Source organism: Alteromonas sp. AWQ4_252, from assembly GCF_056158205.1.
The window spans coordinates 1,729,661-1,787,331 of sequence record NZ_JBSWSV010000001.1 but is presented as its reverse complement, the minus strand read 5'-3'; the positions used below and the strand labels follow the sequence as shown (position 1 = coordinate 1,787,331).

Here is a 57,671-nt window from a genome sequence, read left to right as displayed (position 1 = left end):
TGCCGACACTATTTTCCAACCCAAATACCTCGACGATGCTGACGTTGTCCTAGCCATGTATCACGATCAGGGATTGCCGGTACTAAAATACAAGGGCTTTGGTGCCTCAGTTAACATTACCCTGGGTCTGCCCTTTATCAGAACATCAGTTGACCACGGTACCGCATGTGACCTGGCCGGAACTGGTCAAGCCGACGCCGGCAGTTTTAGAAAGGCATTGGAAAAAGCCATCGAGTTAGCGAATAAACAGCAATGAGTAAAACACATTTAGGCCATACTGCACGAAAGCGGTTTGGGCAGAACTTCCTTCACGATGACTACGTTATTAGCAACATCGTAAGCGCAATAAACCCACAGGATGGTGAGAACCTGGTAGAAATTGGGCCTGGCCTGGGCGCGTTAACTGACCCAGTGTGCGAGCAGGTTAATAAACTCACCGTGGTTGAATTGGACAGAGATCTGGCAGAGCGCTTGCGTCACCACCCTTTTCACGGCAAGAAGCTCACGGTAATTGAGCAGGACGCCCTGAAATTCGACTTCAGCAGTTTACTACCCGAACAGTCTGGCGAAACTGCAAAACTCAGAGTTTTCGGTAACTTGCCGTATAACATTTCGACGCCGCTGATGTTTCACCTGTTCAGCTTCGCAAACCTTGTTCGTGACATGCACTTTATGTTGCAAAAAGAAGTGGTTAATAGGCTTGCTGCAGGTCCGGGCTCAAAAAGTTACGGCCGCTTATCTGTGATGGCACAATATTATTGTGCTGTGGTACCGGTACTACATGTTCCACCAGGAGCATTTAAGCCACCTCCGAAAGTCGATTCAGCGGTGGTTAAATTAATTCCACATGCGCAACCGCCTGTAGCGGTGTCATCAGTTAAACTATTGGAAAAAGTGTGTGCTGCGGCATTTAATCAGCGCCGTAAAACCATCCGTAACAGCTTATCTGAGTGGGTAAATGAAAATGAGTTAGTCGCCCTTGGATTAAGCCCGACAGCGCGAGCGGAAACCCTGTCTCTGGCAGATTTTGCCGCCGTGGCTAATTGTGTATTTGAAAGGGACGGAGCACATTAATATGACAAGTGCACCCGACATTCTTATTGCAGTTTCCACCCGCCACTTGCCTGATCACCCCGCGACCGACAAAGACAAGTTTGCATTTGCTTACCAGGTCACCATTCGCAACCACAGCAATCAGCCCGTACAACTACTTCAGCGCTACTGGTTAATTACCGACGGGAATGGAAAAAATACAGAAGTGAAAGGGGAAGGCGTGCTGGGTAAACAACCCATGATTGCTCCTGAAGACGAGTACCAATACACTAGCGGCGCGCTGCTGGACACGCCAGTAGGAAGTATGCAAGGCTATTATGAAATGGAAAACCAAAACGGTACTCGCTTCCGTGTACCCATCGATATTTTTAGTCTTCGCGTGCCGAACGCAATTAACTAACGTTAACGCAGCTTAAGCTTAAACCACTGGTTTCGAGGTATCTATGGCGAAATCCAATACGTTTATCGTGGGGGATATCCAAGGCTGCTACAGCGGGTTAATGGATCTCCTTGAAAAAGTACAATTTGACGAACGTAAAGATAGGCTTATTGCCGTTGGTGACTTAGTTGCCAGGGGTGAAGACTCCCTGGCAACCCTAAAGTATCTCCTGGGTTTGGGTTCCCGCTTTAGCACTGTCTTGGGGAATCACGATTTACACTTGCTTGCTGTCACTCAGGATATAAAGCCGGCAAAGAAAGGGGATCGTCTTACTAACCTTTTGTCAGACAAGCAGTTGCCCGATTATGTTGATTGGTTGCGCCAGTTCCCACTCGCACTGGCTATCGATACCCACACGGTGGTTGTTCACGCAGGTTTGTACCCGTCGTGGTCCATATCAGAATTGTTGGGTTACAGTGAAGAGGTTGCGGCGCATCTTAGCGGCCCGGACTGGCGCACTCTATTACTTCAAATGTACAAAAACACACCCACAACATGGTCTGATACCCTTCAAGGCATTCCCAGACTACGTTTCATTATTAACGCCTGTACCCGCATGCGTTTTTTAAAATCCGATGCATCTTTGGAGTTTGCCACAAAGCATCATCCCGACGATGCACCGGCTCATATCCAGCCCTGGTTTCAGTTCCCTAACGCAAAACTTAAGCCCAAAGACAAAGTTTTATTCGGACATTGGGCTGCACTCGACGGCGAAACTCACACCAACCGCTTTGTCGGTTTAGATACCGGTTATGTATGGGGAAACAAAATGACCGCGTTTCATAAAGAATCCAATTCTTTAATACAGGTATCACGATAAATACATATCCATGCGGTAAAATACGCCCTTAAGGCTATTTGCTATAGCGATTTGAGTCTCTTTATGGGTAGAATCATCACAACCAATATACTTAAGTCTAAAGAATCGTCCTTGCTGGTCGATAAAAATTGGTCAACAATTAACGTTTTGAGTAGCAATCGCGTTTGAAAAAGTGAATGGGAATGCTAAAAATTATAAAAACAGCATAGTGCTTCAGGAGTTCGGATGAAAATCACGGTAGCAATGCGGATTATCGGTGGGTTTATAACCATAAGTTTACTATTGATAATTATCAGCGTCTCATCATTGGTCAATCTTAACTCTGTGGGTGCAGGGGTAGATGAAGTTAACCGCGTTGCGGTACCAACGTTAAGTAGTAGTAACGCATTGAAAGCGAGCTTTCTTAACATGGGCAGAGTCACATTTGAAGCCTATATCGAAGACAGCCTCACTGATCTTGACGCAAAATACGACACTTTTACCACTAGTAAGACCCAATTCGAAACGGAATTGCGCAAACTTGAAAACGTACTGGCAGACGACAACGCCATGAGTGAAAGCTTGGAAAAAACCCAGCGTGCTTATGAAGAATACGTCACCAATGTCGAAGCCATGTACGCTAATCACAAGCAATCTATGGAAATGCGCAATGCCATCGACGATCGTGTAGGCGACCTCGAAGATAACGCCGACGACGCGTCTACTTATCTACTCGACTTTTCAGAATCTGACGAAGTTGCCGCTAGCAACGCTTTGCAGAATGCAGCCGAGATTGGCAACAAACTAGAAACTGCACTCATGTCTCTCATTACTGTCACCACCGAGTACAGAAAGACACAAACTCAGGTGAGAGCACAGGTTATCGGTAACGAAGTAGAGCTGATTGTTGGCAATGTCCGCGAGTTGATGAATTCAATGCAAGGTGCAGCTGCAGGCAACGACACAACAGGTACACTGGACGAAATAGTCTCTTTAGTTAACGATGCCTTAGATGCTGTGACGGGTAGTGATGGCGTATTACAGCTTCAAAAAGCTCGACTTGATTATCGCAGTGCTGCGGAACAGGCCTTGGCCCGTTCAGACGAAAACGGACAACAAGGGATCCAGGAACTGGAAAGTCTGCTCGTACTGGCTGATCGAAAAGCCCAGGAAATTGACGAGCAGGTTTCATCAAAAGTAACCTCCGGTAATACTATTGTTATTGTTGTCGCCATTGCGTCTTTAGTGGCTGCAATTGGCATAGGCTACTGGACTGTAATGGCTATTACACGCCCGCTGAACAGAGTTAACGAATTACTTACCGTTGCTTCATCTGGCGATCTAACCCAAACACTGAACATTTCTACGGAAGACGAGTTTGGTCAACTTGCAGACAACTGTAATAAATTAATCGCCAATCTTAAAAACCTGATTGCGGGTATCAATAATCGGGCAGAACAGTTGGCTGCAGCTTCTGAGCAAACCTCCACGGTAACCACGCAGACAACGCATTCAATTCAAAACCAGAAGTCACAAATTGCACAGGTAGCAACAGCAACTACAGAAATGCATAGTACCTCTCAATTGGTTTCTCAGAGTGCTGAGGATACGCTTAACGAAATTAAAAACGCCGACACAGAAGCAGAAAAAGTACGGGTTATTTCAATGGAAAATAAAAAGACCATTGAAGTCCTTGCGCAAGATGTTCAGCAAGCTGCAGACGTTATCAACAAGCTGCACCAGGACAGCGCGAGTATCGGCGGGATCCTGGACGTTATTCGCGGTGTTGCCGATCAAACCAATCTACTCGCCTTGAATGCTGCTATCGAGGCTGCTCGGGCGGGTGAACAAGGCCGTGGTTTCGCGGTAGTTGCAGATGAGGTGAGAACCCTTGCTTCCCGTACCCAGCAATCTACCCAAGAGATTAATGCTATGATTGAAGTGCTCCAGGCTGGCGCGGAAAAAGCTGTATCGGTAATGAATCAGGGTAAAGAGCAGACTGCGGTTTGTGTAGAACAAACGGACAACGCAACCAAGGCCCTTGACGTAATTTCAGAAGCCGTACGCAAGGCCTATGACGTAAGTACCCAAATTGAGCAATCTGCTCGAGAGCAAAACAACGTATCTCAGGAAATCAGTGAGAAACTTGAGACTATTGTGGGTATTGCAGAAGAGACTAGTGTAGGTGCACAACAAACGTCTGAGTCAAGTACTGAAGTAGCTCGCCTTGCTGAAGAGCTTCAACACTCTATCCGCCAGTTTAAAGTATAATTATTTAAATGCGCCATCATCTGTATGATGGCGCACAACCCCGCTAGAACCTGCCTACTCCTTCACTGCTAACCGTTTTTTATGGCTGGGCTTAACTAACTGTACAACGATGCAAAATGCGATTAGCAGAATTCCCAACCAGCCAGTAAAAGAAAAGCGCTCAGATAATAGCCAAACACCGAGTAAAGTGGCGACCACAGGTTCCAACAGAGTGATTAACGTAGCGACACTAGCATCAATTCTTTGTAACCCAAAGCCAAACAACACATAGCCCAGGAACATGGGGATAAACACCATGTATAGTGCCACGGTAACATTGATTTCACTGGCAAGCAGATTTTCACCCGTAAAATACAAAGAAGGCAACAATAATGCCGATGCCACACCAAATTGCACTGCCATGGCAGCACTGGCATTAATCCCACGAACGATCATCGCTTTGCCCGTCCATGAATAAGCTGCGTAGGTTAATCCGGCAACCAAACCGAGAATGATCCCCCACTCCCGCTCAAACCCGAGTGATGCTGTACTGATGTTATGAGGTTTTGCCAGTGTAAGACAAAGAATACCGATAAACCCCAACAAGAAACTCAGCATCCACTTCCCTGTTACAGGTTTATTATTAAATTGCTTTTCTAACAACACCGCAAATAAAGGCGCGCTGGCAATAGACACCACGGTTCCAATGGCCACACCAGCTAAACGCATGGATGAATAAAATGCCAGTGGATACACGGCCACGCACAAACCGCCGTATACCACCAGATGTTTGTGTTGTAGTAGCGAAGACCACTGTTTATACAAGTGCCGTAGTGCTTTAAGAGACAATAGAAAGCCACCGCCACCAGTAGCAATGGCACCAATAGCTAACGGACTCACGTCAGAAGCAAAACTCGCCGCAGCGCCTGTGGTTCCCCATAAAACACTGGCAACAGTAATAGCTAAAATGTATGCAAATACGCCTTGTTGATTAAACATAAAGCTCGTTAAAGTATGATAAATTTTGATAATTATAATAATGAGGCAGGAGTAAAACTTTGCAGAAGAGACGCTTATTTACGGTATTCAGACGGAGTAACTCTGAACGATTACTGTAATAACCGAGATGGAGATAAACCAAAAAACTGTGAGAAACGTCGGCTAAAAGCAGAGAAGTCTTGATAGCCTACAGCTTCTGCAACATGCTGTAGAGGCATATCAGTATGGATGATCAGTGCCCGTGCTTTTTCCATTCTAAGTTTGGTAATGTAGCGAGCAGGCGTTTGGCCCATTTGCTCGCGAAAGAGTTTTTTGAACTGAGTAGCGCTGATACAAGCTACCTTTGCCAACTGAGACACATCAAGAGGCTGATCCAATCGGCTATCTATATAATCAATAACATTGCGAATACGAAGATCTAAACTGTGCCCCTGTTGCTGCTCACTCAGCACAGCGATAAAGGTATCCATCATTGACAGTTCAACATGCTTGCTCACACGATATTCAAGTTGGGATTCAACAAACTCCAACAAGGCGGACATGGGCTTGCTTACCCTGAAAACACTGGCGCTTGCTGACGATATATTGTCCGGTAACGAATGTAGATCAGCAACAACGAACCTCGCCTGCTCTTCAGCGGTAAAGTGATGTTCTGTCCCGCCGCGGATCACCACACATTCCCCAGGTGCTACTTTCCCGCTAATCTCGCCAGCACTAATATTGATCACACCGCTTAAAGGCAACACCAGTTGATGAAAGTTATGGGTATGCCCCACGGTTTGTTTACTGTATGAACGAATTGAGAGTGAATCAGACATGTGAAAAAAGGGGAAAACACTCCCCTTTCCTCCTGGTCATTCAAACAATTCTTTATGCAGTTTCTGCACGATGTCGTTACTGTCCTGCTCATTGACCAGAAACGACATATTGTGCGGGTTGGCACCAAAGCAAATCATTCGCAGGTTGTAATCGTGAACCGCGGCAAATATCTTACTGGAGACACCTTTCGCCGTTTGCATGTGATTACCCACTACCGTGACCAAATCAAATCCTTTCTCCACCTTTACGTCACAGATGGTTTCCAGTTCTGCAATGGTTTCTTTATTGAGTCTGGAAGCAACGGAATTTGCCGGGTTGTCCAAGGTAAATGACACTGAAATTTCCGAAGTGGTGACCAAATCAACACTGAGTTTGTGCTTGGCAATTATGCCAAAAACCTGTTGCAAGAAGCCCTGTGCATACATCATTTTAGGCGTTTTCACCGTTACCATCACTTGTTCTTTACGGCGGGTAATCGCACGATAGGGGGGTTCATCCTTGCAATCGCGCATTATCCAGGTGCCGCCTTTTTCAGGGGCTTTGCTGGACCCAACGAATACTTTAATGTCTTTGCGCAGAGCCGGCTCCATAGTTGCCGGGTGAAGTACCTTAGCACCGAAAGTAGCCATTTCTGCGGCTTCTTCGAAGCTTAATTCTGGTAGTGGGTAAGCCGCGGAAACAATACGAGGGTCAGTGGTATACACCCCGGTAACATCGGTCCAGATTTCACAGGTATCAGCGTTTAACGCCTCAGCTAACAGCGCTGCAGTGAAATCAGAGCCACCGCGCCCTAATGTGGTTGTTTTACCTTCCTCATTTGCGCCAACAAACCCCTGAGTTACCACAATAGCATTTGCCATCTCAGGGCGCAGAAGTTGCTCAGACAGTTGAGCAATGTCGTCTAACTGTGGAACAGCCTCGCCAAACTCGTTATCAGTGCGCAGTACTTTTCTTACATCAAAGTTCAAAGTCGCTACGCCCTGCTCAGCCAGTACAGCAGAAAACAATAGTGAAGACATGCGCTCGCCCATGGAGAGAAGCTGATCCTTAAGATCGTCCCGATGCAGAATTTCTTCGTGATTAGCCAGGCCCCGCAACTCTTCAAACAAATCCTCCAATTTCGACCCTGTGCTGGCTTTGTCTTTTAGCTGATTTAGTACTGCCAGTTCGATATCAATTATTGCCTGGCAGGTCTCTTTGATTTGTTCGCTTGTCATGGCGGTGTGAGCAATACTCACCAGATGGTTTGTTACACCCGCCTGCGCACTGACCACCACGATACGGGTAGCTTCGTTACCTGCCACAATACGAGCACAGTTTTGCATAGCTTCATAGGTAGCAACGCTTGTACCGCCAAATTTGGCGATATTTAAAGAGATAGTCACGGTTAACTCCGGTTTTCCCAACACGTTTTCGTGTTACAGTTTGACATTAATGTGGTCACCCACGCGAATGTTATTCGCGGCAAACCACCCTTGGTTCATTTCCAGCGCGTACATCACCGCTTTAGAAGCCCCCACAGAAGTTAAATCGTGGGGCGTCATCGGTTTTATATCTGTTATCACGCCATTTCTGTCGATAAATGCCACATCCAAAGGTATGAAGGTATTTTTCATCCACATGCTGGCTTGCCGTTCGGGTAAAAATTGAAACAACATACCGCAATCTTCGCACATGGACTTTTGAAACATTAATCCACGGGCTCGCTGTTCAGGTGTTTTTGCAAACGCCACCGACAAAGGTTGACCGGCGATGACAATGGTTGCAGATTCAAACTCCACAGCCTCCTGGGCTGCAGTTTGACAGGCAGCCAACGTCACACAAAAAACCAATAGCAGATTTCTAAATACCATGACAAATTTCATTATCTCTTCCTTGTCAGCACAAAAAAAGCCGGCCCCTCACGGAGCCCGGCCTGCTAGTTTATACGCCAAGTCAGGCAACATTCAACGTCGGAATGCTATTCGCTCTTGCATCAGCGTCTGCTTTGTCAAAAACTTTTCATTTTATCGAAGTTCAAACAGCGATGGATGAACTCGAGGGGAAGTCGGTGCGTAACAGAAAGACTGCATGGTCAGTAGACAGATTTTTATTTAGGTTTTATCTGTAACAGTGCTGCATCGTCACCGTCTGATAACAGATATATATTTCCCTGCTTATCAGTAGCGATATCTCTTAAACGCGTTTGAATAGTGGGAAATGGTTCAGTTTGGGTGGGCTTTGAAGACTTTATATTTACACTAATCAAGGATTTCGCTTTTAGGGTTGTTATCAGTAAGGTGCCCGTTAACGCTTCAAAAGCATTATTTTCATACAGAATCATGGCAGACGGCGCAACTGATGGGCTCCAATTGAAAAGAGGAGCAGCCATACCTTCATATTCAGTAAAAGGTGAAATTCGCGCACCTGAATAATCCAACCCCAGTGTGACAACTGGCCACCCGTAATTTCTCCCTGCCTCAAGTAAATTAATTTCATCACCGCCGTCGGGACCATGCTCGTGCAAATAGATATTTTTGGTTTTCTCGTCTACGAGCAACCCTTGTGGGTTTCTATGTCCAAGTGTGAAAACGTACGGTGCGGTTGGAATAGGGTTGTCCTGAGGCGCAGCCCCATCTTCACGCAAGCGCAATACCTTCCCCAGTTGGCTATCCAGCCTCTGTGCGTGTTCACGATAATCAAAACCGTCTCCCACTGTGACTAACCAGGTACCGTCATCCAATACTGCCAACCGACCACCGTAGTGTACCGGTGTGTCTTTATCCGGTGCGACGCGAAAAATAACTCTTACATCCGACAATGTATCGTTGGTAAATCGGGCGCTGGCAACGGCAAGATGGTTGCGCTGAGACGTAGCTTCAGAAAACGTGAGTAAAACTCTGCCCGACAATGCAAAATCCTGAGTCAGAGCAATATCCAGCAGGCCGCCCTGCCCGGCTACATATAAATTATCCAGGGGGACTGGCAAACGCAAAAGCCCTTCTTTGCCACCCAGCACAACCACATTTCCTTCGCGCTCCGTTATAAGCCAACGCCCGTCAGGTAAAGATGTCAATGCCCACGGCTTTCTAAGGGGTTCTGGCGATATGCTTGTGACTTCGTAATTTATATCCTGCGCATGACTACTAAAAATACTCCACAAACAGACAAGCACAACGTAAAACGCTTTATTGACTTTACCCATTGTCACTCCCATGGAAACCTTGTGTTATCACGCACCTCATGAAATGATGCGATAATAGTAAATAAACAAACCATTGCTGTTTATGAAAATTGTCCGTGACGCAGTATTCTGGCAGGCATTTTTGCTTTGTTGGGCATGCACCTACCTATGTGCCAGTGTGTTTCATACCCAGATGGTGCTGCATGAACTATCGAAAATCAACGTGGTTATTGCTTTGGAAGATCGGCTCTTCACAACTGTGTACGATCTGTGGGGGTTGTTGCCAGCCTATGGGTCGGCCATCGCAGTGGCACTTTTTATCGCACTGTTGGTTACTGCCAACCTCACTCAACGATTTTCTCGCCGTCCATATCTCGTCCCCATTGCTGGTAGCGTCGCAATGCTCACCATGCTACTCGCCATGTACCCAATTATGAACATTACGCTTATCGCCGGTGCAAGAAACGCCACTGGACTGAGCCTTCAAATGCTTGCCGGCGTATTTGGTGGGCTGGCTTTTACTACTTGGTATTCAAGGAGACACAAGACAAAAGACGCTTAGCCTCTATAGTTTCGTCGTCTTAATAAATATGCAATTTTGAATAGTATAGGCTTCATCAAGGCGCAATCCTAAAGCAGGTAAGCTATCCAGGACTTCCTCACGGGTGTAGGGTCGATTGAGAATACCAGTGCGCTGACCGTAATCATTCACCTTCTTACTTATCTTGTTCATGAAGCCTTCACCTGGATACAAAAGCACATTCATATACAAGGTACCACCAGGTTTTAATACGCGACAAATCTCTACCATCGCCTTTTCAATATCGGCAATGGTGTGATAACCATTCGGTAGGTTAGCAGAATCGAAAGAGGCATCCGGGAAACTCATGTCCCGAAGATCTTCAATAGCAAGTTCAGCACCCTTGAGTTTCTTTTTCGCACCACCCATTAAGGCTTTTGAGTAATCGACTCCAACAAGGGAGAAATTCTGCTGAGGATGTTTTTTACGGGCGTGTTTCATACAGATTTCTGTGAAAGTTCCTGTACCAATAGCACACTCAAGGTGACGGCCTTTAAGATTTTCAGCGAAGAAACGCACTTGTGAATTCAGTGTATTACGATAGGCAAGAGTAAGAATAAAAAATCCGCGAACATCGTATAAAACCGGCGTCAGGTTATAGCTATTTTCGTTAATGTTACTTTGGTCAGACATATGTTTTGCCTTGTTAACTGGCCCGAGTGCAATATATTTTCACCAAGCCATTGTAAATAGTAAGCCTCATAGCATCGTGAATTAGAACTTTACCTCAACAATGACTTCTTCACAGAATGATTGACGATACCTACGCCATGAAAAGAATACGGATGCTACCAATGTACTTGCTGACAGCATAGTTGGCAGACTGCTTATAGTAAAGTAACCGTACTTTCTTAACGCAAAAAAGCCGGTTGCAAGGAACCGGCTTTTTTAAGTCGCAGTGTATTGAATTTTCAATCAATACAACCATGATCGCGTTTTAAATATCAGCTTGTAAGCGCTCTGATTGCGTCTTTTCAGTCTCAACGAAACGCTTCCACTGCTGTGCCATCGCCTTACTCTTCTGATGTTTTTCAGCTTCAGCTAACTCGTTGAGCGCCAGCGCATATTGCTTCTTATTATAAAGCGCCATGCCCTTGATAAGATAAACAATGCCCGGGTTTCTCAAATCGCCTTTCTGCACTGCGTTATCCGCAGCAGTGATGGCGTCATCCCAACGCTCTGCATTGAGCAGGATTTGCGCAAGTTGCGCATCCAGTTCACCGTCTTCAGACAGTTCAGCTGCTGACTGCATCACAGGAATGGCTTTGTCCTGTTCCTTCGCCAGCGTCCAGCTTTGGCCCAGGAAGCGAAGGTTTCGAAGATTTTTCTCCAGTGCACCTTGATCCATCGCTTGTTCCATTAGCAAAGCGCCTTTGTAAGGTACCTTGTGGTAATAGTAAAGCTGAGCGAGGTTAAAGATATCGGCCGCAGACTCAATGTAGCCTTGCTGATAAGCCGACTCCATGATAGCTAATTGCTTGCGTTCCTCACCTAACTCACCGTACATACCTGCAAGCTGGATCCAATACTTGGGTTCATCAAACAGCTTAACCAGCTTAACCAGGACGTTTTTGACCTTTTCCGGCTGCTTTAGCTCATAATAAATCGCCCGCTGTAAAATCAACCAGTTTTCATCAGGGATCATGCCTTGTGCTTCGTGATCGGCAATGGCTTGGGTAATAAACGGCTCGGCTTTTTCGTAATCTTTATTCTGATAATAAGCCTGCGCTTTCAAAATTAGATTTTTCGGAGGAACAGGGCCTGGATTCAGCGACTCCCAACGTTCGAGATACTGAATACTCTTGTCGTAATTACCTTGCATAAGGTTTAGTTGCGCCAGACTAAACAGAGTTGTCATTTCAAACTTCTCTGGTATAGGTTGCTGTTCAACTACCTGGGCAAAGGAATCCAACGCTTTGTCGTACTGCTCGGCATTGTAATAAATAAAGCCGTAGAAGTTATACATCATGGCCCGTTCGTAGCTGTTCATGGAGTCCTTTTTGTCTTCCACTTCGCTGAGAATTTCGATTGCTTCGTCAATCTTGTCCTCATCGGCAGCTGCCTGGGCACGAGCCAGTTGCTCGTACACCTTGGAACGCAGTGTAGGTACCTTACGGGTTTTCTTATCGCTGGCTTTTACTTCCTGGGCCTGCACGCTGGTCGAAACTAAGGTCACAGATAAACAGGGCACCAATAAAGCAGCGGAAAGCGAAACCGCACTAAGCAAACGTTTAGATAATATCATACTCATATTATTTATCCGTCAATTTGGAAGGTGATACGGTTCTGCACGCCAGATACTTCTGTGGCTTCACCATTGACAACCCGAGGCTTGTATTTGAACTTCATTGCGGCATCCATTGCTGCTTGCTCGAATATCCCTTGCGGGTTAGCTTCCACAACGATAGGGTCACGGACTGTACCTAATTTCGTTACTGTAAATTCAACAATAACAAAACCTTCTATGCCTCGTTGTAGTGCTCGACGGGGATAAACCGGCGCAACCTTAACGATAGGCAGATACTCTCCATCACCCGATTCAAGAGCTAAACCACCATCCAGTGCGACTTCAGCGCCCACGTCACCACCAAAATTCATGGAGGTACCAGACGCGTCCGGAGACGGTGAGTCCATTTGCGGTTGACTCATTTGAGGCGGCGGCTCCTTCGGCGGGGGTGGCTTACGAGGTTTGCGGTCTTTTTGCTCGACCGTTTCCTCTTTTTTAACCCTTACGAAGTCAAGCACACTGCCTTTTGGTGGCTCGGTTAACGCACTTCCGCCCATCTTGATAAGGGATTGCATCAAGAAGAACAGACCCAGCGTAATGGCCAGCGAAATGACAAATGCGATGATAAATCGTGGCATGGCTTATGGCTCTTGTGCTGCGATTGAAACTTCGTATACGCCTGCCGAACGGGAGGCATCCATCACTTTAATTAGTGTATCTGTTGTGGCTTTCTGGTCTGCCTGAATAACCACAGTGCCCTGTGGATTCTCAGCATGCAGTCGCTCGATGTTCGCCTGTACCGCGCGTACATCAACACGACGCTTGTTAATCCAGATTTCACCCGTATCAGATATGGCGATAAGGATGTTTGCTCTATCCTGCTTAACCGCTGTTGCCGCTTCAGGACGATTAACATCAATACCCGCTTCTTTTACGAAAGAGGCGGTAACAATGAAGAAGATAAGCATGATAAAAACAACGTCCAGCATGGGCGTCATATCAATTGTTGCTTCTTCTTCGTCTATCAGATTTTGAAAATGCTGCTTCATAATTGGATTCCTGACAGAAAGGCCTAGCCTTTGCGATCAATAATTAAGGCGTCTTCTAAGTGTGAGCGTTCTGTTTTAACCATGCGGTTTAACCAGGTAGAGGCAAAAACCCCTGACAATGCTCCAACCATACCCGCCATTGTCGGGATGGTGGCTTTCGACACACCAGATGCCATAGAGCGGGCGTTACCCGAGCCTGAAATGGCCATTACATCAAATACTTCAATCATTCCGGTTACAGTACCCATCAGACCAAGTAGCGGACACAGTGCCACCAACGCCTGAATGATGGGGATACTCCCCTGTAACCGTATAGTCAGGCCAGAAATCGTCTTCTGTCGAATTTGCGCTGCAAACCAGGAAGAGCGATCCTGACGAGCTTTCCAGCTCGCCACGGCCTGCTTTTTGAAGTTTTTGTGCCAGATCAGCAGGTACATCGCACGCTCGAGAATAAGTAACCACATGATAAATATCAGTAGACCGATGACCAGGAGTACCTGGCCTCCTGTCTCTGTAAAATCACGTATGGCTTCGAGAAATGCGATCATGGCTTAGCCCCGCTCAGCGCGCTCTGCGATAACACCAGACGCCTGCTCTTGCAGTACGTACACGATATTCTTACTACGGGTATTGAGCATGGCGTAAAGTAATGTCATAGGAATTGCTACAACCAGACCAAGTACCGTAGTTACCAATGCGGTTGAGATACCACCAGCCATCAGTTTAGGGTCACCCGTACCAAACAAGGTAATTGCCTGGAAGGTGTTAATCATACCGGTTACCGTACCCAACAGACCCATCAGAGGCGCAACAACTGAAATTATCTTGATGATAGTCAGGTTACGACCTAATTTTGGTACTTCGCCTAGAATCGCTTCAGTCAGGTGAAGTTCTAACGCCTCAACATCTGCATTTGGGTAATCTTCACGCACTTTCAACACGCGACCAAGCGGGTTGTCAGTTTTGATTTCCTTACTCTTGAGCTGCTTGTTCACTTTGCCGTTAATCAGGGTCAGGCTAATCAGACGCTCAAGGGCTAACAACAGGCCAATAGCACCAACAATTAGGATGATGTAACCCACTTCACCACCTTGCTCTACACGCTCTTTTAAGTCGGGCGCCTGAACGAGGAGGCCGAGGATAGAACCGCCCGTAGGGTCGATACCGAACTGTACGAGGTCGCCATTTGACGCTTGAAGCTCAGCAGCAGAGCTGCCGTAGCGGTCAGCAGGCTGGCGAATAAGTTCAGCTACCGTGCCTGTGATGCCGTTGAAATCCAGGTATTTGCCGTCAGAAACTAACGCGAATGGACCTACTCGAACTACGTCTTTATTGACTTTCTGGCCACCCGCTTCAACGACTGAAGTCTCAAAGGTAGTAACCTTGCCTGACTCAGTCATTTCACGCTGAATCTCAAACCATACGCGCTCGATTTCCTCAATAGAAGCCAGTTTAGAGCTCTTGCCCATTTCCTGTGCCATGTTGTCGAGAAATTCTGAACGTCCTGGAATTTGCGCTGAAATAACAGAGTTTTGGAACTTGCTCTTAGTATCCCCAGCTACCTGCTGAAGTACACCAAACAGTTCTTTCAAAGAACCCAATCGCGTATCCAGCGCCTGATTTAAATCAGCCAGCTTAAACTCGTTTTCTTCAAACTGCGTTTCAAGGGATTCAGAGTTCGCCAGCATTTGATCACGCTTTTTGCGTGTATCAGCAAGGATTTGATCCTGCTGCGCGCGCTGGGCCATGAAGTCCTGCTCGCGTTGTTTGTTTTGTTGAGACTGAGCGAACTGCCCTTCTTCAAGCTGCTTTAGCAGTGCGTCCAAATCCAGTGCACGCTCATTTTCTGCTACTGCACCGAAGCTCAATGTTGCTGCGGTCAGACCTGCCGCGAGCCATTTAATTTGTTTAAACATGATCTTTACCTCTTAGTCCGTGATCGCTACAGGCAGCATTAACAGGTCTGGGGCCAATTGTTTCTTGGCCATACGCAGACCTTTTGTGATCTGTGTACGATAACTGCTGTCCAGCTCTTCCCACTGACGTGTTTGTTTGTTCCAAACACCTTGACTGCTTGCATCACGTGTTTGGTAAATCAGCGCTGTACGACCCAAGCGCAAGAATTCAACATCACGCTCAGAACCGTCGATTTTGTGAATACCGCTGTAAGCTTCCATTGTGCGGCCGTAATCCATTTCAACCTGATAGGCTTCCATAACGCGGCGAAACTTCTCTGAAGGCGATACGTCAGCACGGTCCATCATAGATTTAAGATCTTCAATACGCTTGCTGCGCTCTTCTGGCAAGAAAGGCACATCCAAAGCAACGAACTGCTCCAGGCCGTCAATCATGCGAATCATCAAAGGCGTAATCTGGCGCTCGATAACGGAAACTTCATCAATTGAAGCGTTCAGATCAGCCATTTCCTGTTCCTGGTTGGCAATCTGCTTGCGAAGCTGGTTGTTGTAAACTTCCAGACCTTCGATTTCCTTATTCAAGGTTTTAAAAGCCTGAAGTTTGTTATCGATTTGGTCAGCGATGTTGTTAATTTTGTCTTGTGACTTAGCCGCACTTTCATTAATTTTTGCAGCCTCATCGACAACGGGTTTCAAGACATTATCGTCTTGTGCCATGGCGGAAGTGGCCGTCAGGGCACTCGCCAGCAGCAACGAGTTGAAAAGCTTCATACATTCAAACCTTACTGTTAAAAGAAATCGGCACGTGCCGACAATAAAAAATTCTGCGCGTAGGATAGAAAGTTTCCATGACAGTTTTATTACATAACTGTCATATTTCCATTGTCATAAATAGTGCTGGAAAGAATGGAAAAAGAGCCGCATCAGCGGCTCTTTCAGAGTTTTTAGAAATCGTATCGATACGATAAACTAAAGGCTGTGCCTCGTGTTTCGCTTCGAAGAAGTGTATCTTCAAACTCAATTTTCTTTTCCTGATCAAGCATATTCTGAACTTTTAATGTGACAGTGGTATTAAAATCAGGATAGTACTTATAGACCAAGTCCAGAGAGTGGAAAGGTTGCTCAAAACTGTCGTCGAAGAAGTCGATACCAGGAATGAGGATCCTTGGTCCAAACACGTTGTAGACCAAAGAGGCTGAATGCTCGCCGTTATCTGAATCATATCCTAACTGCATGTTAACCACATACTTGGAGTGACCCGTTAATCTGCGTTCAGTATTTGTGATTGCTGCAGATACGCCTGTTTGCTCAACGATTTTCTGGAAGTCGAGTTGAATTTCAGAGTCAGACAAGGTCACGTTTCCGGAAAGGAACAGGTTGTCCCAAACGCCGTCACCGAACACTTCCAGACCTTGTAAAAACTCTATTTCCACACCGTACAGTTCACCAGATTCAGCATTCGCAATGCGCACCAATGGCGGACCATCCTGTGCAGGGGACTGCACTGATTCAATAGGGTCGGTCATATCTTTGTAGAACAAGCCTACAGACAGGTTGTTGCCCGCTTCGCGATACCATTCCCAACGAACGTCGTAGTTCTTAATAGCAGTAGTTCGAATACCTGGCGTACCACCTATAGGAAACTCAGTTAGTGGATCGATATAAGTCGCAGAAGACACTTCACGCAAATCCGGGCGCACTACGGTTTCACCGTAGCTAAACCTGAGCTGCATATCGTTTTCCATAAAATAAGTCAGGGCCAACGCAGGGTATAAATCATCTTCCTGGAATGCTAGTTGCAATCTGTCTTCATCGTCCGCGATATCAATCTGATTGGTACGAGGGTCAAAAGGCACAACCGCCTGACGGAAGTCTTCGTAACGAACACCACCGCTTATGCGCCATTTGTTATCAAAGAACAAATCAGCTTCAAAATAATAAGCATCTACTTTTTGCGCAGCAGCGTAATCATCACCGGCAATTGTTGTATCCCGAAGAATGGGCACATTAGTAAAGGTTGCAGTATCCAGTACGCTGTCACTAACGATATCAGCAAATTGAGAACCCACGAGGTCGTCACTGGATTCAAAAGCACGGGTATTAACGTCGAAACGTCGGTTTTCAGCATTACGGAACTTGCTCATGAAGTTACCGCCTGCTTTGAACTCCATTTCCCACTTGTCTATGGTGTAAGGGAGATTGAAGTTATAACCATAGTTTTCTACGCGATCGTGCAGTTCCTGGAAAGTATAACGAGCCGCAGTGAAAGAGTTACTCAAACTGCTTTCTGTTTCCTTGTCATAAATACCGTCGAGATTGTCATCTTCCAGCAGGAACAACGCATTCATATTACCTGGTGCATCACGTAAAGAGCGCCCAAGTGAATATTTCCAGTCAAAGCCTAAAAACCCTAACTCAGGGAATGTGTGCGTTCCGCGAACCTGGTTGGTAAATAACTTACGCTCTTCGTATTGAATATTGTATTCACGAATTCGCTGGTTATCAGACAAGGTTATGTTTGCGGTATTACCAACACGCTCCTGAATCTGATCGCGGGTGTCGTTCAATACCACTACGCTATAGTCGATGCGGTGTTGACGATTATAATCAATACCCACATTCAATAAAGTTGACCATTTCACTGACGCTTCTGTGGTATCTACTTCATCGAAAAAACGCACCATGCGAATTTCGTCGCCGTTGCGCAGTGGTTGCTCACCGATATACTCTTCTGATACATCCGTGTCTTTGTTGTAGCCAACGGAAGCGAGAAAACCAAAACGCCAGTCGTCGTTGTAATCAAAACTATTACCCAGTGAAAGGTTGGCACCAAAATCCGGGCCGACACTCTCCAAACGTGGGTCGTAATCGCGATTCACATCTTTTAACAAGCTAACGGCTTCATCCTGGGATAAGTTATCGAGAAAGTTCTTTTGGTCCCAGCGCTCGGCGATGGAAGCGGGAACTGCACGAGTACCATCATCTTCGCCCATCCAATCGTCACTGCCACCACTGTAGGTGTACGCATCGTCGAAATTATTCGTATTCGAACCAATACTGCCCTGCATATTAAAGACAAAATCAGATGGAATGGTTTTAAGACGAATATCAACGTTACCACCACCAAAAGATGCAGGCATTGAAGGCGAATATGACTTCTGTACAGACAAGCTTTCGATAATGGAAGCGGGAAATAAATCCAGCGGAATAACGTTTCTGGTTGGGTCAGGACTCGGTACAGCCAACCCGTTTAACTGTGTAGATGAGTAACGCTCACCAAGACCACGTACATAAATAAACTTGCCGTCTACCAGAGTCAAACCGGTCACACGACGCAACGCTGATGCGGCGTCCGAGTCACCAGTACGGGAAATTTGTTCCGCACCCATGATATCAGCAACAAAGGCCTGGTTTTTACGTTCTTCCATAACGGCGGTAGCCGTTCCTTTTAATCGGGTTCCTGTTGCAACCACTTCCTCTATGACATCTTCTTCCTGGGCGATTGCAGGCGCAGCAGTGGCTGCAACAGAAGCCAAAATAGCAAGGCTAAGTGGTTTAAGCGGAAACCTGTTTGCAGGCTTTTTCATTGTAAACCTCGTGGAAAAGCGTTCTTTCATGGCAGCAGGAGATCCTGCTGCCCGTAATACTTAAAAAGCAAGCACGCTACTTCATACTGCAACGTGCTTGCTTGCTAGGTGAGATGTGGAGTGATTACTCCAGACCAACAGTCCAGCCAGCAGTCCAGTCGTTGTCGGCAGATACCGCACCAACGAAGGCTGCATTGTCGAAGAACGTGTCACCAGTCCAGTCTTTAGGTGTTACCGCATCAGTATTAGAGAAGACACCGTTAACAACGTCAGCTTGAGTAGCAACTACCGCGTTACCAGCCATGGTGTTTTGGAACCAATCAGACAGGTCAACCGCGCCGTCATCATTCTTGAAGTTCTCGCCGTTCTCACACGCAATTACAGAATTTGTGAAGGTGATAGTGCCGTCAGCAAGATTGGCTTGCGACTCAGCTACGTTTTCAACTTCAAAACACTCACCCATACCTGCAGGACCTGTAACAATAACGTTAGACAGTTGTGCGCCAGTACCTTCGCGAAGGTATACGCCTTCTGAATCATCGTCACCGTCAAAGGTGTTACCAATGATAGTCAGGTTGGAGATAGTTGGGTTCGATTGTGGCGCTAAATCAGGTGTAGAACCATCGTTGTCAGCCTCAATACCACGGTTTGCATCAGAGTTGTCTGTCGCTTGACGGACTAATACGTACTGCATACGCCCCATGAAACCATTGTCCCAGTCGATGCTGTCATCCTGAATGTCTGTTAGTACAAGGTGTTTAACATCAACATTACCACCGAAGAACTCAACACCGTCATCAGCATTTTTGTGCACCTGTACGTATTCAACAGTTGTACCAGAACCTACACCACCGAAGGTAATACCGTTAAGTTCGTTATCCGGTGCGATTTCGAAACCACCGTGCATTACGCGAACATAGCGCAATGTACCAGAGTTATCTTCTGTGTCAGTTCCGCCAAATACTGCACCTTCCTGAACACCTTCAACTTGCAGCGCACAATCGCCAGTAGTAGGACACTTGTTAGACGGTGCATTACCCAGAATTACCATACCGCCCCACTGACCAGCAGCACCGGCATCAGATACAATGTCGTCCGCAGAAGTGAACGTTATAGGATCATCTGCGGTACCTTGTGCGTCGATTTGCGAACCACGGCTTACTACCAGGTAGTCGTTACCAGAAGCGCCGTAAACAGTCACACCAGGCTCAATAGTCAGAGTTGCACTATCCGTGTTGTCACCGCCAACGAAAACCGCACCAGACAATGCGTACATATTGCCTTCGGTAAGGGTCAAGTCAGACGTGATACGACCGCTAATTTCACAGGTAGTCGTTTCACCATCAACAGATGAAATAGTAGTTGTGTTCGCAGGACAGCCTGATTCTGAAGTGACAACACCAACAGTACCGCCACCGAAACCAAACGCCCATCCCTGACGCCAGTCGTCAGTACCAATGGCACCGATAAAGTCAGTTGCATCGAAGAAACCGTCAACAGCAGATGCATCCGTACCCGCACCCAACAGAGGGCTGTCAGAAGTAGGAGAGCCGTCATTATTTAGAGAGATTGCTTCAGAAACACTGTTACCAGTCTGGGTATTTAAGAACCAGTCTTCCAGGTCTACTGCGCCATCATCACTCTTGAAGTTTTCGCCATTGTTACAAGCGAGTACAGAGTTTGAAATCGTAATTGTACCGTCAGCTAGGTTAGCTTGTGACTCAGTGGAGTTTTCCACTTCAAGACACTCACCCATGCCATCAGTACCGGTGATAACCATATTGTAAATCTGTGCACCAGTACCTTCGCGTAAGTAAACCCCTTCAGAATCGTCATCACCGTCAAAGTTGTTTCCGATGATAGTCATGTTAGAAATCATCGGGTTAGACTGAGGGGTGATATCAGGAGTAGAGCCGTCGTTATCAGCTTCAATACCGCGGTTCGCGTCACCGTCAGCACGGTCGTGCTGAATATATACGTACTGTAGCTTACCTAAGAAGCCGTTATCCCAGTCGACACTGTCGTCCTGGTTGCTGGTCAAAACCAAGTGCTTAACGTTTACACTACCACCAAAGAACTCAACACCGTCGTCCGCGTTGGCGTGTACTTGTAAGTAATCAACTTCAGTACCGGAACCTACACCACCGAAAGTTACACCGTTTAATTCATTGTCAGGGGCAATTTCATAACCCGCATACTTAACAACAACATATTTCAGAATACCTGAAGAATCGGAAGAATCTGTACCACCAAAGACAGCACCTTCTTCTACACCTTCAACCTGAAGTGCACAATCACCAGTTACCGGGCATTTGTTTGAAGGCGCGTTACCAAGAATAACAATACCACCCCATTGACCTGCACCAACTTCATCGCCGGTTACATCGGCATAAGAAGTGAAGATGATTGGCTCATCAGCAGTACCTTCTGCTTCGATGTCAGAACCACGGCTGATTACCAGATAGTCATCACCAGAACGACCAAATACGATTGCGCCTTCTTCGATAACCAGTGTTACGCTGTCGGCATTGTCACCGCCAATGAAAACAGGACCTTCCAGAGCCCAAACAGTGTCGTTAGTCAGGGTGATGTTGCCTTGATCGTCTGCGTCGTCAGTATCAAGAGTGCCGCTTAAAGTTCGTACTTCAACGTCAGTACCCAGGGCTGTAGAAACTTGTGTAGACAAAAAGGTACTAGCTTCACCAGGTGCTGTATCTGTATCGCCTGTGTCACCGCCTGTATCGCCGCCTGTATCGCCACCATTACCGCTGTTATCAATGTTGGTCGTTGTGCTGTTGTCGATATCACCTTCGCTGATATTGATATCGCCGCCACAGCCTGCTAATACGAGTGCAGTTGCGATCGCAGAAGCCTGAAATAAGTGCTTGAGTTCCATTTGTCTCTCCAAGTGCAGATATAATTATGGATTTAGAAAACGCTGGAACTTTACCTAAGCTAAATGACACATTTGTTACACTTGAGCGCTGTAACAAAACTTTCATATGAAAATGGGTTAACATTTAACTTTTTTTGTACTTTAGTATTAGTGGGTGACTTACTTATTGATTTTGCATAAATTTGTAATCAAGGAATCAATAGTAGTGCTATTAGTCAGGTTTACTAATTGTTTATCAAACAAGAAAAAATCCACGGGTCGGTGAAAAAACATGACACTATTATGACAAAGCAGGCCGCATTATTTTTGTTCCAGCATCCTTACCTGACGAAGTAACACGTCTTCTCTAACGGAAAAATACCCATCCCTTATTACCTGTTCCTGACCTTGCTTTGACAACACATAGCGGATGAACTCTCGTTCGAGTGTGGGTAGCGGTTTACCAGGCGCTTTGTTTACTACGAGATATAAGTAGCGGGCGTAAGGGTATGTTTCGTTGCGAACAGACTGGGTTGTCAGAGGAATAAGTGTGTCCGGGGTCTCACCAATTGATAGCGCTTTTACTCCCGCAGTTTTGTAGCCATAGGCCGCATAGCCCATACCGTTTTTATTGGTGGCAACACTTAACACTACCGAGGCTGAGCCCGGCTGCTCATTAACCGTTGCGCGAAAATCTCCGTCGCACAACGCCATGATTTTAAACAGACCGTAAGTACCCGACACTGAATTACGACCAAACAATCTGATAGGTGTTTGGTAATCTTCTCCGGGTATATCAAGCTGTGACCAATGTGTCACCGCTGTGTGTGAACCGCAATAACGTGTATTAGAGAATATTGCGTCTATTTGTTGCAGTGTCAGACCTTCTACGGGGTTTCGTCTTTCTACAAATATCGCGATGGCATCCATTGCTACCCGTAGCACCGTCGGTGGATATCCATGAGCACGTACGAAATCACGGACTTCGCTAGGCTTCATCTCTCTACTCATAGGGCCGATGGTGGCGGTGCCCTCGGTTAATGCGGGCGGCGCGGTAGAAGAACCCGAGGCTTGAATCTGAAACTTGACCTGAGGGTACATTTCGCGAAATTCCTGAGACCACAGCGTCATTAAATTCGCCAACGTATCCGAGCCCACAGACGTAATTTTTCCGGCGACCCCGGGGCTGCGCTGGTACTCTGGCACATCATTTGACGAGGCTGCATATGAAAAAGCAGAAACGTGCAACACACCTATTGCAATCAATATCCACGTAAACTTCATAGCTGCTCCGAGATTAACTCATGATCTAGTAAAAAAGAAAAACGACTACCCTGCCCCAAGCTGCTCTCTATCTCGAGATGAGAGTTGTGATGGCTGAGAACGTGTTTAACTATAGACAAGCCCAACCCTGAACCGCCGGTTTTCCTTGAGCGCGCTTTGTCTACCCGATAAAAACGCTCTGTTAGTCTGGCAAGGTGCGATTCTTCAATGCCATCGCCATTATCAACAACGGCAAACCTGACATCATCGTGTTCCCGTTGCCAGTAAACATTTATCTCGCCACCTTTAGGAGTGTAATGCACGGCATTAAAGACCAAATTTGAGCATGCACTTCTCAGTTCGGTTTCAACGCCAAATACTTTCAGGGTATCGTCTATGTGAAACTGAATGTTGTGCTGTTTGTCTTTATTGAGAGTAGCCGCTTCTTTTTCCAGTTGTCTTAACATGGCAGGCATGTTGACGACGTTCTCATAAATGCGTTCTGAACTGGCTTCAATACGTGACAAAACAAGAAGATCTTCGATAAGGCTTTGCATTCGCTTAGTTTGCGAACTCATCTCTTTAACTGCTTTCATCATCAGTGGATTATCTTCATCTTCCGGCAATATTTCCAAATATCCGGAAATCACCGTCAGAGGTGTTCGCAATTCATGTGACACATTGGCAACAAAGTCTTTTCGCATTTCTTCTAACTGTGACACCCGGGTGACATCCCTGGCGATGAGTAAAAGGTGCTCATCGCCATACGGCATAATACGGTATTCAAAGGTTTTACTGGGGTTAGCTGGCGCGGGCACTTCAATAGGATGATGAAAATCACCAGCGTGAAAATAAGCAATGAATTCTGGATGGCGGATGAGATTATCCAGTCTTCTGCCGGCGTCACTAGGCCATTTTAAGCCAAGTTCAAGGCGTGCTAGCCGGTTACACCAGATAATACAGGCTTTGGCATCAACCACTACTGCGGCATCGGGTAACGCTTCTGAACCTTCCCGAAAGCGTTTTACCAATTCGCCTAACTCTTTGCGCTTGTTTCGGTTTCTGCGTTGAAGATAGTAAATACCCTCGTAAATATGTTCCCATACCCCACTGACCGTGGGCGGTGACATTTTACGACTATGCCATAACCAGCGATTAAGCTTATACAACTGCCAATAGTTTATAATGAGAAGACCAACTGCGCCCAACGACACGGCGAATAACATGTCATCCATATATAATCCAACCAGCGCAAAGATAAGCAAATACGCAAACAAGCGAATCGCACTTCTAAGCCAGGAAAATGGATAATACATAATAACAAGCACGCCTGCTGATTGATGGAAGGTTTATTGTGTCAGGGGAGATGGCAGCGTGCAATGCACGCATATCACAAGCTACATTTTAGTAGAAAAACGATAACCCGCACCACGTACAGTCTGAATCATAGCATCGTGCCCGTGTCTTGAAATCGCTTTGCGCAAGCGACGAATATGCACGTCTACAGTGCGATCTTCCACATATACATTGGTTCCCCACACATTGTCCAATAGCAATTCCCGACTGTACACCCGCTCTGGGTGCGTCATAAAGAAATGCAGGAGTTTGAATTCAGTAGGCCCCATATCGAGAGGATCAGTATTAGCCATCACGCGATGCGAAATAGGCTCTAATTTCAAGCCGTTAAACTCAATAGGTTCTTCACTGGATGTGGGAGTAACACGGCGCATCACGGCTTTGATCCGTGCAATGAGCTCCTTCGGCGAAAAAGGTTTTGTGACATAATCATCTGCACCCGCGTCCAAACCGCGGATCTTGTCTTCCTCTTCTCCCCTGGCAGTAAGCATTATCACCGGGATATCACGGGTAAACTCATGTTGCTTTAAACTTTTCGCCAACTGAACACCCGAGCCACCTGGCAGCATCCAGTCCAATAAAATTAAATCCGGATAAGGCTCGCAAATTTTTTGCTGAGCAACATCGAAGTCTTCGGCCTCGATAGTCTCAAAACCCGATTGCTCGAGTACAAACTTTAACATTTCACGAATAGGGGCTTCGTCTTCTACAATTAAGACCGTTCGAGACATGACTATTTTCCTGCTCATAACAAAATCGCCGCTATTATTAATGTGATCTGTGACAGTTTTATTAAAACGATTACAATTATGTGTCAAGTAAATTACGCTTTTTTATGCTTTTGTAGAATAGGGTTACGCTTGTTAATTCGTTTTTTTGTGCCTATTCTTGTACGTATATTCACCAAAAAACATTAAGGGCAATGCTGCATGGCCACGGTAAAGACAGGGTTGTCGCGAAAACTTCTCACACGTGTGCTGTCTGTCTACTTTATACTCACGTTGATCGTTACTGTAGGCCAGATTTTCACCGAGTACTTAAGTACAAAAAATCACATTGAAAGTGAACTCCGAACACTTAAAAACACTTTTGCGGAAAGTCTGACCCGGGCAAACTGGGAACTCAATAAAGTACAAGCCCGTATTATTTCTGAAGGGCTTACAAAACTGCCGATTGTAGAAGGCGTCAAAGTCAGGGATGAAAATGGCGATATAATCGCCGACGAAGGACAAACTATCCCGACTGCAGACGAGCCCGTTCGTTCCGGCGTTATGAAAGATCACGCCGGTGGAATATTTAGTTACAGCTTCCCACTTATTTTTGAATTTTCCGGGCGTCAGTCTTATGTTGGTGATGTTACCCTTTATTCAAGCTTTGACATCATACTAAGTCGGATAGAAGTAGGTATATTCTTTCTGATTGGCAATGCCATAGTGAAAACCACGTTCCTGGTTTTTCTTTTCATGACAGCTTTTAAAAACATGCTATCCGAACCATTGGCTGAACTCACGCAGCAAATGACCTCTTTCGACCCAGACCACCCATCGGAATCGAAAGTCAAAATTACTGCTCGTGAAGATAACGAATTACGACTCCTTCAGGAGTCCTACAACCAGGTTATAGACGATTTAATCACTTCACAGTCGTCCCTCAGAGGGGCACAACACGCGCTTACCCAAGCGAATAAAAAACTTGACGATCAGAACCTTATTCTGGAACAGGAGGTGGCCAAAAAAACCGCCTCCCTGTCACAGATCATGCTCGATTTAGAGCTACAAAAAGATGAACTCATCGCCAATCAAAGAGAATTAAGACAAGAAAACGAGAATCGGCAGTTTATCGAAGACGAGCTACGCAAGCGAAACAGTGAACTTGCCAAGAACATGGAAGTTATGGAGTTGATGAAAGATCAACTGGTAGACTCAGAACGCATGGCTTCGTTGGGAGGGCTTGTTGCGGGAATTACTCACGATGTAAACACCCCACTGGGCGTGAGTGTTACCGCGGCAAGCTTCCTGCAAGAGCGCTTACATTCATTGCGAACCAATTTTAACGACAAAAAGTTGTCGACCAAATCAATGGACGAATACGTTCAGGAGTCAGAACAAACCCTGGCGCTCTTACTTACCAACTTAAGCCGTGCGTCAGATTTAATCGCCAGCTTTAAACAGGTTGCCGTGGACCAAACCAGCGAAGCCGTCCGCCTGTTCAATCTCAATAATTATTTGCACGAAATATTGCAATCATTGCACCCTACGCTAAAGAAAACCAAACACAGTATTACTCTGCATTGCCCTGCCGATCTGGAAATAAAATGCGCGCCGGGTATTATTGCTCAAATTACTACAAACATGATCATGAACTCCCTGACCCATGGTTTCACAAAGACACAAGACGGTGAAATCACTATTGAGGTAACACGGGATCAAGACATGGTTGTCTTTGAATACAGCGATAATGGTAATGGTATGGATTCACAAGCTTTAAGCAAACTCTTTGATGCATTTTACACTACGCGTCGAGAAGAAGGTGGAAGTGGTTTGGGAACACATATCATTTATAACCTGGTCACGCAGAGTCTCAATGGCACCATCAGAGCATTCAGCGAACCTGGCGAAGGCCTCAGATATATCATTACATTTCCAAGATCTCGTTAGTACACAAAAATGAGACATTAAAAGCGCTATCCGCGATTGCACAGTCACGCCGGCGTTGGTACGCTTGCCGCCCAAAATATTAGCCGTGACAAGCAGGAACAATTTCATATGTGGTTTAAAAACCTTAAAGCCTACCAGCTTACTCAACCTCTCTCACTAAACGATGATGACCTTTCTCGGGCACTGATGGACAATGGCTTCAGACCCTGTGGCAAGCAAGACACCGCTACCATGGGTTTTGCCTCTCCTTTTGCCCAGGCTGGCAAAGAAGGGGTGATGTTCCACAAAGTTCAGGAGCGCTACTGGATAACCGTCAAAAAGCAGGAGAAAATTCTGCCCTCCTCGGTAGTGAACGCTGAACTGGCAGATAAGGTAGCATTGATTGAAGCTGAAACAGGTTCTCCGGTAGGTAAAAAGCAGCAACAGGACTTAAAGCAGGAAATCATGTTTAATCTTCTGCCCCAGGCTTTTGTTCGCAACACCTACACTCATGGCTTCATTTCTATCCCCGAGAAATTGGTGGTGGTTGATTCATCTGCTGATGGTAAAGCCGAAGCCTGGTTGGCTCTGGTGAGAAAAGCCATAAGTTCTCTTCCTGTGGTTCCCCTGGCACGCCGTAGTCTGCAATCTGAACTGACCCACTGGCTTACTGATGGCGCCCCGGAAGACATCGAACTACTGGAGGAAGCAGAACTGAAGTCAACGGATGAATTAGAAAGTGTTATTCGTTGTAAGAATCAGCCTTTGGACAGTGAAGAAATCACCACGCACCTGGACAATGGTAAACTGGTACAGAAAGTCGGTTTTGCCTACAAAGACGTACTCACAGCCACTATTTCAGAAGACGGCTCGTTTAAACGGGTAAAATTCACTGATCGGATAAAAGAAGAAACAGACGATGTACCGAAAGATCAAATTGAAGCCCGTCTCGACGCTGAATTTGCATTAATGTCTGCGGAATTATGTGAGTTTCTGGACTTTATGCGCACCACCCTGGCACTAAATGAAGAGTAGTAGTGGCAGGTAACATCTTTTTTAGAAGAAAAATCAGGGCCGGCTATCCGGCCTTGGTTTCTTCTTTCTCTTCAGCATAGTTTTCATGGTAATGCCTTCCCCAATCACAAAGCTGTTGTAACATGGGTTGCAAACTAGCGCCGAGCTCAGTTAACGAATATTCGACTTTCGGCGGCACCTCTGCATACACTTCCCGGTGAATTAAACCGTCTTTCTCTAACTCCCGCAGCTGCTGAGTGAGCATTTTCTGTGTCACACCTTGCAATCGCCGACGCAACTGACTAAACCGCAAGGTTTTAAACGTAAGGTGCCAAAGAATGACGCCCTTCCACTTTCCACCAATTAAACTTAACGCAACGGCCACACCACACAAATACTCGGGTGCACAAGGTAAGCTGTCTTTGTTTCCAGATGTCATAGCCACTCCAATAGTATCTTTTTGGTAAGTACCTTACAAAAAAGTGCATACTAGCCAAATAGTTTGTTAAATGCATAATAACCTAACTGCTCAGTTTTGCCTACTTGCTTAATAGCTGAGTGCTTTATGCCCTGCAACTAACGAAAGGTGGTGAAGTTATGACTCAAGAATTTACAGCTCTATTGGTAGAGCAACAGGACAAAAAAACCTTTACACGACGCTATGTCACCAGAACACTGGACGATTTACCAGACGGCGATGTGGTGATCGATGTTGCCTATTCCTCGTTAAATTATAAAGACGCTTTATCGGCTACAGGAAACCCGGGCGTATCAAGAAACTTCCCTCATACTCCAGGAATCGATGCTGCCGGCGTCGTGGTATCTTCCCAATCAGACCAATTTAAAGCAGGGGACACCGTCTTGGTCACCGGATACGATTTAGGAATGAATACTCCCGGCGGATTTGCGGGTAAAATTCGGGTGCCGGCAGAATGGGTCGTGCCACTACCTGAAGGCATGAGTGCCCGGGAAGCGATGACAATTGGCACCGCCGGGTTTACCGCAGCCATGTCTGTTCAGGCATTGCAAGTTGCCGGTGTAAAGCCTGATGACGGTGACATCCTTGTGACAGGAGCGACCGGAGGTGTGGGCTCAGTGGCAGTTGCCCTGTTGCACAAAGCAGGTTATCGGGTTGCGGCAGTAACTGGCAAAGCAGACAAACACGACTTTCTCGTCTCCCTGGGTGCCAGCGACGTTATCGAACGCAATGCGCTGCTTGAAAATGCGTCCCGTCCAATGCTAAAGGAAAAGTGGGCTGGTTGTATTGATTGTGTTGGCGGTGAATATCTTGCTGCGGCCATTAAATCGACTAAATACGGAGGGGCTGTAACGTGTTGTGGTCTTACCGCCTCTGCGGAACTCCCTATCAATGTATTTCCCTTTATTCTTCGCGGTATTTCATTACTGGGTATTGATTCCGTCCAGTGTCCAATGGCACCGCGATTAACAGTATGGGATAAGCTTGCCGGAGAGTGGAAACTGGAATGCCTCGACACACTCACCGAAGAAATTTCACTGGATGCCGTAGACAGCTATGTTGATAAAATCCTTCAAGGGCAAGTTTCGGGCCGAGTTCTGGTTCGCGTCACTGGTTAATACGGAGCGCTGCGTAGTATCACTGCGTAGCGCGATACCTAAGGGCACTTGAACCTGTGAGAGCGCTCAAAGTAAAACAGGTGGGTAGTAAATGATATCAATGAACCGGCTTTTTCCAGCTTTGTCCCGATAGCCATGGGGCATATCTGCTTTTAATAAAAACTGCTCGCCAATGGACACTGAGTGCCACAAATCACCTTGTTTAATTTCCAGTTCCCCTTCCACCACGTGGATAAATTCCTTCACTCCACGTTGGTGGGAGGTCGACAACTGTTCATGATAGTCCAGCATGGTAACTTCGAAAGTTTCGAAATGAGTGTCAGCGGAATAAGGGAAAAGGGTTTTCACCTGCATGTTGGCATCACACTTCACGCCGTCTTCCTGTGAAAATACGACGTGGGAATGTTGAGAATTGGCGTCTTGACTGGTAATAAAAGACGAAAAAGAACACTCTAACCCGGTAGCTATTTTCCACAAGGTGGCGATGGTCGGGCTCGACTCCTGCCTTTCAATCTGTCCAAGCATTGCTTTGGATACACCGGTAGCTGCAGCAGTTTTATCCAGCGACCAACCTCTTTTTTGCCGCTGTTCTTTAAGCACGCTGGCGATTTGGCGGGTTAGTATTTCGTTATTTGACATTTTTTCCCATGACTCCAAGACAGAAAAATTTCAATTGTGCGCTATAACGCACAATGCTACACTGCTTCGCCGTGCGTTATAGCGCACATTATCACAACTTAAGTGGGAGTTCATGGTGAAGATCACAGGCCGTCCTCAACTCAGTCACATTGCCGCAGGGCTAACTGCTATTGTAGTAGGCTACAGTAGCGCAGTGGTTATCGTCATTGAGGCAGCTAAGGCATCCGGCGCCACACAGCCGATGATCATTAGCTGGCTTCTCATGTTGGGTCTGGGGATGGGCGTAACCTGCATTGTTTACTCATGGCTTTATAAAGTTCCGGTAGTAACGGCCTGGTCGACGCCAGGCGCTGCATTTCTCATCGGTGCAGTAAACGGGTATTCGCTGAACGAAATTATCGGGTCATTTGTTACAGCCGCAGTACTGGCTTTAGTGGCCGCAAGAAGCAAAACGCTTACCGGCTATCTGACCAGGATCCCGAATGCGATTTCCTCGGCCTTACTGGCGGGAATACTACTACCTATTTGCCTGAACATCTTTACCGATGCAGACACCTACCCTTTGATGGTAGCTGGTTTTTTGGCAGTGTATTTTATTGGTAGCCTCTTCTTTACCCGTTACCTTATGCTGGTGTTACTGACTTTGGCGATAGCACTTAGCTTCCCAATGCAACCTGAAATCAGTGCATTGGGAAGTTTCTCGTTACCTCAAGCCGTATGGGTGACGCCCCATTTCACCTTGCAAGCAACGATTAGTCTGGCCATCCCTTTGTTTATTATTACCTTACTGTCACAAAATTTGCCTGGTATTGCTATCGCCAAAAGTCACGACTTTGAGTCTAACACCCGAAGTGTCCTCACTGGCGTAAGTGTGGTGAACCTTATAACCGCACCATTTGGCGGCTTTGCCTTTAATCTGGCCGCTATAACCGCAGCACTCTGCATGGGCGAAAGTGCGGGTAAAGACCGCTCTCAGCGATACTGGGCTGCAGTGATGACAGGCGTTGGCTATTTATTTATGGGCTTAGCTGCGCCACTGGTAGTAGTGTTTTTCACACAAATGCCAGAGGTGATTGTTCATTTGTTAGCCGGGCTGGCATTGCTGGCGACATTACAGGCATCATTGCTCAAAAGTATGGAAGAACACGAGCACCGAAAAGCTGCCATGGTAACTTTGTTGTGCACCGCATCTGGTGTCAGTGTTATGCAATTGGGTGCGCCCGTATGGGGACTTTTACTCGGGCTTGTGGTTCTCGGGCTTGACAAGGCAATAGCACGATTTAAACAGGAATAAAAAAGGGGCTTATCGCCCCTTAGCCAATTTTTCCGTACTAGGCAAAAACCTGTTTCGCGCTGGCACACATTTCCTTAAACTCATCCGTAGTCAACTCACTGACTTCTTCCAATGCACCGCGCTGAATAGCCAGGTTTAATACCGCATCCTTTTGTGAGTCCATTTTTCCGGCCAGGGCTGCACCAATGCGGACAAAGTCTACGTAAGACAGGTTTTCAGGCAATACTGAAAGATCACGCCAGTTTTCCGCCACCATCGTAAACTCTTCGTCGAAACCCCAGGCCCGCATGATGCTGCCTCCTATGCGTCCGGAAAGTTTATCGATGGCCACTTCCAGAAACGTTGGGTTAGCAAAAACCTCTTCGTGTCGCTCTGCTTCCGTGAGAATTGGCAGTACACCGATATTGTGTACCAAGGCTGCCAATGTCATGGTGTCTAAGCTCAGTTCGCGGTTTTTGGTGCGATTTGTATAAAGTTGTAACGCCGCCATCGAGTAGGCCACGACATTAATAGTGTTTGCCCACTCCCGCTTCATATAATTGCCGACAACGTCATTTTTTGACACAAACAATTGCTCCATTGCCAGTGCCGTAGAAATATTCTTAATTTGACGAAGACCAATGCGCGTTACTGCCTGACCAATTGACGTTACTTTGACCGTGCGCCCCAAATACGCACTATTGGCAATTTTAATCATGCGCATGCTTAAGGATGGATCTTTACCCACTACATCGCCCATCGCATTGAGATTGACATTAGGGTCGTCTGCTGCTTTACGAACTTTCAATGCCACAGCCGGCAACGTCGGAAGCACCAAGGTGTCATTGTTAATTTTCTCGACCAAAATAGTGAGTAGCGCGTTTTGTGTAGACATATACCTACCTTTTCATTTTCAACGAGTCGCCAGCTGATGAAGCAGGCAGACCATGAGGCATGTGGAAAAATGCAATCCGCTGATAAAAATTGGATGTGCTTGTTTTTATAGTTACGTAAAAATATATCAGCAGAATCGGTATTCTGCACCCCGCATTTCTGATTTTTTCGTCTTCTTCTCATACTGAGGTAAGGCTGACAATACCATTACGCAGGGTAAAACGGAGCAGGAGTTAAACGAATTAATATTAACCTTCAACTCTTCGATTCCAGTACAAACCGTTACCTGTATTGTCGTTATTCCAGTGTCGATTTGAGTTTATCTGTGTAAGGCGGCCACCCCAGCGGCTTGCCCGCCAAAACATGCAGATGAATGTGATAAACAGTTTGCCCACCAAATTCATTGCAATTCATTACTGTGCGAAAGCCCTCTTCTGCAAAGCCTTTTTCAGCGGCTAGTTTTGCCGCAACATAACTTAAATGGCCGACTACCTCACGATCACCTTCGCCAATGTCATTGATGGTTGCGATGGGCTTTTTGGGGATAACGAGAAAATGAACTGGAGCCTGGGGGTTAATATCGTTAAACGCCAGTGCAATCTCGTCTTCATAGATAATGTCAGCCGGTATTTCCCGGTTGATGATTTTGGTAAATATAGTCTCAGACATGATCACCCCTGTTATTTAGAATTAGAAAATAGGCAAGGCCGCTTTACACAGGCCTTGCCACAATGCCCTTTACCGGGGAGCAGTGGTGTCCCACGGTGTTAGCCAAATACAAACCACAATAGAATGCCGCCCAATACCAAACGGTAGATAACAAATGGCAACATGCCGATGCGGGAAATCCAGCTAAGAAAGAGAAATATACATAAGTAAGCACTTACAAATGAGAAAGCCGCTCCATATAAGAGCGCGCTCCAGTCAACGGGTTCACTTGCCGCCAACAGGTCGAAAGTTTTCAACGTCCCGGCACCTAAAATAACCGGAATAGACAACAAAAACGAAAAGCGCGCACAGCTCTCGCGATCCAGCCCCAGCATTAAACCGGCGGTCATGGTAATACCTGAGCGCGACGTCCCTGGAATTAATGCCATCACCTGAGCAATACCAATGATCACCGCCTGCTTTAGCGTAATCTTGTCAAGAGACTGTTTATGAGAAGCTGTTGCGTCGGCGTACCAGAGCAATAAACCAAACAAAATTGTAGTCCCAGCTATGACCAAAGCCGTACGAGCGTTCATTTCAATCCAGTCGTCAAGTAATAACCCAACCGCGACTGCGGGAATCGTCGCAAGAATAACGTACCAGGCTAACTTACTGTCTGTGGTTTGTTTTTTAGTGAATCCTTTGGTAAGCCATGCCACCGTCATTTGCGCAATTTCCTGACGAAAGTACAGCATAACAGCTAGCAGGCTACCCACGTGCACGGCAACATCGAATGCTAACCCCTGGCTATCCCATCCAAGTAATTCAGCCGGCAGCAACAAATGCCCGGAACTACTGATTGGCAAGAATTCCGTAATGCCCTGAATGAGCGCTAATATTATAATTTCGAAAAGGGTCATCCTTAAGATTCACTCCATGTAAAGTCGATTGGCCACAGTTTTTGCGATGGGTTGTCAAAAGCCTGCCACAACTGCAGGTATGTTTTCTTTTCCAGCGGGTGTATCCCTTCAGGCACAAGTTCCGAAAGGGGCTGTAACACAAATGCATTGTAGAGAATTTCTTCCCTGGGCAATACAACAGGATGTGTACAAACCTTATTGTCGTAGGTTAATAGATCTAAATCGAGAGTGCGAGAGCAAAACTTTTTTTCGCTGTGAGTGCGACCATTTTTCAATTCAATTGACTTCAATGTAGTCACTACCTCTTCGACTGAAAGTGATGTGTAAGCACGGACGACACAATTGTAAAAGGGTGAACCAGGAAATCCTACCGCCTCACTTTCAAACATTCGAGAACACGCCATGTTGGAAAATGTTTGCCGGAGGGCCACTAAACCACTACGCGCATGCATAACACGGTCAATATTTGACCCCAAACTAATCAAAATACAATGTTGCATCAATTGCGTGACCGGTTAAAGACAACAGTGACTTTCTCGGCATCAGGAAGAATGCCCGGTTTGGTGATTGCCAGCCTGATGTGGTTCACATCGAAACTGGCCAGTACTTCGGTGATGATGCACTCGCCTAATGCCTCAAGCAATTCGAACTGCTGTCCGGCTGCTTTCTGCTGAATGAATGCCGCCAGCTTTGCGTAGTCTATGGTGTCGTTTACGTCGTCACTCTGCATGGCGCGGGTAAGATCGGCATCGACAGTAATATCAAACAACAAGGTTGTGTTCTGAGTACGTTCCCAGTCGTAAACACCTATCAGGGTTTCGACTTTCAAGCCGGCTATAATAATTTGTTGCATAGAAATGAAAGAGCTCTGGTATTGATAACGAAATGTCGGCAACAGACTATCACATAAGCGGCATTTCGCAGCACATTCTCTGGAAATTTAACCGTAATTCCTGCTAGTCTGCGTGAATTGTTTTTCACCAGTTAAAAATGACCATGATAGCCCTTATCATCCTGATGATTTGTATTGCGTATTTGATCGGTTCTGTATCCAGTGCCGTCATGGTTTGTCGTATTTATAGCTTGCCAGACCCCAGAACTGCCGGCTCAAAAAATCCTGGGGCCACGAATGTCTTTCGGTTGGGGGGCCGTGTTCCCGCATTACTGGTTCTGCTATCCGATATCCTTAAAGGCACCTTGCCAGTTTACTCCAGCTACTGGCTGGGCATCGAACCTATTGCTCTTGGGTTGATTGGTATTGCAGCATGCTTAGGCCACATTTTTCCGTTGTACTTTGGCTTCAAGGGCGGTAAAGCAGTCGCCACCGCGTTTGGGGTACTTCTCCCTCTGGGTCTTGAACTGGCGGGCTTACTCATTTTTACCTGGCTGGTGGTTGTTTTTATCTTTGGCTACGCCTCCCTGGCAGCTATTATAGCCGTTAGTGTAGCGCCACTTTTCACCTGGTTTATCAAACCTGAATACACCATACCTGTCATCATGCTTTCCATACTCATTATCATTCGCCACAAAGACAATATTTTTCGTCTGGTTCACAAAGAAGAAAGCAAAGTGTGGGACAAAGTTAAATTGAAATAATGTAGAACTCTCCAAACCTTTCCATAGACACCAATGAACGACTCAGGCAGTTCAAAAAAACACCAAAGCATTTGTCATTACGACATTTCACCGTTACTGTAGGATTCATCGTTTTCTTGTTTGTTATCTAAACAAGCAGCAAAACATTACAAAGCAGTAACTGAACTTAAGGAGAAGCGCAGTGCACTGGATTCGCCTATTTACCTGTTTTCTTTCCATCAGCTTTGCATTGCTTTCCCCTTGCATTGCAATCGCTGCCAATTCACTACAGGTATCATTGTCTCCCTGTGAACAAACTCAAACAGCCAATGACGGATACACTTCGCACCAACGTATTGAAGTGTCAGCACATCCTGCTTTTCGTCCTTTGTGTATTCCCGTTTATCAAGACACACTGATTATGGCAGGCGAAGACACCCAAGCCTATTTCACCTTGGTGGGCTTTCAGCACAACAAAGCCTATTTCGATTATGACGTAATAAGTGCAAATAACGCCCAGCCCGACCGCGAGTACGATAATTATGAAAAACGTTCAGATGGGCAAAAGCGGCGTTATATCAATGCACTTATCCCACACAACGATGCTTTCTCAAGAATGATGGTTTACCTGTTGCCCTGGGCGCTGTTTAACGACGAGCACTTCTTTCATTACTTTTGCCCCACAGCGTGCAAACCGGGTAAGCAACGGCATCCAGCTCGCTGGGGCGGCAACAGAGCCAACGAATTCGAGAAAAGAAGAATATTTAAAGAATTCATGGGCGATGCCTTTCCGGCAATCAGCAACGCTTCACTGCCCATCGATACTACCTATGCCTATATCACGTCTGGTGGAAGAGGCGACTACAACTTTCTTACAAATAAGCTCGAACTTTCGTTGAGTTTTGAGTTGTACGGGGTATACAAACCCAAAGTTATCACAGAATTGTTGAGACCCACCGCCATCTATGAAGACAAGAGTCTCTACGATAAAAACAACGTTAGTCCACAGACAGGAACACCAACTGTTCTGCGTAATTATACAGGCCGTTACGATATTGACATGGACGCGGCGCTGGCTGAAGAAATTTATAACAATAAGGGTATGCGCTGCATAACTAAAATAAAGATTCTCGATTGGGTATTTGCCGACAGCATGGGTTCGTCCTCGAAAAGAAAGTTATTCATCCCGGTGTGGGAATCGGGTAGTGACCAGGTTGAATGCTTTACAGATAATGCCTTCGACACTCCCTACTTTTCCTTTAATTGGCGAACTGGAAAGCGTATTTAAAACACCGTTATAGCCCCTGTCGGGCACGGTCATTAATTACTCACATTACCGAAAGAGAACGAGCATGTATCGAATATCCCATCGTAGTTTTGTACTAGTCGCAGTGCTGTTGAGTATTGCATGGCTTCCCTATGCCAGCGGACAGGATAAAAACCCAGGAGACGACGGCGTATTTTCAAAGGGGATCCGCGGATTCTGGGTTAGTCGTTTCAAGATGAATGACAATGCGAAACAAAACTACATCATTAATTTTACTTCCCTTAAGGTTCCGCCAACGCCTCATAACCCTCCCTATGGAAAACAAGGAAAATTCGGTTCCGTTATGCTTGTATCGAAGGGAAAAACCTGTGCATTTGAAATAGTGTCAGCATTGCCAGACAACAGTGAAGCATCATTTTCGGTATCCCTGTCGCCGTTTTATCAGGTCACTAAAAAAGGAAAAATAAAACGAGAGAAACACCTGACGTACTGTCGCAGCTTAGGGTTAACCTCAATTGATTTTTATGCCATAAAACCCAAACTACTTGGCAGCAGTCTTCACTTTGAAAATGGCGAAGATGTAAACACGTTGTTTAAACCACAAGGGGGCGCGAAATTAGCACTGCGTGAGACTAAATTTATTGATGATAACGCTAAGCGATTTGATGTAACCCCACCCGCTCCGAAACAGCAACAGCCTGTAAAACAAGATATTGCTCTAAGTAAACCGGAACCAACCGTTCCTCGTCCCCCAAAGAAATCTCCTACAACACCCCGTGTCGCGAAAGTTGAACAGTACGTTATTGCCGACCACGCTTTCTCATTAAAACACGCGAATTACACCCATTTTCATCTACCGATGTATGACGGCTTACCAGTACTCGTCAGCAATGGACTGCTGTCCACTGGCAGTAAAAAAGCGCCGTCATATCAGCCAAAATACAGCCCTTCTAACGAGGAGAATTGGCAGTCCCGCTATCGCGCGTTAAGAGATTTTCTGGACATCGCCGGATTTCTTGATAAAAGCGAAATCATCAAGTGGTATAAAACTCAGCCTCAGGGACCAAACGGCGGCGTTCCCAGTTACGACGTAGCGCTTGCTAAAAGGCGTGCAGACTGGATGCTTAACACCGTGATGAAGGCCTTTTTAAGCTCTGCGAAACCGGAACATATACAGAAGTATGTTTGTCCACAATACGACATGAACAGCACACAGTTTTCCATGTCTCGCTGTAGCCAATTTACTGGCAACCCCTTTGAACAACGCCGGTTACTCACCACTTTTTTAGACGAAGTGATACCCGAACTTGTCCAATATGCAGAACCTTTATCCAGAATTACCCAAGTGGCCGTCTTAAATTGGTCGCGTTTGTCACCATACAGCTTTGACCATAATGGTTTTTTGGTCCAGCTTTTCAACGACTACGGCTTTTACCCCTATGGCGACATAACTACGGCCTCATCCAGTGACTACGGCCGCGCTTTTAAAGAGAAATATCCTGTGTTCGAGACTATGCATATCGGCCCTAAAACCATGTTATCGTCGCGAGGCGCAACCGGCGCTTTTTTCCCCATGGATGCAGATGCCGCAGAGTCGCTCATCAACAGGGCTGAAACCAATCAAAAACGTTTCGCCTCGTATATGACTATTTCCCTCATTCCCGAAAAAGCGGAAGCGTATAAGCAGCGAATTTTTACTGAGAAAAAACTGACATCAAGGGAATATCAATACGAATTGACGTCAGACAACGTTACCTTATACCTGGCGACTCAAGAGGGTATGCAGCAAATTTATTCCTTTCCGGCGGATGTAAAGCCGGTAAAATAATGGTCTTTATTTCATAACCGCGGACTCCTGCTAAAGGAAGTCCGCGGACGACAATGCTGCCCAGTTCTCCTCTTTCTTTTTCCAAAGACAATACGGTTCCGGTGATATGTGGCATCTCAGAATGGGAGGAGAGTTTGATCAGTAAACGCCCTACATCACTCAACGCCTTGAAAGACCAGTTTTTGCACTCGTCTCCCAGTGTTTACTTCAGTGGTGTATAAATTACCTCTGCTGTCAGTATCGATACTGTGCAACCAGATAAACTGTCCCGGATAGCGACCATTCTTGCCAATTGAGCCTAACAATTCGTGAGATTTTCGGTCATAAATCCAAATTCGACCGTTCATCATATCGGCTACATACAAGTACTTTCCGTCTGGAGAAAACGCTACGTCTGTGGCCGTACCGAGCCCGCCTGTTTCAGGCCTGACGGCAAAGTTTTTCACGAAGGTAATATCGCCATTCTCGCTTCGCTTAAATATTTGTAGCCGGTTGTTCCGTCTGTCACACACATAAATGAATCCATCACGATCCTGGTTGATACAATGAACGATGTTCCCAAACAATGGGTTTTCCACATCTATACCCTGCTTTTGCGGTTTGGTAGCCTGTGACTGATCAAAGTCACCGTCTCGTGTTGGCCCCAGAGGAGGCTTACCGTAAGCGCCAAGTAATTGTGTTGCAACCACGTTTGACGAAGACACATCAAAACTGGCTATACGGGCATTAATATAACCATCTGCAACCACAAGTTCGTTGTGCTCGACATCAAGGTACATGTCGGCAGGATTCCCTAAGGTATTGCGGTCCATGTTGCCGTTTGTTTCACCTCGCGTGCCAGCTGACTTAATGAACTCGCCGTCAAAGGTAAAACTTGCTGAGATATGATCTCCTTTGCCATTTCCAGCAATCCAGACACCATCGTTATCATCGACATATAAGCCGTGAACGTTCGCTGGCCATTGGTTAACGCCATTGATTGAAGGCGCTTGTGACTCTCCTCCCCAGGCTTTGTCTACTATACCTGCCGGAGTGAATCGAATGACATGGGGAGCAGGCTCACAACAAATTGCTGTAGGTGGGGTCGCCGCCAGACCAGTTTCGGTTCTGCCCAGCGAATTCGGGCGCTGAAGGATCCACACGTGATCGTACTGATCAACGGACAAACCCGGCACCTGCCCTAAAATCCAGGTTTCCGGTAGTCTCGGCCACCCGGCATCCACTTTAAAACGAGGCATGGATTTTCCCGCAACAGGGTAAGTCGCGATATCAACCAGTGGACGGGCGTCATGGTCATAATTTGTCTTTTTTTGTCCGGTATTGTCTGCATAAGCCAATTGCGCGGATAATATAGCGCTTGCGAATAATGCCGTTTTCGCTATGTACGTAGTTATCATTGTAAAGCCCACAGATTGTCTTAAAAGAACAATTAATCTGAGCAAAAAATCATCGAAATGCAACGCAATACGTTCTATGCGCCAAAATTCAGGCTGAACAGAAATAAAAAAGCCCCAACATGTGGGGCTTTCGCTAGATCAGGTCCTGAGGCGCTGATTTAGATGTTTTTAACCGCAACACTAGGCTCAAACTTAGGTGCTACTGCCAAATCTTCTGAAGGTGGAGCAAACTTAGTCAGGTCGATGCCTGCAACGGCTTGCTTGTACTCTTCGGTCGTCGGGAAGCGACCAAGAACCGTTGAAAGTACTACTAGCGGCGTAGAGCCCAGTAGTGATTCACCTTTCTTCTCAGCAGAGTCAGCTACAACACGGCCTTGGAAAAGACGTGTAGACGTAGCAATTACGGTATCGCCCGGCTCAGCTTTTTCCTGGTTACCCATACACAGGTTACATCCAGGACGCTCTAGGTAGAGAATATTCTCGTACTTTGTGCGCGCTGCTTCTTTAGGCTTATCATCGTCGAATTCAAAGCCTGCGTATTTCGCAAGTACTTCCCAATCGCCTTCTGCTTTTAGCTCGTCAACAATGTTATATGTAGGTGGTGCAACAACAAGTGGCGCTTTGAACTCTACAGAGCCGTTAAGCTTCTCCAGGTTACGCAGCATTTGCGCGATGATTTGCATGTCGCCTTTGTGCACCATACAAGAACCTACGAAACCAAGATCTACTGGTTTACCATCGTAGTAAGAAACCGGACGGATAACATCGTGAGTATAACGCTTAGATACGTCTTCGTTATTTACGTCTGGGTCAGCGATCATTGGCTCATCGATTTGATCCAGGTCGATAACCACTTCTGCGTAGTATTTAGCGTTGTCATCTGGTGCAAGGGCTGGTACTTCGCCAGACTTGATTTCAGCAATACGCTTATCAGCAAGGTCAATAAGGCCCTGAAGCATGTTCGCTTCGTTATCCATGCCCTTGTTGATCATGATTTGGATACGGCTTTTCGCAAGTTCAAGTGACGCAACCATGGTCTCATTGTCAGAGATACAGATTGACGCTTTCGCTTTCATTTCTGCAGACCAATCGGTGAACGTAAACGCTTGGTCAGCAAGTAGAGTACCGATTTGTACTTCAATTACGCGACCTTGGAACACGTTCTCGCCAGAGAACTGCTTAAGCATTTGCGCTTGAGTAGCGTGTACTACATCACGGAAGTCCATGTGCTCTTTCATGCTACCTTTAAAGGTCACTTTCACAGACTCTGGAATTGGCATTGCCGCTTCACCGGTGGCAAGTGCCAGTGCAACCGTACCTGAGTCGGCACCGAACGCGACACCTTTAGACATACGGGTGTGAGAGTCACCACCAATAATGATGGCGCGGTCGTCTACCGTGATATCGTTAAGCACTTTGTGAATAACGTCAGTCATTGCGTGATAAACGCCTTTAGGGTCACGGGCTGTGATCACACCAAAGTTGTTCATGAATGACATCAGCTTAGGAATGTTAGCCTGTGCTTTCTTGTCCCATACTGACGCCGTGTGACAACCAGACTGGTATGCACCGTCAACAATTGGAGATATGGTCGAAGCCGCCATTGACTCTAGCTCTTGGCAGGTCATTGGGCCGGTGGTGTCCTGAGAACCTACAATATTTACTTTAACGCGAACATCAGAACCCGCGTGAAGGGGTGCATCTGAGTTTACGCCTACCGCATTGCGGTTAAAGATTTTTTCTACAGCAGTAAGGCCTTGGCCTTCGTGTGATACTTCTTTAGACGCCGCGTATACCGCAGGAACTTCAACGCCCAGCGTTTCAGCCGCAAACGTTTGAAGTTGCTTACCAAATACAACTGCATAAGAACCACCCGCTTTCATAAACTCCATTTTCTGAGGAGTAAATGAGGCAGATACGTCAGCCAGTTCTTCTGAACCGTTGTAAAGCTTCTTCGCTTTGGTATCGATAGTCAGCACAGTACCAGTTGCTACAGAGTACGCTTCTTCAAGCACTGGGTCGCCGTTTTCATCACGAACCACTTCGCCGTTTTCGTCTGTTTTCTTAACCCAGTTTTTAAGGTCAAGACCAATACCACCAGTTACGTCTACAGTAGTCAGGAAGATGGGTGCGATGCCGTTAGTACCAGCAACAATTGGCGCTTTGTTTACAAAAGGAATGTAAGGGCTTGTAGGCTCACCAGCCCAAAGTGCAACGTTGTTCACACCAGACATACGTGAAGAACCTACACCCATTGTGCCTTTTTCAGCAATAAGCATCACTTTTGCGTTAGGGTGCTTTTTACCTAGCTCAACAATTTCTTGCTGCGCTTCAGGAGAAATCATGCACTGGCCGTGAAGCTCACGGTCTGCACGAGAGTGCGCTTGGTTACCTGGTGAAAGAAGGTCAGTTGAGATATCACCTTCAGCAGCGATATAGGTCACTACTTCAATTTTCTCTGGAACGTCAGGAAGCTCGGTAAAGAATTCTGCTTTTGCATAGCTTTCCAGCACGTCCTTAGCGATAGCATTACCCGCTTTATATGCTGCTTCAAGACGCTCAGTGTCAGCTTCATACAGATAAACTTGGGTTTTTAATACTTCCGCCGCTGGCTTAGCTACTGCTTCATCATCAGAAAGGGCCAGGTCAATGAGTACTTCAACAGATGGGCCACCTTTCATGTGCGAAAGCAACTCAAGGGCAAACTCAGGTGTAATTTCTTCTACTTTTTCTTCGCCAAGTACAATTTCTTTCAAAAAAGTAGCTTTCACGCCCGCAGCAGGAGTGGTGCCTGGCAGCGTGTTGTAAATAAAGAATTTCAGAGAATCTTCGCGATGCTCGTTGGTGGTGTCTTTGATCTGAGCGATGATTTCAGACAGCAATTCTGCACTGTCAATAGGCTTAGGGTGAAGACCAAGTTCCGTTTTACGGGTCTCGATCTCTGCCAAATATTCTGAATACAAACTCATAGGGTTCTCTCGGTCTTAGATTTACGTGAGCGTAGAGTTAAGTTGGTCTTAGCGATACGCACTTGGAAATGGCCAATAGTTTAACCGATTTTATCGCCTTGCGTAATAACTGAAGAAAAAGAGAACAAAAAAATCGCAATAAAAGAGGAGAAAACGGTTGTTTTCACCTGTGTATAAGGCGCAATACACACCTTTATCACGATTTCATATTTTGAATATATTTCTTGTGGATAATTTATCCAACTTGCATCTTAAGCGATTTTGAGCTTCTATAAATATCGGCCTGATAACACCATACACTTATGGAACTTCAGTCCCCATGCACGACGCTTACGTATCCTAATCTATATTCTACCGGAAGCTGGCGTTTGCCTTCTTGCTGGGCCACGCTAACACTTAACGACAACAGGGAATAACTTCATGATACCTAAAATGCCAATAGGCGCTATCGGCTTTGCAATAGCCTTTGCACTTAGCGGATGCAGTCAACCGCAAAATACTACAGCGCCAGACACACAATCTGAATCAAAAACAGAAGAAGTAGTGACAACCTACAGCGCAGAAACTTTCTTTGACACAACCTCTATCATGGGCAGCAGTTTTTCACCGGACGGCAAAAAAATACTCGTCAGTTCTGATGAAACCGGCATATTAAGTCTGTACGAGTTAGATATCGCCACCAGCGAGAAAAAACAACTAACAGAATTTGAAGATACCACCTACCCTGTTCGCTATTTCCCCAATGATGAGCGGGTATTATTTACTAAAGATGCTGGTGGTAATGAGCGATACCATTTGTACGTTCGAGAAGTTGACGGGACCGTTAAAGAGTTAACGCCGGGAGAAGAAACCCGCGCTAGCTTCAGCGGCTTTAATGAGGACGGTAGTGCATTCTACATGACTACCAACCAGCGCGACCCCAAATTCATGGATTTATACAAGGTAGATAGTGAAACTTACGAGATCACACCTGTCTATCAAAATACAATGGGACTGGATGTCAGTTCAATCAGTCCCAATGGTCGTTATATTGCTTTATTTAAAAGTAACACTAACCGCGACAGTAATACCTATATTTTAGATACCCGCTTAAAGACCTTAAAGCCACAACTTATTACTGCTCATGATGAGCCCGCTCAATACTCACCGGAAACGTTTTCCAAAGACAATCAATACCTGTACTACTCCACGGACGCGAAAGGCGAGTTCGGTCAGGTGTGGAAATACAACATAGAAACCGAAGAGCATAGCTTGGCTATTGAAGACGAGTGGGATGTGAATTTTGTCTATTTTTCACACTCTGGTCGTTACCGGGTTAGCGGCGTAAATGCTGATGCCAGTACAAAAGTAACCATACTGGATACCGACTCTGGAAAAGAAGTACTCATGCCACCCCTTCCGGCAGGCAGTTTACGAGGTGTTCGATTTTCTGATGACGACAGTCAAATGGCGTTCTACCTGAATGCCGACACTTCGCCAAGTAACCTTTATGTATGGGAAGTTGGCAACGCCGAGGCAAAGCGACTTACCGACACACTTAGTGACGACATTAACCCGAACGATCTCGTTGAAAGCACAATAGAGCGCTTTAAAAGTTTTGATGGGCTTACCATACCAGGCGTGTTGTACAAACCGAAAACCGCCTCTGCAGAGAACAAAGTACCGGCTTTAGTATGGGTTCACGGTGGTCCTGGTGGACAAAGTCGTACTGGCTATAGCGCCATGCAGCAACACCTTGTTAATCATGGCTACGCTATTTTCGCCGTCAACAACCGCGGTAGCTCTGGTTACGGCAAAACTTTTTTCCACCTCGATGATAAAAAGCATGGCACTGAAGATTTGCAGGACATCGTATATGGTAAGAAATATCTACAAACCCTTGATTGGGTTGATGATGACAAAATTGGCATCATTGGCGGTAGTTACGGGGGTTTTATGACTGCGGCCGCCCTTGCCTTCGAGCCGGACGAATTCGAAGTAGGTATCAATATATTCGGCGTAACCAACTGGGTGAGAACACTAAATTCTATTCCGCCCTGGTGGGAAAGTTTTAAAAAAGCGCTGTACGATGAAATGGGTGACCCTGCTACCGATGAAGCAAGACATCGCGCCATTTCCCCGCTCTTTCACGCCAGTAATATCACCAAGCCACTAATGGTTATTCAGGGCGCAAACGACCCACGTGTACTCCAGGTGGAAAGTGATGAATTGGTTGCTGCGGTCAAAGAAAATGGCGTTCCCGTTGAGTATGTTTTGTTTGACGACGAAGGGCACGGGTTTACCAAAAAAGCCAACCGGATTGCGGCATCTAATGCTTATCTGGCTTTCCTTGACAAATACCTCAAAGGCGAGACAACTGAACACCAGGAATAAACTTTCCTTAGGGGCGTTGCTTTAGACCCAGTAAGTCATCTCTTGCTGGGCCTTAACGGCTTTTTTTACAGATACGTAGAGCCAGACAGGTTAACCGCCCTGCATTTTAGAATAGAACAAGTTGAAAACCGGTAAGGATATGATTGTCTCCCTACACCGCTGGTAGCGACTCCAGAGACCATCGGGGTTTAGCGGCAGCGGACAAATCGCAAGTGTGGCCAGCCTTAAGCCTTTGCATGCCAGCGTAAGCAATCATAGCACCGTTGTCTGTACAAAACGCCAGGCTTGGATAAAACACTTCGCCTTTCATGTCTGTCATCATCGTGTCCATTGATGCCCGCAAATATGTATTTGCACTAACGCCTCCAGCAATAACCAGTCGTTTTTGCCCTGTTTGCTTGAGCGCACGTCGGCATTTGATGATCAGAGTATCCACCACCGCCTCCTGAAAAGCATAAGCTATATTGGCTTTGGTTTGCTCACTGCCATCAGCATCACGAATGGTATTGGCGGCAAAGGTTTTTAACCCGCTAAAACTAAAGTCAAGGCCTGGCCTGTCCGTCATCGGACGAGGGAATTTATAATGTCCGCCCTCTCCTTTTTCTGCCAACTTAGCCAGAAGTGGTCCGCCAGGATAATCAAGTCCGAGTAACTTGGCCGTTTTATCAAACGCTTCACCCGCGGCATCGTCAATAGATTCGCCCAACACTTCGTATTGTCCAATGCCCTGTACATTAACCAGCATCGAGTGCCCCCCCGATACCAACAGCGCTATGAAAGGAAATGCTGGCGCATTGGCTTCCAACATGGGAGCCAACAAATGCCCTTCCATATGATGAACGCCTACTGCGGGAATGTTCCATGCGTAAGACAACGCCCGGCCCACGGAAGACCCTACCAATAACGCTCCGACGAGACCCGGCCCCTGAGTAAAGGCTACGCCGCCAAGTTCGCTGCTATTAGTGTTAGCATCAGCGAGGGCTTTTTGAACGAGGGGGATAATTTTTCGTACGTGATCTCTGGAGGCAAGCTCGGGCACCACACCACCGTAATCAGCGTGCAACTTTACCTGGCTATAAAGTTCGTGAGACAATAGTCCCTGCGCGTCGTCATAAACTGCGACGCCAGTTTCATCACAAGATGTCTCAATACCCAAAATTCGCATAGATTACCCCACTAGCTGATTGCGGCGGCAAGTTTACCTCTAAATAGCCCCTCTGAAAATGGGCGATCGTGGCCTAAAGTCCACTTTTAAAGAATATTGTTTAATTTATTGCCAGCATCCGCTTTACAACTGACTCAGAAAAGAATAGAATTTCGCACCATTTTTAACCCGGGTGTCGATTTATCGCACACTATTCACGCCCGGCTAATTAGTAAATTTTTGAGGTGAGAATTTAATGCCTATCGTTAAAGTCAGAGAAAACGAGCCGTTTGATGTCGCTCTTCGTCGTTTTAAACGCTCTTGTGAAAAAGCAGGTGTATTGTCAGAAGTTCGTCGTCGTGAGTTCTTCGAAAAGCCTACTTGGGAACGTAAGCGTAAAAAAGCGGCTGCGAAAAAGCGCCACATGAAAAAGCTGGCTCGCGAAAACGCTCGTCGCGTAAAACTCTACTAAGATAGTGTTGGCTTTTAGCAAAGGTGCCTTATGGCACCTTTGTTGTCTCAGGCCTACGGAAACTTGTTTTCATCAAATTAGAGAATAAATCATGGCATTGATTGACGAATTAAAAAACGCACAAAAAGATGCAATGCGCGCTAAGGAAAAACTGAAGCTTGGCACCATTCGCATGGCTCTGGCAGCCATCAAACAAAAAGAAATTGATGAGCAAACTACATTAGACGACACAGCAGTGCTGGCCATTTTAACTAAAATGGTAAAGCAACGTCTTGATGCCGCAGCACAATACGACCAAGCTGGACGAGATGATCTCGCGACAACAGAACGCGATGAAATCACAGTGCTCGAATCATTTTTGCCACAACCGTTAACCGACGATGAAGTGTCTGCGTTAATCGACGAAGCCATGACCGCAACCGGTGCAGCAGGTATGCAGGATATGGGTAAAGTCATGGGTTATTTGAAACCCAAAGTGCAAGGGCGTACCGATATGGGCGCACTGAGCGGGAAAATCAAAGCTAAGCTAAACGCATAAGTTTCGTGTGGCGCAGCAATTCTTGTTGCGCCATCTGCTCTCCCTGATACAGTACCTTCTGTTTCTCATGAGTTCCAAGTGACATGTCTGGAAGAATTCCCCGCGACTTTATCGATGATCTCCTTGCCCGCACCGACGTTGTCGATGTTGTCGATAGCCGTGTCAAATTAAAGAAGGCCGGCAAAAATTATCAGGCCTGTTGCCCGTTTCATAATGAAAAAACCCCTTCGTTCACCGTAAGTCAGGACAAGCAGTTTTATCACTGTTTTGGCTGTGGCGCCCATGGCAATGCAATTTCTTTTATCATGGAATTTGATCGCCTGGACTTTGTTGAAGCGGTGGAAGATTTAGCCCGATTACACGGCTTGGAGGTTCCCCGGGAGCAAGGCAATCGCCCTGCCATGTCAGAAGAAAAACGGCAGCAACAGCAAGACGACTATGCACTAATGGAAAGCGCTGCACGTTTTTTTCAGCAGCAATTGCGACAGCATGCCAACAGTACTAAAGCCATCGATTATCTTAAAAACCGTGGGTTATCGGGCGATATTGTTAAACGCTGGGAAATTGGCTACGCACCGGATGAATGGGACGGTCTACTCAAGACATTCGGCAAGGACAGTCAGCGAATAAAACAACTTATCGAGTTGAAACTGGTGAATCAAAATGATCGCGGCAAAACCTATGACTTTTTCCGCGATCGCATCATGTTTCCTATCAGAGACAAACGGGGTCGTGTGGTTGGTTTTGGTGGTCGCGTTCTCGACGAAGGCGGCCCTAAATATCTGAATTCACCGGAAACCCGGATTTTCCACAAAGGCTATGAGCTATTTGGTTTTTATCAGGCTAAGCAGAGCCAACGGCACTTAGATAAAGTCATTATTGTAGAAGGCTATATGGATGTCGTCGCACTGAGCCAGTTCGACATTAATATTGCCACTGCGGCATTGGGCACGGCTACAACACCAGAGCACTTAAGCATGCTAATGCGCAGCACATCACACATTGTTTGCTGCTACGACGGTGACAGAGCCGGACGAGAAGCGGCGTGGCGTGCTTTGGAAAACGCATTACCGGCATTGAAAGACGGGGTAAAACTCACATTTCTCTTTTTGCCCGACGGGGAAGATCCAGACACAATGGTTCGCAAAATTGGCACGGATGCATTTCTCAATCTTACTGATGAGGCATTGCCTCTATCGAGGTTCTTTTTTGAATCCCTGTTAAAAAATCAGGAGGTTGGTACCCCAGAAGGCAAGATGGCATTGAAAGCAGCTGCGCAGCCTTTAATCGACCAGGTACTCGGAGATAATCAACGGGCCATGCTGCAAGAAGAGCTGGCGAAGCATGTGGGGGAATACGACCGTTTTCGTCTTCAACAGGATATACAACAAGCGAAACAGTCTAGCCAGCGGCCTGCGTATACCGGGAAGAGCCAGCAGAAAACCCAGATTTCCCCCGTCCGTACCATGGTGCGTCTGTTGCTGGACAACCCCGCCTTGGCGAACAAACATCCGTCTTGTGCGCCCAGTGTCCTGGCCAGCAGTGGCGTACCAGGAATCCATGTACTAATCGATATTCACCAGTATTGTCAGCAGCAGCCAAAGGCAACAACGGCACAGGTACTTGAAAACTTCCGTGACCATCCCCATTCTGCTGTCATTGCGAAGTTACTGTTACAGGAACACCTGATAAGAGAAGACGACGCAGACACAGTGTATTGCGACAGTTTCGCAAGGTTACTGGACTGGCATTTCGATAGCCGAATTGAAACTCTCATTTCTCGCTCTCGGGTTCAGCCGCTCTCGCAACAGGAAAAAACGGAATTAACACTGCTGATGAAGGAACGTCAGAAGTCATAAATTTGGCGTTTGTAGAAAAAACACGCTGAACATCTGGTCAAAAATGTTGTCTATCTGTTATACTGGTTAATTCGCTGCAGGCAGCTTTATCAATACACACGTTGGTTTTTTGCGAACCCGAATAGCCCTTGAGGCGCAACGTTAGGTGTATTGTCATGGCTAAGGAAGAACAGCAGCCAGTGTTCTGACAGGTGCGGTAACAAAACGAACAGCAAGCATGTGCAAGACGGTGTAGGCCGCTTTTGACGTGCTTTTTTGCTTAATAATTAAATGTGAGAAGTGTAGGTTATATGGCGCAAAGCAAGCAGTCTCAGATTAAACTCCTGATTGCAAAAGGTAAAGAGCAGGGTTACTTAACCTTTGCAGAAGTAAATGACCACCTGCCGCAAGATATTGTCGATTCTGATCAGATCGAAGACATCATTCGCATGATCAACGACATGGGCATCACCGTTTCTGAATCAGCACCAGATTCTGACGAATTGCTGATGCAGGAAACCACTGCCGATGAAGACGCTGCTGAAGCAGCTGCTCAGGCACTGGCGACTGTAGAGAGTGAAATTGGCCGAACGACAGATCCGGTCAGAATGTACATGCGCGAAATGGGTACTGTTGAACTACTTACCCGTGAAGGCGAAATTGAAATTGCCAAGCGTATTGAAGACGGTATTAACCAGGTTCAGTGCTCCGTTGCTGAATATCCTGAAGCGATTACGTATTTGCTCGAACAGTGGGATTTATACGAAGCCGAAGAAATTCGCTTAGGTGATATTATCTCTGGGTTTGTCGATCCAAACGAAGAACAAGATTTAGCTCCCACGGCTACCCACATCGGTTCTGAACTTCCGGCTGAAGAGCTCGACGACGATGACGATGATGATGAAGACGATGACGATGAGGATGAAGAAGATACTGGCGTAGACCCAGAATTGGCTCGCGAGAAGTTTTCTAAACTTCGTGAACAATATCTGAAAACCCGTGAAGTTATTGAATCAAACGGTCGTTCTGACAAGAAATCCCGCGAACAAATCGCCATACTGAGTGAAGTGTTCAAAGAGTTCCGCCTGGTGCCTAAGCAATTTGATCGCATGGTCAAGAACATGCGTGACATGATGGACAAGGTGCGTATTCAGGAACGCCTTGTGATGAAATATTGTGTGGTTAACGCGAAAATGCCTAAGAAAGATTTTATCAAGGCATTCGCGGGTAACGAAACCACCACCGATTGGCTTGAAGCAACGCTTAGCTCAGGTGCTCCTTATACGGGTATGTTGAACAACTACAAGGAAGACATTGAGCGTTCGGTTTCAAAAATGAATCAGGTAGAGCAGGAAACCGGCCTGGTTATCGCAGATATTAAAGACATCAACCGCCGCATGTCTATTGGTGAAGCGAAAGCTCGCCGAGCGAAGAAAGAAATGGTTGAGGCCAACCTTCGTTTGGTTATCTCTATCGCGAAGAAATACACCAACCGTGGCTTGCAGTTCCTCGACTTAATCCAGGAAGGCAACATTGGCTTGATGAAAGCGGTAGACAAATTCGAATACCGCCGTGGCTATAAGTTTTCAACCTATGCGACATGGTGGATTCGTCAGGCGATCACCCGTTCAATCGCTGACCAGGCGCGTACTATTCGTATCCCTGTTCACATGATCGAAACCATTAATAAACTGAACCGTATCTCTCGCCAGATGCTTCAGGAAATGGGTCGAGAACCTACGCCGGAAGAATTGTCAGAACGCATGGCTATGCCAGAAGACAAGATCCGCAAGGTACTCAAGATAGCCAAAGAGCCTATCTCTATGGAAACACCTATTGGTGATGATGAAGATTCGCATTTGGGTGACTTTATCGAGGACAGCACGATTATCCAGCCCCTCGATTCAGCCACAGGCGGCAGTTTGAAAGATGCCACCCAGGAAGTATTAGCGGGACTGACGGCCCGTGAAGCGAAAGTACTGCGTATGCGTTTCGGTATCGACATGAATACCGACCATACTCTGGAAGAAGTGGGCAAGCAGTTTGACGTTACCCGAGAACGTATTCGTCAGATTGAGGCCAAAGCACTTCGCAAGCTTCGCCATCCAAGTCGCTCAGAGCAACTTCGCAGCTTCTTAGACGAGTAATTCCGTGTAACTATCGCAAAAGCCACCGCAAGGTGGCTTTTTCATTTGCGGCATACCCCTGATTTGTTTTACCGTACTGAGGCTATTTAAATCTCAGGGAATGTTTATGCGCCTTCGCCATATCGAAGTTTTCCACGCAATTTACACCACAGGCTCCATTACTGGCGCCGCGAATATGCTCTACGTTTCTCAACCTTCGGTGTCAAAAGTATTGGCACATGCCGAACAGCAGTTGGGTTTCGACCTGTTCCACCGCAACAAAGGCAAACTTTCGCCAACAGCAGAAGCTGAAATGATGTTTCCAGAGATAAACAAGATTTATCAGCAACTCAATACAGTGAAGCAGTTGGCCCAGAACATTCAGCGAGGAAAAAGTGGCATGATAAACATTGCCGTAACACCTGCGCTGGGTTTTGATGTGTTGCCCAAAGCGATGCAAATATTCAATCAAAATCATCCGGATGTGGCGATTAACATCAAAACAGTTCACAACACCGAAGCGTTACAATCACTGCTCGAGCACAAGTGCGATGCTGCAATTTTGTACTCCTCCCCCAGCCTTCCAGGTGTTACTGAGCGAACGCTTTCGAGCCAGGAAATGGTTGTCATGTACCCCAAGCATGTATTCGACCAAGCTCCGGAGGTGATGAGCCTGCAGGATTTGCAAAACCAGGATATTATCGGTATTTGGGAAAGTGGCCCGTTAGGGGAAATGGCCTGGCGTCATATTGAACAGTCAGGTCTGAATATAAAAACGCATATTCAAGTAGATACATACTACATTGCCGCTCGCATGGTAGATGCAGGCCTTGGTTGCTGTCTTGTAGATCGCCTGACGGCAGAAGGGAACAAAACGGAAAAAACCGGCATAGCCCGCTTTGAACCCCAACTGCGATTCGACGTTAAGGCGCTCTCATTAAGCAGTCGTTCCCTCGCTAAAGTGTGCGATAGTTTTCTCGATACACTCACAAGTGTCATTACTTCCGGTGAGGAATAACCTTACGTTATAGGTCGCCCAAAGGAAGCTAATTATCATTGACCGCCTAACTTTTTAAGATGGATAACTATTTTGAATTGTTAGGAAATCACATGGTTTTAACTCCACCGTATTTGCTGTTTATTGGTGATGCCACCGACCCATTGAGTATAAAAATGGCGAAAAGCGTTGCAGATTGGAATCCGCAGGCTTGTGTTGGTGAATACAAACTTCCAGGCTGCACCGTGTCTACGGGTTGCCCTTCAATGAGTATTCAGGAAGGTGCATCAGCTGGGGCAAATACGTTGGTTCTGGGTTTTGCCAACAGCGGCGGTATTATTGATAGCGCGTGGATCCCCACCATTATCGAAGCAATTGAGGCGGGTATGCATGTTGTCAGCGGGTTACACGACAAACTCACTGACATCGCCGAAGTCGTTACAGCAGCAGAAAAGCACGGAAAAACACTTACTGACATCCGCCACCCGACAACACGATTTAACACGGGTAAAGGGTTTAAACGAACAGGAAAGCGCCTGCTAACAGTTGGGACCGACTGTTCCGTGGGTAAAATGTATACGTCCCTTTCTCTGGCCAATGCCTTGAATGCTACAGGCAAGAAAGCAACGTTCAGAGCAACGGGTCAAAGTGGCATTTTAGTAGCTGGTGAAGGCGTTGCTATCGACTGCGTTGTTGCAGACTTTATTTCCGGTGCTGTTGAAACTCTTAGCCCCGACAATGACGACGACCACTGGGATATTATTGAAGGCCAGGGGTCTTTGTCTCATCCGGCATTTGCTGGTGTTAGCCTTGGCTTATTACACGGTTCTCAGCCTGATGCACTGGTGATTTGTCACGCACTCAATCGTACTCACATGCGAGGGTTACCGCACTATCCCCAGCCTACGCTGGAAGATGTGATTGCCATGACAACCAAAGCCGCCAGTCTGACCAACCCAAATGTGAAAGTTGTGGGCATAGCGGTGAATACATCCAGTGTTTCAGAGGACGAGGCGCGGCAATATTGTGCGAAAACCAGTGCTGAATTTGGGCTGCCTTGTACTGACCCCGTAAGGTTCGGCGTTGATAGCATTGTGGAGCAATTGTAATGGCACTCTCTGTTTCGGTTGAACAAGAAAGTTTTCCTCTGGCACAGGTATTTAGAATTTCTCGAGGAGCTAAAACCGCTGCCGATGTAATTAAAGTAAGCATTTCTAACGGTACGCACACAGGTTGGGGAGAGTCTGTGCCCTACAACCGCTATGGAGAAACTCTCGACAGCGTTACAGCACAAATTGAAGCTGTTATTCCTGTACTCAATGACGTTACTGATCACAAAAAGTTGCCTGAGTTACTTCCTGCGGGTTCAGCGAGAAATGCTTTGGATTGCGCCTTTTGGGATTTAGCCGCAAAAGTGTCCGGACAACCAGTCTCCACATTGCTTTCGCTTTCTATCGCACAACAATGCTTTACAGCACAAACCATTAGTGTAGACACTGTTGAAAATATGCGTGCATCAGCGACAAAGTTGAAAGGCGCGCCACTCATCAAGGTGAAGCTCGATCCTGATTCCGTCGTCGAAAAAATTCAGGCTATTCATCAGGCAAGCCCGCAAAGCCAGCTTATTGTTGATGCCAACGAAGGTTGGTCAGTAGATGTGTTAAAAGCAGTCGCTGACGAACTAAAGTCTTGCAATGTTGTGCTTATTGAACAACCAGTTCCGGCAGACGACGATGCCGCACTAGAAGACTATCACTGCCCCGTACCCTTGTGTGCTGACGAGTCATGTCATACCAGCGACAATCTAGAAACCCTGCGTAAACGCTACCAGGCTATTAACATTAAACTAGACAAAACAGGCGGGCTGACTGAAGCCGTTACCTTATACAAGCACGCAAAAGCTATGGATTTCTCTATTATGGTTGGCTGTATGGTGGGCACCTCTCTTGCGATGGCCCCAGCCTATTTGCTTTGCGACGGTGCTGATTTTGTCGATCTGGATGGCCCTTTGCTCATCGCGAATGACAGACCAAACGGCTTTGTATTTGAAAACGGTAATATGTCCAGACCTGAGCAATTTTTATGGGGGCAATAGCCCCTATCATTCCCGTCGGAAAACGCTGCTAAGTAGCTTCCGCCAATCCCAGACTTTATAACAATTCTAAAAAGTAGAACGATTCATGAGAATTATGTCGCTTATTAATAGATTTGAGATGGAGTATCTTATATACATCGATTTACTAAAACCGTGTTTACAGGATGAATTATGAAAATTGTTGCTTTTGGTGCCAGCACCAGTCAAACCTCTATCAATAGAGCGCTAGCCACTTACGTAGCCCAACTGGTTGAAAACGCGGATGTTCGCGTTTTAGATTTAAATGACTATTCTGTTCCACTTTTCAGTGAGCAAATGGAAAAGGAAGTTGGCCAGCCTGAAGGCGCAAAACAATTTCTCGCAGATATTGCTTCTGCAGATGCATTAGTGATCTCTTTTGCTGAACACAATGGGCATTACCCCGCCGCCTATAAAAATTTGTTTGATTGGGCCACTCGCATCGAACGAAAAGTATATGCCGAAAAACCGGCGGTATATCTGGCCACCTCACCAGGACCAGGCGGAGCGAAATCAGTGTTGGGCGCGGCGACCCAATCGGCGGGTTTCTTTGGCGGAAATATAAAGGCATCGGTATCTGTAGCTAGTTTCTATGATGTTTTCGATTTAGAAACAAACTCAGTGAAAAATGAAGACGTTGCTCTACAGCTTAAACAAGCAGCTGCAGCGTTAACAGCCGAATAGCTATAAAAAAAGGGCAGTTACTACTGCCCTCTACACACTAAAAAATGAGCTAAAATTACCGCGAATATCTTCTACCGGCAAATACAGCTGCTAAGCCCATCAACATTAAGACAAATGACCCTGGTGCGGGTACATTTACACCAGCATTTCCACCCGGTGTGCCGTCATCAATGTTAGTGGTACCGTCGCCTGGCATCCAACTGGTGGAAATGTAGGAAAATCGAGGGCCGCCACCAGGCTGATCCGCCACATCAACCTGACTGAACAACTCTATACTGTTGTTCAAAAAGTCGGTATACATGCCGGTTGGCGCAATTGCTTCAGAAGGGACAGAACTCCAGTGATCCAAAATATCTGCAGCAGCAACGGCCACTTCATCGTTGAGTAGATCGTTGCCATAAAACACGCCGTCAGTTGACGGATAAGTAACACCTGAGAACGATGCCCCTGGTACTACTGCATTCAATACCTCATTGGCATCAACTTGACAACAATCGTGGTCAGTACCGATCATCATACCGCCACCGCGGGTAGCTAGCTGATTAATCTGGTTTACTAACAGCCCGCCCATTGCCGAGTTTGGTCCGGGGAAATCAGTTTCAGTACTATATGTGATGTTTCTAATATAGAGGGTGCCATCAAGCATTAAGTTTGATTTAGTGGCATAGTGAGCCTGCACTGCCGCTAAATCGTCGGCATTGAATTTCGAAGAACTGCTGGTTGCATCGAAAACAATAACATCATACATGTTAGTGTTTAATTCTGCTGCCAAGGTCCCGGCAACCTCACTACCCATATAAGTCGAGTCAAAGAATCCGCCGCCATTATAGTTTGTAAGGTAATCAGACATTTCCTCGCGCAACGCATTTGCAGCCTGTCCGCCGTATTCAGGGGTTGAATCCCACCAAAGCACAGATACAGGCGCAGCAGTTACAGTTGCTGGTATGAAAGCGCTTGCAAAAATTGCACCTAATAAATAATTTTTCATGCTAAATATCCTTTTAAAAAACAGATTACTTCGCCTTGAAGTAGCTTCGTACAATTACGGCAGTACATACCCAGGCTTTCCACTTTGTGCAAAGCAGAGTTCAGGCCAAAGTAGAAATCCTTCGGTATATCTTTAGGTTATTGAAGCGGGTATTCATTGTTCACACTTTGTTGTAAATCACTTCGACAATGAAAAAGTATTACTTGAATCTTCACCAAAACCTTTAAATTAACAATTGACTTACATCACTAAGGCACTACAAATATTCTGATTTTGTGACTGGCCTGGGTTAAAGTGGCGATTTATGACAAGAAAAGGCTATCCAGTGGACCGCGAATTTTGGCTAAATAAGTGGCAGAATAACGATACTCATTTCCATGAACCTGAAGCTAACCCGTTACTCACAGGGAATTTTCATCATCTCAATCTACAAGAAGAGCAGACGGTGTTTGTGCCACTGTGTGGAAAAACCCTTGATATATCCTGGTTAATTGCCCAGGGCCTGAATGTGGTGGGTGCTGAGCTCAGTCAGACGGCAGTAGAGCAACTATTTGAACAGCTTGGCGCTGAGCCCAAAATCAGCCATGAAGAAAACTTCCTTCGTTATGAAACCCATAGTGTCACAATCTTCTGCGGTGACATTTTTCATCTTTCGGCGTCATTGATAGGAAACGTTGACGCAGTTTACGACAGAGCTGCGCTGGTGGCCCTGCCTTTTGAAATGCGAAATCGCTACACCGAGCATCTGCGGGTAATTTCCAACGCTGCACCGCAATTATTGATCACCTTTGACTATGATCAGGCGAAGCTGAATGGCCCTCCATTCTCTGTGCCTGATAGCGAAGTAGAACAACATTATGTTTCCAGCTATTCCATTGCCCCTCTGTGCTCGAATTCTATTTCTGTTAAGGGAAAAGTACCGGCAACAGAGAGTGTCTGGCTGCTAAATCCTCGTTCTTAGTGCCTGTAGTAAAAATCCAACTCCATAGGAGGTGGTTTAACACTAACAATAAACTAAAACGGGCATTTGCAATGCCCGTTTCTTACTCGTGCGTACTTTACTCAAGTTCACCTTTGCGATAGGGAATTGCACTGTCTTGCTCTGCTAGTTTTTTCTCTCGTGCCTGGGGTGACCCTGTGTGGCGGGCGAGTGCGGCGTATGCTGTAGGCACAATGTAAAGGGTCATGAAAGCAGACACGATAACGCCGGCGAAAATCACCATTCCGATAACCATACGGCTTTCCGAGCCCGGTCCGCTGGCCAGAACTAGTGGTAAAGCACTAAACACAGTAGTAAACCCTGTCATTACAATAGGGCGAAGACGTTGTGCAGCAGCGCGTCGTAGGGCTTCCTCAAATTCAATACC

General features: G+C 46.3%; 51 protein-coding genes and 1 pseudogene (2 of these 52 running past the window's edge). 23 read left to right on the top strand and 29 right to left on the bottom strand.

Features of this window, described 5'->3' with window-relative positions; translation table 11 throughout:
* The 5 genes from pdxA to ACXACM_RS07965 form a co-directional block, all read left to right on the top strand.
* Positions 1-256, top strand: partial view of a 4-hydroxythreonine-4-phosphate dehydrogenase PdxA gene (pdxA, locus tag ACXACM_RS07985; protein ID WP_474824271.1) — the 3' end only. It extends 731 nt beyond the left edge of the window; the window shows 256 of its 987 coding nt (coding positions 732-987); the start codon falls outside the window, past its left edge; the stop codon is at positions 254-256.
* Positions 253-1,074, top strand: a complete 822-nt coding sequence (rsmA, locus tag ACXACM_RS07980) for a 16S rRNA (adenine(1518)-N(6)/adenine(1519)-N(6))-dimethyltransferase RsmA (RefSeq protein ID WP_474820943.1) — start codon at positions 253-255, stop codon at positions 1,072-1,074. Before pdxA ends, rsmA begins: the two co-directional genes overlap by 4 nt.
* 1 nt (position 1,075) lies before the next feature.
* Positions 1,076-1,453 carry a Co2+/Mg2+ efflux protein ApaG gene (gene apaG, locus ACXACM_RS07975; RefSeq protein ID WP_474820942.1) on the top strand — a complete coding sequence of 126 codons (378 nt, stop codon included), beginning with the start codon at positions 1,076-1,078 and terminating at the stop codon, positions 1,451-1,453.
* Positions 1,454-1,496: 43 nt separating this feature from the next.
* The gene (locus ACXACM_RS07970; RefSeq protein WP_474820941.1) at positions 1,497-2,312 is read left to right on the top strand and encodes a symmetrical bis(5'-nucleosyl)-tetraphosphatase; all 816 of its coding nucleotides are present in this window, start codon (positions 1,497-1,499) and stop codon (positions 2,310-2,312) included.
* A gap of 225 nt (positions 2,313-2,537) precedes the next feature.
* Complete coding sequence (locus ACXACM_RS07965; RefSeq protein ID WP_474820940.1) at positions 2,538-4,562, top strand: methyl-accepting chemotaxis protein; 2,025 nt, start codon at positions 2,538-2,540, stop codon at positions 4,560-4,562.
* A 54-nt stretch (positions 4,563-4,616) separates the two neighbouring features.
* Here the strand turns inward: ACXACM_RS07965 and ACXACM_RS07960 are convergent, their stop codons facing one another.
* The 5 genes from ACXACM_RS07960 to ACXACM_RS07940 all read right to left on the bottom strand — a co-directional run bounded on the left by ACXACM_RS07960 (position 4,617) and on the right by ACXACM_RS07940 (position 9,543).
* Positions 4,617-5,540 (bottom strand): DMT family transporter, encoded by a 924-nt coding sequence (locus ACXACM_RS07960; RefSeq protein ID WP_474820938.1) that lies wholly within the window; start codon positions 5,538-5,540, stop codon positions 4,617-4,619.
* Between the two features lie 110 nt (positions 5,541-5,650).
* Positions 5,651-6,358, bottom strand: coding sequence for a helix-turn-helix domain-containing protein (locus ACXACM_RS07955; RefSeq protein WP_474820937.1), 708 nt, complete (start codon positions 6,356-6,358; stop codon positions 5,651-5,653).
* A 36-nt stretch (positions 6,359-6,394) separates the two neighbouring features.
* Positions 6,395-7,744, bottom strand: coding sequence for a lysine-sensitive aspartokinase 3 (gene lysC / locus ACXACM_RS07950; protein WP_474820936.1), 1,350 nt, complete (start codon positions 7,742-7,744; stop codon positions 6,395-6,397).
* Between the two features lie 33 nt (positions 7,745-7,777).
* A complete protein-coding gene (locus ACXACM_RS07945; protein WP_474820934.1) occupies positions 7,778-8,224 on the bottom strand; it encodes a DUF192 domain-containing protein in 447 nt (148 codons plus the stop codon).
* Positions 8,225-8,448: 224 nt separating this feature from the next.
* The gene (locus ACXACM_RS07940) at positions 8,449-9,543 is read right to left on the bottom strand and encodes a PQQ-dependent sugar dehydrogenase (protein ID WP_474820933.1); all 1,095 of its coding nucleotides are present in this window, start codon (positions 9,541-9,543) and stop codon (positions 8,449-8,451) included.
* Between the two features lie 82 nt (positions 9,544-9,625).
* Between ACXACM_RS07940 and ACXACM_RS07935 the strand changes: the two genes are divergently transcribed.
* Positions 9,626-10,084, top strand: a complete 459-nt coding sequence (locus ACXACM_RS07935; protein WP_474820932.1) for a hypothetical protein — start codon at positions 9,626-9,628, stop codon at positions 10,082-10,084.
* Positions 10,085-10,087: 3 nt separating this feature from the next.
* Here the strand turns inward: ACXACM_RS07935 and ACXACM_RS07930 are convergent, their stop codons facing one another.
* From ACXACM_RS07930 to phoB, 12 genes are all read right to left on the bottom strand, one after another.
* A complete protein-coding gene (locus ACXACM_RS07930) occupies positions 10,088-10,735 on the bottom strand; it encodes a class I SAM-dependent methyltransferase (RefSeq protein ID WP_474820930.1) in 648 nt (215 codons plus the stop codon).
* 304 nt (positions 10,736-11,039) lie between these two features.
* Entirely contained in the window at positions 11,040-12,353 is a 1,314-nt protein-coding gene (locus ACXACM_RS07925; protein ID WP_474820929.1) for a tetratricopeptide repeat protein, read from the bottom strand.
* Positions 12,354-12,358: 5 nt separating this feature from the next.
* The gene (locus ACXACM_RS07920; RefSeq protein ID WP_216024557.1) at positions 12,359-12,967 is read right to left on the bottom strand and encodes an energy transducer TonB; all 609 of its coding nucleotides are present in this window, start codon (positions 12,965-12,967) and stop codon (positions 12,359-12,361) included.
* A gap of 3 nt (positions 12,968-12,970) precedes the next feature.
* The gene (locus ACXACM_RS07915; RefSeq protein WP_216024558.1) at positions 12,971-13,378 is read right to left on the bottom strand and encodes an ExbD/TolR family protein; all 408 of its coding nucleotides are present in this window, start codon (positions 13,376-13,378) and stop codon (positions 12,971-12,973) included.
* Positions 13,379-13,401: 23 nt separating this feature from the next.
* A complete protein-coding gene (locus ACXACM_RS07910; protein ID WP_474820928.1) occupies positions 13,402-13,926 on the bottom strand; it encodes a MotA/TolQ/ExbB proton channel family protein in 525 nt (174 codons plus the stop codon).
* 3 nt (positions 13,927-13,929) lie between these two features.
* On the bottom strand, positions 13,930-15,294 hold the full coding sequence (locus tag ACXACM_RS07905; protein WP_474820927.1) for a MotA/TolQ/ExbB proton channel family protein: 1,365 nt from the start codon (positions 15,292-15,294) through the stop codon (positions 13,930-13,932).
* 12 nt (positions 15,295-15,306) lie between these two features.
* Positions 15,307-16,065, bottom strand: coding sequence for a DUF3450 domain-containing protein (locus ACXACM_RS07900; protein WP_216024561.1), 759 nt, complete (start codon positions 16,063-16,065; stop codon positions 15,307-15,309).
* A gap of 173 nt (positions 16,066-16,238) precedes the next feature.
* Positions 16,239-18,881, bottom strand: a complete 2,643-nt coding sequence (locus ACXACM_RS07895) for a TonB-dependent receptor domain-containing protein (RefSeq protein WP_474820925.1) — start codon at positions 18,879-18,881, stop codon at positions 16,239-16,241.
* A gap of 124 nt (positions 18,882-19,005) precedes the next feature.
* A complete protein-coding gene (locus ACXACM_RS07890) occupies positions 19,006-21,777 on the bottom strand; it encodes a hypothetical protein (protein WP_474820924.1) in 2,772 nt (923 codons plus the stop codon).
* A 300-nt stretch (positions 21,778-22,077) separates the two neighbouring features.
* Positions 22,078-23,040, bottom strand: a complete 963-nt coding sequence (locus ACXACM_RS07885) for a PstS family phosphate ABC transporter substrate-binding protein (RefSeq protein ID WP_474820923.1) — start codon at positions 23,038-23,040, stop codon at positions 22,078-22,080.
* Positions 23,037-24,335: a phosphate regulon sensor histidine kinase PhoR gene (phoR, locus tag ACXACM_RS07880; RefSeq protein ID WP_474820921.1), complete on the bottom strand. Its 1,299-nt coding sequence runs from the start codon at positions 24,333-24,335 to the stop codon at positions 23,037-23,039. Before phoR ends, ACXACM_RS07885 begins: the two co-directional genes overlap by 4 nt.
* Before the next feature lie 81 nt (positions 24,336-24,416).
* Positions 24,417-25,106: a phosphate regulon transcriptional regulator PhoB gene (gene phoB / locus ACXACM_RS07875; RefSeq protein WP_474820920.1), complete on the bottom strand. Its 690-nt coding sequence runs from the start codon at positions 25,104-25,106 to the stop codon at positions 24,417-24,419.
* 198 nt (positions 25,107-25,304) lie between these two features.
* Between phoB and ACXACM_RS07870 the strand changes: the two genes are divergently transcribed.
* Positions 25,305-27,032 carry a sensor histidine kinase gene (locus tag ACXACM_RS07870; RefSeq protein WP_474820918.1) on the top strand — a complete coding sequence of 576 codons (1,728 nt, stop codon included), beginning with the start codon at positions 25,305-25,307 and terminating at the stop codon, positions 27,030-27,032.
* Positions 27,033-27,140: 108 nt separating this feature from the next.
* Entirely contained in the window at positions 27,141-28,046 is a 906-nt protein-coding gene (rdgC, locus tag ACXACM_RS07865; protein ID WP_474820917.1) for a recombination-associated protein RdgC, read from the top strand.
* Positions 28,047-28,089: 43 nt separating this feature from the next.
* On the opposite strand, the gene ACXACM_RS07860 is transcribed toward rdgC, so the two are convergent.
* The gene (locus ACXACM_RS07860) at positions 28,090-28,464 is read right to left on the bottom strand and encodes a winged helix-turn-helix transcriptional regulator (protein WP_474820915.1); all 375 of its coding nucleotides are present in this window, start codon (positions 28,462-28,464) and stop codon (positions 28,090-28,092) included.
* A 158-nt stretch (positions 28,465-28,622) separates the two neighbouring features.
* Here ACXACM_RS07860 and ACXACM_RS07855 point away from each other — a divergent pair, with 158 nt between their 5' ends.
* Entirely contained in the window at positions 28,623-29,621 is a 999-nt protein-coding gene (locus ACXACM_RS07855; protein ID WP_474820914.1) for a YhdH/YhfP family quinone oxidoreductase, read from the top strand.
* A 66-nt stretch (positions 29,622-29,687) separates the two neighbouring features.
* Here the strand turns inward: ACXACM_RS07855 and ACXACM_RS07850 are convergent, their stop codons facing one another.
* Positions 29,688-30,260 (bottom strand): helix-turn-helix domain-containing protein, encoded by a 573-nt coding sequence (locus ACXACM_RS07850; RefSeq protein ID WP_474820912.1) that lies wholly within the window; start codon positions 30,258-30,260, stop codon positions 29,688-29,690.
* A gap of 97 nt (positions 30,261-30,357) precedes the next feature.
* On the opposite strand from ACXACM_RS07850, the pseudogene ACXACM_RS07845 reads away from it, so the two are divergent.
* Positions 30,358-31,554: pseudogene (locus tag ACXACM_RS07845) on the top strand (benzoate/H(+) symporter BenE family transporter); the annotation flags it as partial.
* A gap of 37 nt (positions 31,555-31,591) precedes the next feature.
* Here the strand turns inward: ACXACM_RS07845 and ACXACM_RS07840 are convergent.
* The 5 genes from ACXACM_RS07840 to folB all read right to left on the bottom strand — a co-directional run bounded on the left by ACXACM_RS07840 (position 31,592) and on the right by folB (position 34,848).
* Complete coding sequence (locus tag ACXACM_RS07840; protein WP_474820911.1) at positions 31,592-32,428, bottom strand: HDOD domain-containing protein; 837 nt, start codon at positions 32,426-32,428, stop codon at positions 31,592-31,594.
* A 296-nt stretch (positions 32,429-32,724) separates the two neighbouring features.
* The gene (locus tag ACXACM_RS07835) at positions 32,725-33,096 is read right to left on the bottom strand and encodes a histidine triad nucleotide-binding protein (protein WP_474820910.1); all 372 of its coding nucleotides are present in this window, start codon (positions 33,094-33,096) and stop codon (positions 32,725-32,727) included.
* A gap of 98 nt (positions 33,097-33,194) precedes the next feature.
* Positions 33,195-33,995, bottom strand: a complete 801-nt coding sequence (locus ACXACM_RS07830; RefSeq protein ID WP_474820908.1) for an undecaprenyl-diphosphate phosphatase — start codon at positions 33,993-33,995, stop codon at positions 33,195-33,197.
* 2 nt (positions 33,996-33,997) lie between these two features.
* Positions 33,998-34,498: a 2-amino-4-hydroxy-6-hydroxymethyldihydropteridine diphosphokinase gene (gene folK, locus ACXACM_RS07825; RefSeq protein ID WP_474820907.1), complete on the bottom strand. Its 501-nt coding sequence runs from the start codon at positions 34,496-34,498 to the stop codon at positions 33,998-34,000.
* The gene (gene folB, locus ACXACM_RS07820) at positions 34,495-34,848 is read right to left on the bottom strand and encodes a dihydroneopterin aldolase (RefSeq protein WP_474820906.1); all 354 of its coding nucleotides are present in this window, start codon (positions 34,846-34,848) and stop codon (positions 34,495-34,497) included. The genes folK and folB overlap by 4 nt, the downstream gene beginning before the upstream one ends.
* A gap of 143 nt (positions 34,849-34,991) precedes the next feature.
* Between folB and plsY the strand changes: the two genes are divergently transcribed.
* The 3 genes from plsY (at position 34,992) to ACXACM_RS07805 (ending at position 38,665) form a co-directional block, all read left to right on the top strand.
* Positions 34,992-35,591 (top strand): glycerol-3-phosphate 1-O-acyltransferase PlsY, encoded by a 600-nt coding sequence (plsY, locus tag ACXACM_RS07815; RefSeq protein ID WP_474820904.1) that lies wholly within the window; start codon positions 34,992-34,994, stop codon positions 35,589-35,591.
* A gap of 181 nt (positions 35,592-35,772) precedes the next feature.
* Positions 35,773-36,858, top strand: a complete 1,086-nt coding sequence (locus ACXACM_RS07810) for a hypothetical protein (RefSeq protein ID WP_474820903.1) — start codon at positions 35,773-35,775, stop codon at positions 36,856-36,858.
* Between the two features lie 64 nt (positions 36,859-36,922).
* Complete coding sequence (locus tag ACXACM_RS07805) at positions 36,923-38,665, top strand: hypothetical protein (RefSeq protein WP_474820901.1); 1,743 nt, start codon at positions 36,923-36,925, stop codon at positions 38,663-38,665.
* Positions 38,666-38,820: 155 nt separating this feature from the next.
* Here ACXACM_RS07805 and ACXACM_RS07800 read toward each other — a convergent pair whose 3' ends face one another.
* Positions 38,821-40,062: a beta-propeller fold lactonase family protein gene (locus ACXACM_RS07800; protein ID WP_474820900.1), complete on the bottom strand. Its 1,242-nt coding sequence runs from the start codon at positions 40,060-40,062 to the stop codon at positions 38,821-38,823.
* Between the two features lie 158 nt (positions 40,063-40,220).
* Entirely contained in the window at positions 40,221-43,031 is a 2,811-nt protein-coding gene (locus ACXACM_RS07795; protein WP_474820898.1) for a bifunctional aconitate hydratase 2/2-methylisocitrate dehydratase, read from the bottom strand.
* 420 nt (positions 43,032-43,451) lie between these two features.
* Here ACXACM_RS07795 and ACXACM_RS07790 point away from each other — a divergent pair, with 420 nt between their 5' ends.
* Positions 43,452-45,404, top strand: coding sequence for a S9 family peptidase (locus tag ACXACM_RS07790; RefSeq protein WP_474820896.1), 1,953 nt, complete (start codon positions 43,452-43,454; stop codon positions 45,402-45,404).
* Positions 45,405-45,555: 151 nt separating this feature from the next.
* On the opposite strand, the gene tsaD is transcribed toward ACXACM_RS07790, so the two are convergent.
* Positions 45,556-46,569, bottom strand: coding sequence for a tRNA (adenosine(37)-N6)-threonylcarbamoyltransferase complex transferase subunit TsaD (gene tsaD / locus ACXACM_RS07785; RefSeq protein WP_474820895.1), 1,014 nt, complete (start codon positions 46,567-46,569; stop codon positions 45,556-45,558).
* Between the two features lie 235 nt (positions 46,570-46,804).
* Between tsaD and rpsU the strand changes: the two genes are divergently transcribed.
* The 8 genes from rpsU to ACXACM_RS07745 all read left to right on the top strand — a co-directional run bounded on the left by rpsU (position 46,805) and on the right by ACXACM_RS07745 (position 55,316).
* The gene (gene rpsU, locus ACXACM_RS07780; RefSeq protein ID WP_070123829.1) at positions 46,805-47,020 is read left to right on the top strand and encodes a 30S ribosomal protein S21; all 216 of its coding nucleotides are present in this window, start codon (positions 46,805-46,807) and stop codon (positions 47,018-47,020) included.
* 91 nt (positions 47,021-47,111) lie between these two features.
* A complete protein-coding gene (locus ACXACM_RS07775) occupies positions 47,112-47,558 on the top strand; it encodes a GatB/YqeY domain-containing protein (RefSeq protein WP_474820893.1) in 447 nt (148 codons plus the stop codon).
* 83 nt (positions 47,559-47,641) lie between these two features.
* On the top strand, positions 47,642-49,417 hold the full coding sequence (dnaG, locus tag ACXACM_RS07770) for a DNA primase (RefSeq protein WP_474820892.1): 1,776 nt from the start codon (positions 47,642-47,644) through the stop codon (positions 49,415-49,417).
* A gap of 290 nt (positions 49,418-49,707) precedes the next feature.
* Positions 49,708-51,543 (top strand): RNA polymerase sigma factor RpoD, encoded by a 1,836-nt coding sequence (gene rpoD / locus ACXACM_RS07765; protein WP_474820890.1) that lies wholly within the window; start codon positions 49,708-49,710, stop codon positions 51,541-51,543.
* A gap of 106 nt (positions 51,544-51,649) precedes the next feature.
* Positions 51,650-52,540 carry a LysR family transcriptional regulator gene (locus tag ACXACM_RS07760; protein ID WP_474820889.1) on the top strand — a complete coding sequence of 297 codons (891 nt, stop codon included), beginning with the start codon at positions 51,650-51,652 and terminating at the stop codon, positions 52,538-52,540.
* 92 nt (positions 52,541-52,632) lie between these two features.
* Positions 52,633-53,628, top strand: a complete 996-nt coding sequence (gene dgcN, locus ACXACM_RS07755) for an N-acetyltransferase DgcN (protein ID WP_474820888.1) — start codon at positions 52,633-52,635, stop codon at positions 53,626-53,628.
* The gene (dgcA, locus tag ACXACM_RS07750; protein WP_474820886.1) at positions 53,628-54,614 is read left to right on the top strand and encodes an N-acetyl-D-Glu racemase DgcA; all 987 of its coding nucleotides are present in this window, start codon (positions 53,628-53,630) and stop codon (positions 54,612-54,614) included. The genes dgcN and dgcA overlap by 1 nt, the downstream gene beginning before the upstream one ends.
* A 171-nt stretch (positions 54,615-54,785) precedes the next feature.
* Positions 54,786-55,316: an NADPH-dependent FMN reductase gene (locus tag ACXACM_RS07745; protein ID WP_474820885.1), complete on the top strand. Its 531-nt coding sequence runs from the start codon at positions 54,786-54,788 to the stop codon at positions 55,314-55,316.
* Positions 55,317-55,371: 55 nt separating this feature from the next.
* Here ACXACM_RS07745 and ACXACM_RS07740 read toward each other — a convergent pair whose 3' ends face one another.
* A complete protein-coding gene (locus ACXACM_RS07740) occupies positions 55,372-56,304 on the bottom strand; it encodes a hypothetical protein (RefSeq protein ID WP_474820883.1) in 933 nt (310 codons plus the stop codon).
* A gap of 304 nt (positions 56,305-56,608) precedes the next feature.
* Here ACXACM_RS07740 and tmpT point away from each other — a divergent pair, with 304 nt between their 5' ends.
* Positions 56,609-57,265 carry a thiopurine S-methyltransferase gene (gene tmpT, locus ACXACM_RS07735; RefSeq protein ID WP_474820882.1) on the top strand — a complete coding sequence of 219 codons (657 nt, stop codon included), beginning with the start codon at positions 56,609-56,611 and terminating at the stop codon, positions 57,263-57,265.
* A gap of 97 nt (positions 57,266-57,362) precedes the next feature.
* Here the strand turns inward: tmpT and ACXACM_RS07730 are convergent, their stop codons facing one another.
* A protein-coding gene (locus ACXACM_RS07730) for an efflux RND transporter permease subunit (protein WP_474820881.1) crosses the window boundary here: on the bottom strand, positions 57,363-57,671 show its end. Its footprint extends 2,799 nt past the window's final position; the window shows 309 of its 3,108 coding nt (coding positions 2,800-3,108); the start codon falls outside the window, past its right edge; it ends in the stop codon at positions 57,363-57,365.

Excerpts from the sequence above, each read along its gene's own strand:
- ACXACM_RS07925 (WP_474820929.1), bottom strand. The coding sequence starts at position 12,353 with ATGAGTATGATATTATCTAAACGTTTGCTTAGTGCGGTTTCGCTTTCC.
- ACXACM_RS07915 (WP_216024558.1), bottom strand. The coding sequence starts at position 13,378 with ATGAAGCAGCATTTTCAAAATCTGATAGACGAAGAAGAAGCAACAATT.
- rpoD (WP_474820890.1), top strand. The coding sequence starts at position 49,708 with ATGGCGCAAAGCAAGCAGTCTCAGATTAAACTCCTGATTGCAAAAGGT.
- apaG (WP_474820942.1), top strand. The coding sequence starts at position 1,076 with ATGACAAGTGCACCCGACATTCTTATTGCAGTTTCCACCCGCCACTTG.
- tmpT (WP_474820882.1), top strand. The coding sequence starts at position 56,609 with ATGACAAGAAAAGGCTATCCAGTGGACCGCGAATTTTGGCTAAATAAG.
- ACXACM_RS07920 (WP_216024557.1), bottom strand. The coding sequence starts at position 12,967 with ATGCCACGATTTATCATCGCATTTGTCATTTCGCTGGCCATTACGCTG.
- ACXACM_RS07830 (WP_474820908.1), bottom strand. The coding sequence starts at position 33,995 with ATGACCCTTTTCGAAATTATAATATTAGCGCTCATTCAGGGCATTACG.
- ACXACM_RS07760 (WP_474820889.1), top strand. The coding sequence starts at position 51,650 with ATGCGCCTTCGCCATATCGAAGTTTTCCACGCAATTTACACCACAGGC.
- ACXACM_RS07900 (WP_216024561.1), bottom strand. The coding sequence starts at position 16,065 with ATGAAGCTTTTCAACTCGTTGCTGCTGGCGAGTGCCCTGACGGCCACT.
- ACXACM_RS07855 (WP_474820914.1), top strand. The coding sequence starts at position 28,623 with ATGACTCAAGAATTTACAGCTCTATTGGTAGAGCAACAGGACAAAAAA.
- ACXACM_RS07860 (WP_474820915.1), bottom strand. The coding sequence starts at position 28,464 with ATGACATCTGGAAACAAAGACAGCTTACCTTGTGCACCCGAGTATTTG.
- rdgC (WP_474820917.1), top strand. The coding sequence starts at position 27,141 with ATGTGGTTTAAAAACCTTAAAGCCTACCAGCTTACTCAACCTCTCTCA.
- ACXACM_RS07895 (WP_474820925.1), bottom strand. The coding sequence starts at position 18,881 with ATGAAAAAGCCTGCAAACAGGTTTCCGCTTAAACCACTTAGCCTTGCT.
- ACXACM_RS07930 (WP_474820930.1), bottom strand. The coding sequence starts at position 10,735 with ATGTCTGACCAAAGTAACATTAACGAAAATAGCTATAACCTGACGCCG.
- ACXACM_RS07840 (WP_474820911.1), bottom strand. The coding sequence starts at position 32,428 with ATGTCTACACAAAACGCGCTACTCACTATTTTGGTCGAGAAAATTAAC.
- ACXACM_RS07960 (WP_474820938.1), bottom strand. The coding sequence starts at position 5,540 with ATGTTTAATCAACAAGGCGTATTTGCATACATTTTAGCTATTACTGTT.
- ACXACM_RS07835 (WP_474820910.1), bottom strand. The coding sequence starts at position 33,096 with ATGTCTGAGACTATATTTACCAAAATCATCAACCGGGAAATACCGGCT.
- ACXACM_RS07885 (WP_474820923.1), bottom strand. The coding sequence starts at position 23,040 with ATGAAGTTTACGTGGATATTGATTGCAATAGGTGTGTTGCACGTTTCT.
- rpsU (WP_070123829.1), top strand. The coding sequence starts at position 46,805 with ATGCCTATCGTTAAAGTCAGAGAAAACGAGCCGTTTGATGTCGCTCTT.
- ACXACM_RS07905 (WP_474820927.1), bottom strand. The coding sequence starts at position 15,294 with ATGTTTAAACAAATTAAATGGCTCGCGGCAGGTCTGACCGCAGCAACA.
- dgcA (WP_474820886.1), top strand. The coding sequence starts at position 53,628 with ATGGCACTCTCTGTTTCGGTTGAACAAGAAAGTTTTCCTCTGGCACAG.
- folB (WP_474820906.1), bottom strand. The coding sequence starts at position 34,848 with ATGCAACAAATTATTATAGCCGGCTTGAAAGTCGAAACCCTGATAGGT.
- tsaD (WP_474820895.1), bottom strand. The coding sequence starts at position 46,569 with ATGCGAATTTTGGGTATTGAGACATCTTGTGATGAAACTGGCGTCGCA.
- ACXACM_RS07805 (WP_474820901.1), top strand. The coding sequence starts at position 36,923 with ATGTATCGAATATCCCATCGTAGTTTTGTACTAGTCGCAGTGCTGTTG.
- dnaG (WP_474820892.1), top strand. The coding sequence starts at position 47,642 with ATGTCTGGAAGAATTCCCCGCGACTTTATCGATGATCTCCTTGCCCGC.
- plsY (WP_474820904.1), top strand. The coding sequence starts at position 34,992 with ATGATAGCCCTTATCATCCTGATGATTTGTATTGCGTATTTGATCGGT.
- ACXACM_RS07850 (WP_474820912.1), bottom strand. The coding sequence starts at position 30,260 with ATGTCAAATAACGAAATACTAACCCGCCAAATCGCCAGCGTGCTTAAA.
- ACXACM_RS07935 (WP_474820932.1), top strand. The coding sequence starts at position 9,626 with ATGAAAATTGTCCGTGACGCAGTATTCTGGCAGGCATTTTTGCTTTGT.
- ACXACM_RS07955 (WP_474820937.1), bottom strand. The coding sequence starts at position 6,358 with ATGTCTGATTCACTCTCAATTCGTTCATACAGTAAACAAACCGTGGGG.
- phoB (WP_474820920.1), bottom strand. The coding sequence starts at position 25,106 with ATGTCTCGAACGGTCTTAATTGTAGAAGACGAAGCCCCTATTCGTGAA.
- ACXACM_RS07940 (WP_474820933.1), bottom strand. The coding sequence starts at position 9,543 with ATGGGTAAAGTCAATAAAGCGTTTTACGTTGTGCTTGTCTGTTTGTGG.
- ACXACM_RS07740 (WP_474820883.1), bottom strand. The coding sequence starts at position 56,304 with ATGAAAAATTATTTATTAGGTGCAATTTTTGCAAGCGCTTTCATACCA.
- ACXACM_RS07910 (WP_474820928.1), bottom strand. The coding sequence starts at position 13,926 with ATGATCGCATTTCTCGAAGCCATACGTGATTTTACAGAGACAGGAGGC.
- ACXACM_RS07965 (WP_474820940.1), top strand. The coding sequence starts at position 2,538 with ATGAAAATCACGGTAGCAATGCGGATTATCGGTGGGTTTATAACCATA.
- rsmA (WP_474820943.1), top strand. The coding sequence starts at position 253 with ATGAGTAAAACACATTTAGGCCATACTGCACGAAAGCGGTTTGGGCAG.
- ACXACM_RS07790 (WP_474820896.1), top strand. The coding sequence starts at position 43,452 with ATGATACCTAAAATGCCAATAGGCGCTATCGGCTTTGCAATAGCCTTT.
- ACXACM_RS07795 (WP_474820898.1), bottom strand. The coding sequence starts at position 43,031 with ATGAGTTTGTATTCAGAATATTTGGCAGAGATCGAGACCCGTAAAACG.
- ACXACM_RS07870 (WP_474820918.1), top strand. The coding sequence starts at position 25,305 with ATGGCCACGGTAAAGACAGGGTTGTCGCGAAAACTTCTCACACGTGTG.
- ACXACM_RS07775 (WP_474820893.1), top strand. The coding sequence starts at position 47,112 with ATGGCATTGATTGACGAATTAAAAAACGCACAAAAAGATGCAATGCGC.
- dgcN (WP_474820888.1), top strand. The coding sequence starts at position 52,633 with ATGGTTTTAACTCCACCGTATTTGCTGTTTATTGGTGATGCCACCGAC.
- ACXACM_RS07800 (WP_474820900.1), bottom strand. The coding sequence starts at position 40,062 with ATGATAACTACGTACATAGCGAAAACGGCATTATTCGCAAGCGCTATA.
- ACXACM_RS07970 (WP_474820941.1), top strand. The coding sequence starts at position 1,497 with ATGGCGAAATCCAATACGTTTATCGTGGGGGATATCCAAGGCTGCTAC.
- ACXACM_RS07890 (WP_474820924.1), bottom strand. The coding sequence starts at position 21,777 with ATGGAACTCAAGCACTTATTTCAGGCTTCTGCGATCGCAACTGCACTC.
- ACXACM_RS07945 (WP_474820934.1), bottom strand. The coding sequence starts at position 8,224 with ATGAAATTTGTCATGGTATTTAGAAATCTGCTATTGGTTTTTTGTGTG.
- ACXACM_RS07745 (WP_474820885.1), top strand. The coding sequence starts at position 54,786 with ATGAAAATTGTTGCTTTTGGTGCCAGCACCAGTCAAACCTCTATCAAT.
- phoR (WP_474820921.1), bottom strand. The coding sequence starts at position 24,335 with ATGTATTATCCATTTTCCTGGCTTAGAAGTGCGATTCGCTTGTTTGCG.